Origin of the sequence: Paenibacillus andongensis, assembly GCF_025369935.1 — a bacterium.
GTDB lineage: Bacteria > Bacillota > Bacilli > Paenibacillales > NBRC-103111 > Paenibacillus_E > Paenibacillus_E andongensis.
This window is the reverse complement of sequence record NZ_CP104467.1, coordinates 5,415,385-5,473,055: the sequence shown is the minus strand read 5'-3', so window position 1 is coordinate 5,473,055 and position 57,671 is coordinate 5,415,385. Positions and strand designations below refer to the sequence as shown.

37 protein-coding genes (2 of these 37 only partly in view) are annotated in these 57,671 nt (G+C 46.4%); 34 read left to right on the top strand and 3 right to left on the bottom strand.

Annotation, left to right across the window (positions count from 1 at the left end; all coding sequences use genetic code 11):
• The 5 genes from NYR53_RS24535 to NYR53_RS24515 form a co-directional block, all read left to right on the top strand.
• Positions 1-4,241, top strand: the 3' portion of a protein-coding gene (locus tag NYR53_RS24535) for an S-layer homology domain-containing protein (protein WP_261301758.1). 3,547 nt of this gene lie to the left of the window's left edge; only the last 4,241 of its 7,788 coding nucleotides appear in the window; its start codon lies beyond the left edge, outside the window; its stop codon occupies positions 4,239-4,241.
• A gap of 852 nt (positions 4,242-5,093) precedes the next feature.
• On the top strand, positions 5,094-13,667 hold the full coding sequence (locus tag NYR53_RS24530) for a family 43 glycosylhydrolase (protein WP_261301757.1): 8,574 nt from the start codon (positions 5,094-5,096) through the stop codon (positions 13,665-13,667).
• Positions 13,668-13,794: 127 nt separating this feature from the next.
• Complete coding sequence (locus tag NYR53_RS24525) at positions 13,795-14,040, top strand: hypothetical protein (RefSeq protein WP_261301756.1); 246 nt, start codon at positions 13,795-13,797, stop codon at positions 14,038-14,040.
• A 191-nt stretch (positions 14,041-14,231) separates the two neighbouring features.
• On the top strand, positions 14,232-14,699 hold the full coding sequence (locus NYR53_RS24520) for a MarR family winged helix-turn-helix transcriptional regulator (protein WP_261301755.1): 468 nt from the start codon (positions 14,232-14,234) through the stop codon (positions 14,697-14,699).
• Positions 14,700-14,740: 41 nt separating this feature from the next.
• Entirely contained in the window at positions 14,741-14,899 is a 159-nt protein-coding gene (locus tag NYR53_RS24515) for a hypothetical protein (RefSeq protein WP_261301754.1), read from the top strand.
• Positions 14,900-15,298: 399 nt separating this feature from the next.
• Here NYR53_RS24515 and NYR53_RS24510 read toward each other — a convergent pair whose 3' ends face one another.
• The 3 genes from NYR53_RS24510 to NYR53_RS24500 all read right to left on the bottom strand — a co-directional run bounded on the left by NYR53_RS24510 (position 15,299) and on the right by NYR53_RS24500 (position 17,425).
• Entirely contained in the window at positions 15,299-15,583 is a 285-nt protein-coding gene (locus NYR53_RS24510; RefSeq protein ID WP_261301753.1) for a DUF4183 domain-containing protein, read from the bottom strand.
• Positions 15,584-15,642: 59 nt separating this feature from the next.
• Entirely contained in the window at positions 15,643-16,188 is a 546-nt protein-coding gene (locus NYR53_RS24505; protein WP_261301752.1) for a DUF4183 domain-containing protein, read from the bottom strand.
• 376 nt (positions 16,189-16,564) lie between these two features.
• Positions 16,565-17,425, bottom strand: coding sequence for an AraC family transcriptional regulator (locus tag NYR53_RS24500; protein WP_261301751.1), 861 nt, complete (start codon positions 17,423-17,425; stop codon positions 16,565-16,567).
• Between the two features lie 132 nt (positions 17,426-17,557).
• Here NYR53_RS24500 and NYR53_RS24495 point away from each other — a divergent pair, with 132 nt between their 5' ends.
• The 29 genes from NYR53_RS24495 to NYR53_RS24355 all read left to right on the top strand — a co-directional run.
• On the top strand, positions 17,558-17,860 hold the full coding sequence (locus NYR53_RS24495) for a hypothetical protein (RefSeq protein WP_437180070.1): 303 nt from the start codon (positions 17,558-17,560) through the stop codon (positions 17,858-17,860).
• Entirely contained in the window at positions 17,857-19,353 is a 1,497-nt protein-coding gene (locus NYR53_RS24490; RefSeq protein WP_261301750.1) for a tagaturonate reductase, read from the top strand. Before NYR53_RS24495 ends, NYR53_RS24490 begins: the two co-directional genes overlap by 4 nt.
• Entirely contained in the window at positions 19,350-20,849 is a 1,500-nt protein-coding gene (locus NYR53_RS24485) for a UxaA family hydrolase (protein ID WP_261301749.1), read from the top strand. Before NYR53_RS24490 ends, NYR53_RS24485 begins: the two co-directional genes overlap by 4 nt.
• Positions 20,846-21,790, top strand: a complete 945-nt coding sequence (locus NYR53_RS24480) for an aldo/keto reductase (protein ID WP_261301748.1) — start codon at positions 20,846-20,848, stop codon at positions 21,788-21,790. The genes NYR53_RS24485 and NYR53_RS24480 overlap by 4 nt, the downstream gene beginning before the upstream one ends.
• A gap of 17 nt (positions 21,791-21,807) precedes the next feature.
• Positions 21,808-22,827, top strand: coding sequence for a zinc-binding alcohol dehydrogenase family protein (locus tag NYR53_RS24475; RefSeq protein WP_261301747.1), 1,020 nt, complete (start codon positions 21,808-21,810; stop codon positions 22,825-22,827).
• Between the two features lie 40 nt (positions 22,828-22,867).
• On the top strand, positions 22,868-23,299 hold the full coding sequence (fucU, locus tag NYR53_RS24470; protein WP_261301746.1) for an L-fucose mutarotase: 432 nt from the start codon (positions 22,868-22,870) through the stop codon (positions 23,297-23,299).
• Positions 23,300-23,485: 186 nt separating this feature from the next.
• Positions 23,486-24,463 carry a glycoside hydrolase family 43 protein gene (locus NYR53_RS24465; RefSeq protein WP_261301745.1) on the top strand — a complete coding sequence of 326 codons (978 nt, stop codon included), beginning with the start codon at positions 23,486-23,488 and terminating at the stop codon, positions 24,461-24,463.
• A 414-nt stretch (positions 24,464-24,877) separates the two neighbouring features.
• Complete coding sequence (locus tag NYR53_RS24460) at positions 24,878-25,801, top strand: ABC transporter permease subunit (protein ID WP_261301744.1); 924 nt, start codon at positions 24,878-24,880, stop codon at positions 25,799-25,801.
• Complete coding sequence (locus NYR53_RS24455) at positions 25,798-26,766, top strand: carbohydrate ABC transporter permease (protein WP_261301743.1); 969 nt, start codon at positions 25,798-25,800, stop codon at positions 26,764-26,766. The genes NYR53_RS24460 and NYR53_RS24455 overlap by 4 nt, the downstream gene beginning before the upstream one ends.
• Before the next feature lie 43 nt (positions 26,767-26,809).
• Positions 26,810-28,609, top strand: coding sequence for a type 2 periplasmic-binding domain-containing protein (locus tag NYR53_RS24450; RefSeq protein ID WP_261301742.1), 1,800 nt, complete (start codon positions 26,810-26,812; stop codon positions 28,607-28,609).
• A gap of 160 nt (positions 28,610-28,769) precedes the next feature.
• Entirely contained in the window at positions 28,770-30,299 is a 1,530-nt protein-coding gene (locus NYR53_RS24445; protein ID WP_261301741.1) for a carboxylesterase/lipase family protein, read from the top strand.
• A gap of 127 nt (positions 30,300-30,426) precedes the next feature.
• On the top strand, positions 30,427-31,224 hold the full coding sequence (locus NYR53_RS24440; RefSeq protein ID WP_261301740.1) for a helix-turn-helix transcriptional regulator: 798 nt from the start codon (positions 30,427-30,429) through the stop codon (positions 31,222-31,224).
• A gap of 73 nt (positions 31,225-31,297) precedes the next feature.
• Entirely contained in the window at positions 31,298-33,622 is a 2,325-nt protein-coding gene (locus NYR53_RS24435; protein WP_261301739.1) for a glycoside hydrolase family 95 protein, read from the top strand.
• A gap of 166 nt (positions 33,623-33,788) precedes the next feature.
• A complete protein-coding gene (locus tag NYR53_RS24430; protein WP_261301738.1) occupies positions 33,789-35,204 on the top strand; it encodes a family 43 glycosylhydrolase in 1,416 nt (471 codons plus the stop codon).
• Positions 35,096-35,413, top strand: a complete 318-nt coding sequence (locus NYR53_RS24425) for a helix-turn-helix domain-containing protein (protein ID WP_261301737.1) — start codon at positions 35,096-35,098, stop codon at positions 35,411-35,413. The genes NYR53_RS24430 and NYR53_RS24425 overlap by 109 nt, the downstream gene beginning before the upstream one ends.
• Before the next feature lie 74 nt (positions 35,414-35,487).
• Entirely contained in the window at positions 35,488-37,032 is a 1,545-nt protein-coding gene (locus tag NYR53_RS24420) for a glycoside hydrolase family 43 protein (RefSeq protein WP_261301736.1), read from the top strand.
• 71 nt (positions 37,033-37,103) lie between these two features.
• The gene (locus NYR53_RS24415) at positions 37,104-37,868 is read left to right on the top strand and encodes an IclR family transcriptional regulator (protein ID WP_261301735.1); all 765 of its coding nucleotides are present in this window, start codon (positions 37,104-37,106) and stop codon (positions 37,866-37,868) included.
• A gap of 86 nt (positions 37,869-37,954) precedes the next feature.
• Positions 37,955-38,836 carry a fumarylacetoacetate hydrolase family protein gene (locus NYR53_RS24410; protein WP_173188291.1) on the top strand — a complete coding sequence of 294 codons (882 nt, stop codon included), beginning with the start codon at positions 37,955-37,957 and terminating at the stop codon, positions 38,834-38,836.
• 49 nt (positions 38,837-38,885) lie between these two features.
• Positions 38,886-40,355 (top strand): alpha-ketoglutaric semialdehyde dehydrogenase GucD, encoded by a 1,470-nt coding sequence (gene gucD / locus NYR53_RS24405; protein WP_261301734.1) that lies wholly within the window; start codon positions 38,886-38,888, stop codon positions 40,353-40,355.
• A gap of 47 nt (positions 40,356-40,402) precedes the next feature.
• Complete coding sequence (locus tag NYR53_RS24400) at positions 40,403-42,451, top strand: YjhG/YagF family D-xylonate dehydratase (protein WP_261301733.1); 2,049 nt, start codon at positions 40,403-40,405, stop codon at positions 42,449-42,451.
• A gap of 496 nt (positions 42,452-42,947) precedes the next feature.
• Entirely contained in the window at positions 42,948-44,624 is a 1,677-nt protein-coding gene (locus NYR53_RS24395; RefSeq protein ID WP_261301732.1) for a type 2 periplasmic-binding domain-containing protein, read from the top strand.
• Positions 44,625-44,695: 71 nt separating this feature from the next.
• Positions 44,696-45,670, top strand: coding sequence for an ABC transporter permease (locus NYR53_RS24390; protein ID WP_261301731.1), 975 nt, complete (start codon positions 44,696-44,698; stop codon positions 45,668-45,670).
• Between the two features lie 13 nt (positions 45,671-45,683).
• On the top strand, positions 45,684-46,595 hold the full coding sequence (locus tag NYR53_RS24385) for a carbohydrate ABC transporter permease (protein ID WP_261301730.1): 912 nt from the start codon (positions 45,684-45,686) through the stop codon (positions 46,593-46,595).
• A gap of 124 nt (positions 46,596-46,719) precedes the next feature.
• Positions 46,720-48,237 (top strand): response regulator transcription factor, encoded by a 1,518-nt coding sequence (locus NYR53_RS24380; RefSeq protein ID WP_261301729.1) that lies wholly within the window; start codon positions 46,720-46,722, stop codon positions 48,235-48,237.
• A gap of 25 nt (positions 48,238-48,262) precedes the next feature.
• Entirely contained in the window at positions 48,263-50,086 is a 1,824-nt protein-coding gene (locus NYR53_RS24375; RefSeq protein ID WP_261301728.1) for a sensor histidine kinase, read from the top strand.
• Positions 50,079-51,584 carry a response regulator transcription factor gene (locus NYR53_RS24370; RefSeq protein WP_261301727.1) on the top strand — a complete coding sequence of 502 codons (1,506 nt, stop codon included), beginning with the start codon at positions 50,079-50,081 and terminating at the stop codon, positions 51,582-51,584. The genes NYR53_RS24375 and NYR53_RS24370 overlap by 8 nt, the downstream gene beginning before the upstream one ends.
• Before the next feature lie 218 nt (positions 51,585-51,802).
• Positions 51,803-52,795 (top strand): endo-1,4-beta-xylanase, encoded by a 993-nt coding sequence (locus NYR53_RS24365; protein ID WP_261301726.1) that lies wholly within the window; start codon positions 51,803-51,805, stop codon positions 52,793-52,795.
• Positions 52,796-52,918: 123 nt separating this feature from the next.
• Positions 52,919-57,079 carry an endo-1,4-beta-xylanase gene (locus tag NYR53_RS24360; protein WP_261301725.1) on the top strand — a complete coding sequence of 1,387 codons (4,161 nt, stop codon included), beginning with the start codon at positions 52,919-52,921 and terminating at the stop codon, positions 57,077-57,079.
• Positions 57,080-57,193: 114 nt separating this feature from the next.
• Positions 57,194-57,671 carry the beginning of an alpha/beta hydrolase gene (locus tag NYR53_RS24355; RefSeq protein WP_261301724.1) on the top strand. Its footprint extends 593 nt past the window's final position, so 478 of the gene's 1,071 nt are visible here — the first part of the coding sequence; the start codon lies at positions 57,194-57,196; its stop codon lies beyond the right edge, outside the window.

The window sequence follows — 57,671 nt, the reverse complement described above, 5'->3', positions numbered from 1 at the left end:
ATTTGGGTAACGGCTCGATATCGGAAAGGGTAGATCAGACAGTCGGAGCTGAGATCAAATTCCGCGGAGATGCCTCGAATCCTGACAGTCTCGTATTAACGGACACGATTGGCTCATATAGTCAGATTAACAACGTAATGGATGCGGACGGCTCGATCATCTTCTCAGCTTATGCGATTGTTAACAATAATGGAAGCAACGCTGTGAACAACAATGTATACCGCCTTGCGAAGGACGGCACTTTGACCAGATGGAATTCGTCGCCATTAGGGCAGGGGAGCTTAAATGGCTTTGCCCTGGATAAAGACGGATCGCTTTATACAAGCGAGTGGGGGAAATACCAAATTGTGAAAAGGACGAAGGCGAATCCGGATAATCCGATCGTCGTGGCCGGAAACGGCGCGCTGGGCGTTGAATTTGGGGATATCCAAGACGGAGCAGATGCGAAATCAGTTAGCTTGTATAATCCGCGAGATATCGAATTCGGGAAGGACGGCAGTATTTATTTTATTGATTCCGCGGGGCTTTTCAAAGTCAACACGGACGGTACGATTACCGTTTTGCACCAAAGAAGGCCTTTAACCCGCGATAATTTCGGCGCCGCCGGCGGCTTTGCAACCCAAAGTAATGTGGGTGGACTCATGCAAGCCTTGGAGATTGGTCCGGACGGCAGTTTGTATGTGCTGGACCATTATATGAATGCCTGTTTGAACTATTATTATTGCACGCATTCACGTATCCGCAAAATCGATCCGCAGGGACAAATTTCGTTGGTGGCCGGTTTACCGGCGGGGTATTTCCCAAGCACCGGAAAACAGTACAATCTGGATAAGACGGAAAAAGCTTCGGAAGCCGTATTTATGACCGATAATATCGAAATCGACCAAACCGGCAATATTTATTTTATTGAGAAACAAACCAACCAATTATTTAGAATTACACCAGACGGTAAGGTTGAGGAGGTTGCTCACGCCTTCGTTGAGCAAGCGGTGAACGTGGCTAAGAATGAGAGCGGTAGTACGGTAGTACGACTTGTCTCCGGTGGTCCCGACAGCGAGCTATCCATCGCTACTCTGAGCAGTAGTAAGCCGGGGCCCGATCGATTTTATCAATACCAAATCGGCAAAAGCCGTTTGGACAACGATCATGTGATATCGGACTCCAATGGAACCTTGTTGTTCGAATTTGATAAAGGCACCGGCTTGCATAAACGGACATTAGACACAATGACTGGAAAAACAGTACAAAGCTTTGGATATGACGCACAAGGACGGCTTGCTTCCGTGACGGACGGCGACGGCAATACGGTCGTCATCGAGCGTAACGCGCAAGGCATTCCGACCGCGGTCATCGCTCCCGGCAGCCAGCGCACAGAACTGACGGTTGAGAACAGACAGTTGATGGCCGTTACGAACCCGTCCGGTGAATCCTATCGGATGCAGTACGACAGTAAGGGATTGTTGACCCAGTTTGAAGATCCTCGGAATCAGAAGAGGGATTATGGCTACGATGCGCAAGGGCTTCTCACCGACGCGAAGGACCCGGGAGGCGAGGCGACGCTCACTCGGACATATTTTGATGGCGGCAATACCATTACGTATACCAAATACGGCCAAACCACAACGTACAAGACAAGTCAAACGGACGGAGTCGTTCGTCATGATATTACGGATCCTTCCGGCGCTTTGACGACATCGTACATCCGAAATGAGGGGATGGAGCAAGAGGTTCACTATCCTAGCGGTGTTGTCGTGACCAGCCTGATGAAGGCCGATCCGCTCTTCGGGCAGGAGGCGCTGCTTCTGGACAGCATGACCGTAACGACGCCTGCCGGACGTAGCTGGACATTTAGCGAGAAACGGTCGGTGGAGACAGGAAATGCCACTCATCCATTAGATTTAAAGAAGATGACCGTAACTTACAAGACGACGGACAATAAAAGCGGCAAAACGACAACCTCCACGGTGCAGTACGATGCTGTAGCAAAAAAACTGATTGAAACCAGCAGTCAGGGCTATCAAACAATTACAACCTATGACGATAATAGCCGAGCTATCAAAGCGGAATATCCGGGCCAGAACATCGATCCGATTGCGTACCAGTATGATGCCAAAGGACGGCTCGCGCAATCGCAGCAAGGCAGCCAGTTCGTTCAATACACGTATGACGATCAGAACAACCTGGTCAAGACGCAGGACGCTCACGGAAGCACGAAAGAGTATGGCTACGATAGCTCTGGGAGAATGACAGGCGTTAAACTGAACGGTAAAGACTCGATTCAAAAAGGCTACGATGCGAACGGCAATATGACATCGATCACGATGCCTAATCAATCGGTATACCGGCAATCGTTCAACAGTCTGGATGAATTCGAAGGCTTCCTGCCTGAAGGCGAAGGGATTGGCTCGAAGTCGTTCCATAAAAACGGGCTGCTGGATTACACGCTGCTACCAAGCGGCAAAACGGTCGATTACACGTATGACGCCGGCGGTCGGATGACCGGAATGAATGATGCTGACATCCAACGGACGTTTACGTACAAAGATAATACGGATCGCGTCAGTAAAGTCGAATCGGTGAATTCAGCGGTATATGGCGTGAAGCAAACCATTGACTACACCTATGACGGAAACGATGTCATGAAGATGACTTGGAGCGGGAAAGCCGCAGGGCAATTCGATTATACGTACGACAGCTTCTCCAAGCCGACGAACATAAAGGCAGTGGTGGGTGGAGTAACCACCAATATTCCGATCGGTTGGGATGATGACGACAATCTGAAGACGTTTGGACCGTTCTCCTATATGCGCGTCAATAACTCGGGATTTGTCAGCTCGGTTCAGGAGGGCGCTGCGGGAGCCGCTTTTAAAGTCGATAAAGGCTACGATACGATGGGTCGCGTTAACTCGGAGATCTACAGCGTCAAAGGCGCAGAAATTTATCGGGTCGGGCAGGAATTCGATGACAGAGGCTGGCTCACCCGGAAAACGGTGAAGACGAGTGTCACTGAGGACGTATACGATTACTCGTATGATAGCGACGGGCAGCTTGAAACTGTGAAGGTAAACGGAACGATGCAGGAACAGTACAGCTATGACGTGAATCGCAACCGACTGACTCGCGCGATAGGCGGAGCTGCACCGGAAATCAGCGTCTATAATCCGTATGATCAGCTGCAAAATGCGAATAACGTGCAGTACCAATATGACAAGGACGGATTCTTAACGCAAAGAGACAACGATGTGTTCCGTTACGGATCTAATGGTGAACTGCTGCAAGCCGTAACGAACGGGAAGACGATCCGCTATACGTACGATGCGCTCGGAAGAAGAACAGCGCGTGAAGACGGGACCGGTACGATGCTTTATTTATATGGCAATCCGCTAGACGCGCAGCAGGTGACCTCCTCTGTCTACGGCGGAACCGTTACGACCTACTACTATGATGAAGGTGGCTTGCTGCTGTCCTTAGATCGCGGCGGAGCAAGATACTACGTGGTAACGGACAACGTCGGAACTCCGCAAGAGATGTACGACAAGAACGGAAGTAAAGTGAAAAGCTATCAATTCGACAGTTTTGGAGTTTTGCTCAGTGATTCCAATCCGGCCTTCTTCTTGCCGATTGGATACGCCGGCGGCATCGCAGATCCTGACACGAAGCTCGTTCATTTCGGCTTCCGCGATTACGACCCGGCGGCGGGAAGATGGACAGCTCGCGACCCGATTTTATATAATTCCGGTCAAGCGAATCTATATGCTTACGTCAACAACAACCCTGTTCTGCTCCGTGACCCTTGCGGTTTGTTCTGCGTCGGTTTCTCGGCTTACGCTGGCTTGGGAGCCGGTGTCAAAATTTGTGCCGATGAAGACGGGGTATCCGCTTGCGGAGAAGCCGGGGTTGGGATCGGCGGCGGATTTGAAGTGGACCCATTCGAGAATATTGCGAATGACGGCGTATCGGTAGAAGCGACAGCGAAGCTTAAAACGCCTGCCGGAGGCATTAGCGGAGGGGTTAAGTATAAGCAGAATTTTGACGGTAATTGCCCTGAATTCGGCCCTATTCTAAAAGCTGATGTCGGCCCTTTCAGCGTTGATCTGTTGAGTCCAAGCAAATCAGGCAGAAAATTTAAACTCGATGGCTTGAAAGGTGGCCCAAGCTGGGATTTGAAGAACATTAAACCGGGCTTGAAAGCGGAGGCTGCCATTAAGGGCAAAGTCTGCGGCTCAATTAGACACCCTTAAATCATTAGTTTTAGTCTGAATAGAGTAGGCCAATCATATGGCTTGCTCTTTCTTTATGCTGTAAAATAATGACATAATGCGTTTGTGATATTTAAAGGAGGCGTCCAACTATCAGGCAATGGATGAAAGCTATAGTGACACAACTAACTTTGAAGTGAATAAAGAACCTGGACGGTTAAATTAGAACGACAACCTACATCAATAATTCAAAGAGCTAAATTGAGTTTCTTCTCAATGTAGTTTTTATCATTCAGAGACCGTAATTGATCTTCCTTAATTTCCACCTCCTCATGTATTGCATATTTATACATGTACTGTATATAGACTAAATAATTTTTTCTAACGAATTTTGCAACAAACAGCCATTTTCGCTGCGACGACCAAAAAATTCTAATGAACTCTGAAACAACAAAAACGTAGCTACGCGGGTTAGCGGGCTCCGTTTTCTAATTAATTATGGAATATCACATTTTGTTTGTTATTTTTTTTATTTTTTTTTGTGATTTTTTTTTGTTATTTTTTTTATTTTTTTTTTTTGATTTTTCATATTAAGTGAGAAAACATTCATTTAGTTTGAGAAAATTGTTTCAAACCATCTATGGGGGCGCAGAATGGTTATGCGCTCTTTTTTATTTATTCTAGGGAGAAATACCAATGAAAAATTATCTTTATTGATTAGACCCGAGCGTGATTATGCAGGTAGCATTGCTAGCGGCGAAGAGTAAAAAAATCAAACTTTTACCGCAAATAATTCTATTTTTATTTCCCTGTTTATCCTATAAACTATTTTGTAAGCGGATTCATTCAATATATCACACCTAAATATCATAAAAAGTAGGAAGGGAAAAAATTATGGCGAAAATGAGGGTTTTGGCAGTCTTGTTAATTGTTACAATGCTTACAGGGTTAATCCCATTTACACCACCAGTCAAGGCAGTTGCGGCAGATAATAGTTTAATGCTGTGGTACAAGTTTAATGAGGGGAGTGGAACAACAGTTACGGATTACTCCGGTAACAACCGCAATGGTACCTTGAATGGTGGTTACACTTGGGGGACCGCGGCGAATGGATCGAGAGCGCTAGAACTGGACGGAAGCAGCGGATTCGTTCAAATGCCGAATGGTATTCTTACAGGGGTAACGGATATTACCGTAACGACCAGCGTCTATCTTGATACAGCGAATGCTGACCCGGCCTGGGTATATACTTTTGGCTCCACTGAATACGCTGGTGCACCAGGTACAACGTATTTCGCACTATTGGAAGACGGGGGCGGGAATCTTAGGAGCACGATCTCATTAAACCGGTGGGAAAATGAACAAAACACAGCAAAGAGAGCGTCTTTAACCAAAGGGGTATGGAAAAACGTTGCTTTTACTTTGTCAGGAACAACAGGAACGCTGTATGAAGATGGGGTAGTGATTGCCCAAACGACAAATGTTACGAATGCTCCTAAGAAGATTGGCGATCTGTACAACTATATCGGCAAACCTGAGTACTCGGCAGACAAGTATCTCAAAGGTAAAGTCTCAGATTTCCGCATATACAACCGTGCTTTATCCTCCAGTGAAGTGAAAAATGTCTGGATTGAGTCCTTAAATGATACGGATGCTGTCACAACCGTAAAAGGACTTCTTGATTTAGGGGATCTTTCTGCGGTAAAAGGCAATGTCAGTTTGCCTGCCGCATATGCCGGCGCCTCCATCGCATGGACTTCCGATAACCAGAGCGTTATCCGGAATGACGGTACTGTAACTAGACCGTCAGGTGTAAATACAACGGTAAACCTGACTGCTACGATAACCAGGGGCAGTGCAATCGATACAAAGATTTTCACTGCGACGGTATTGAAAAGCGGGACCGTATATTCCTTGGACTCCACTTCATATACGCTGAAAAAAAATACGACCCACGCAACGCTGTTAACTGTCACCTATGATGATTTATCTACAGCAAATGTCACCAGCAGTGCAATGTTTAGATCCTCGGACACAACGGTAGTATCAGTAGATGCCTTAGGTGTGGTTACGGGGATCAGTAGCGGAAATGCGACGATTACTGTAACATACAACGGACAAACATGGCAAGTATCTGTTACAGTAACTGAAGATTTGGTTTCATGGTACAAGTTTGATGAGACAAGCGGAGCGGCGGCAGCGGACTCCTCCGGAAACCATCGTCAAGCCACTCTTGTGGGTGGAGCTTCTTGGGTTCGCGGAGAAATTGCCAACGCCGTAGAACTTAACGGATCCAATCAATATGTCGATCTTCCTGATGGGATTGTATCTACTCTCCAAACTTGCACCATTTCAACTTTAGTTAATTTGGATACGGTGAAATGGTGGAACCGAATTTTTGATTTTGGCTCATCCCAAACGAATTATATGTTTGTCACGCCGGAAGCCGGAAACCTCCGTTTTGCCATACGAACACCCGCTATTAATGAACAAATCATCAATGGAACATCGCCCGTTCCGGCTAGTTCATGGCATCATGTTGCGGTCACATTAGACGGAGCGACGGGAATTCTCTACCTTGACGGTGTTGAAGTAGGACGCAACAGCTCCATGACGCTCAAACCCTCAGATTTGGGCAATACCACTTCAAACTATATCGGAAAGTCTCAATTTAATGATCCGCTTCTTCAAGGACGGGTGGATGACTTTCGTATTTACAACAGAGCACTTACTTCTGTTGAGATAAGTACACTTGCTGCATCATCACTGGCTAATGTAGCAGTGACAGGTGTGACGCTGGATAAAATCGGAGCAAGTTCTGTAGTTGGAGGTACGATACAATTAACAGCTGCAGTATCACCTTCAAATGCAACAAATCAGGTAGTAACCTGGACCAGCAGTAACCCTGCTGTAGCTACGGTAAGCGCTACAGGATTGGTTACAGCAGTTGGAGTAGGCAATACAGACATTACAGCTTCAACTGCCGACGGAGGCAAAACTGCAACTTGCGTTGTGTTCGTAGCAGCTAGTGCAGATGAGCTTCAAGATCCAGAGATAGAGTTGGCAAAAAAACAATTGGTGATTCCCAATGCAGGCGATATACGCGGCAACATCACATTGCCAAGCACAATGACGGTTGGAACGGAAACCGTGAATATCACCTGGACAACTGACAAATCTGATGTTGTGAATGTTAACGAACAGGTAAATGGAAATTATGATCATACACCTCCCGGTGTCGTTACAAGACAGGCAGCAGATACACAGGTATCATTAACCGCACACCTGACGCATGGAACAGCAACCGGAACAAAGGATATCACCATTACCGTTAAGGCAAAACCGGCACCGATCCATGAATCCGATTATGCAGGTTATTTATTTTCATACTTTACGGGTGCCAATCGGCCTGATGCGGAACAGACTTACTTCGGATTAAGTCAGGATGGCTTGCATTGGGACGCAATGAATGGTAACGATCCGGTACTGACTTCACATGTCGGAACCAAAGGCGTACGGGATCAGTTTATCATGCGTTCACCTGAAGGCGACAAGTTCTATCTGGTTGCTACGGATCTTCGGATCGCTGATACGGATTGGGGTTCGGCACAAACATCCGGAAGCAAGTCTGTGGTCATCTGGGAATCCACTGATTTGGTGAATTGGTCTAATGAACGATTGGTCAAGGTTGCCACGGATGATGCGGGAAATACATGGGCTCCTGAAGTTGTATATGATGACAAAACAGGAGAATATGTGATGTTCTGGGCATCACGAGTTGGATCGGATAACTATGCGAAACAAAGGATTTACATTTCCAAGACCAGGGATTTCTATACCTTTTCGAAACCTGAGATATGGATTGAAAGACCGGTTGATGTAATAGACGTAGATATAACAAAGTACAATGGAACCTATTACAGATTCTCAAAAGATGAAACACATTCCAATATTCTTATTGATACGTCCGATCAATTGCTGGGCAAGCCCTACAACGTACTTTCGTCCGATAGCGTTGGAGCGCAGCAGGGTGTGGAAGGTCCGGCAATCTTCAAATTCAACGGTGAGAATAAATGGTGCCTGCTGTTGGACAACTATGGCGGTGGAGGTTACTTTCCTATGGTATCCACTGACATCGCATCAGGGGTATTCAGGAAGCTTGACCCTTCCGAGTATAGGTTGCCGCCAGGACCGCGTCACGGCACAGTAATGCCGATTACAAAGGCGGAATACGATGCTGTTATGGCCAAATGGGGGGCATCGAAACCTGTGGAAGCTCCACAGCAAAACCCCGTACTGGAATATAAATTCGATGAAACAAAAACAGGCAACGCAATCCAGGATACCTCAGGCAATAACCGCACAGGCACCTTGAACGGGAATGCAACATACGTAACGGATTCGGATACGAACTCACAAGTCCTGTATCTGGATGGTTCGGACAGCACATACGCAGCTTTCCCCCAAGGCTTCTTTGATGGAAGGGATACGGTAACGGTTTCCATGGATATCAAGCCGGTAACGGTAGATGGAAACTTCTTTACCTTTGCGATCGGTAAAGATAACAACAAGTATATGTTCTTCCGAACACGGAATACTGAACTGCGGAATGCCATTACAACAGGCTCATGGGGCTCCGAGCAGGAGGTCAAAGCCACTACGGATTCCATAGCAGGCAAATGGATGAATATTAAGCTTGTCGTTACACCTACTAGCATGGCCATTTATAAGGATGGAAGATTGCTCAATAAAAACAAAAATGTAAACATATCCATGTCCGATTTAGGCAGGGACTTACTGGCCTATTTGGGAAAATCATTCTATAATGACCCGTACTTCAAAGGCTATTTTGATAATATCAAGGTATACAACCGCGCGCTTACGGATCAGGAAATCGAAAGTGAATTTGGTATTACGGATGATTCGGTAAAAATAATAAGCGCAGATGATGTAACAATGACTACAACAGTTGGCCAAGCACCTCAATTGCCTTCAAATGTAAAAGTGAGATACAGTAATAACACGACAGGTACCGTTCCTGTAACATGGGATGCCATCGATCCGCATCAGTATGCAAACCCAGGAGCCGTGACCGTACAAGGATCTTTATATGACAATGAGTACGAGAATCCGCTTATAATGAACCGAGCAGATCCATATATTTATAAGCATACAGATGGTTATTACTACTTTACTGCTTCATATACGGACGGCTCAGAAGGTCACAACAATGTAGGCATGTACCAGTATGACCGAATCATACTGAGAAGAGCAACAACGATACAGGGACTTGCTACTGCTGAGGAAAAGGTAATCTATACAAAGGCCCCCATTAACGGGAATCAAAGCCCCCATGTTTGGGCACCTGAAATCCATTATATGGATGGAAATTGGTATATCTATTATGCGGCCACAATATCCAATACCGATATTTGGCAGATTCGTCCCCAAGTACTAATGTGTCCAGGAAATCTGGACCCCTTGGTAAAAGAAAATTGGCAGTATATGGGACAGATGCAAAAGACCAATCTGTCAGACATGGCTTTTAATGGGTTTTCTTTAGACGCAACAACCTTTGAACATAATGGTACGAGATATCTTGTATGGGCACAGATTGATTCTGTTTCAAATTTGTATATAGCAAGAATGAAGGATCCATTGACGATCGATACGAATGCAGTAAAAATATCATCCCCCCTATATGATTGGGAAAAACATGGATATGAAGTGAATGAAGGACCAAGTGTCCTAAAGAAAAACGGAAAAATATTCATTTCCTATTCCGCAAGTGCTACGGATGCCCTTTACTGCCTTGGACTTCTAACGGCTTCCGATACAAGTGATTTGCTGAACCCTAGTTCATGGGAGAAGTCACCTGATCCGGTATTTAAATCTGATGCTGCAACCGGGCAATATGGACCGGGACACAATAGCTTTACAGTGTCCGAGGATGGTAAGGATGATATTCTTGTCTACCATGCACGTGAGGAAGAGAAGTACATCGGCAATGGTTATGAACCGTTATATGATGCAGGCAGGCATACCAGAGTTCAGAAATTGTATTGGAACAGTGATGGTACACCGAACTTTGGAGCACCTGTTGCTGATGGAAAAGTGCTGTCGTCTGTGCAAGCAAAAGTCAAGATTATAGTTGCAGAACCATCCCAAACAAATCCGGTGCTGGAATACAAATTCGATGAAACAAAAACAGGAAACGTCATCCAGGATACCTCAGGCAACAACCGCACAGGCACCTTGAACGGGAATGCAACCTACGTAACGGATTCGGATACGAACTCGCAAGTCCTGTATCTGGATGGTTCGGACGGCACCTACGCAGCTTTCCCCCATGGCTTCTTTGATCGAAGGGATTCGGTAACGGTTTCCATGGATATCAAGCCGGTAACGGTAGATGGAAACTTCTTTACCTTTGCGATCGGTAAAGATAACAACAAGTATATGTTCTTCCGAACACGGAATACGGAACTGCGGAATGCCATTACAACAGGCTCATGGGGCTCCGAGCAGGAGGTCAAAGCCGCTACGGATCCCATAGCAGGCAAATGGATGAATATCAAGCTAGTCGTTACACCTACTAGCATGGCCATTTATAAGGATGGAAGATTGCTCAGTAAAAACAATCATGTCAATATTGCCATTTCCAATTTAGGCGAGGACTTACTGGCCTATTTAGGAAAATCATTCTATAATGACCCGTACTTTAAAGGCTATTTTGATAATATCAAGGTATACAACCGCGCGCTTACGGAAACAGAAATCGCCCAAGAATTCAACATCACGGATATTCCACTGATCAAGGGTGCGTCAGCAGACGGCTACAGTATTGTTACAACGAAAGCCGATGCGGCGAACCATAAGGCTACGGTATATTTCAGCCGCAGCAATAGCACGAAAAAAGATTTGAAACAAGTGCCGCTAACCTACGTGCTGTCCGAAGGGTGCACGATGGATGGAACAAACGGTCAGACTGTGGATCTATCGAATCCTGTTTCCGTTACCATCCATTTACCGGATCAAAGTACGCAGGTATGGACCGTGCAAGGCGTATTTGCCAACAATCCGGCTTTGGGCGGTCAATTTGCAGATCCTGATATTGACGTTTTTAACGGGAAATTCTACATCTACCCGACAACCGACGGATTTGAAGGCTGGAACGGAACACAATTCCACGTATTCTCGTCCGAAAATATGATGGTTTGGAAAGATGAAGGAGTTATTTTGGATGCGGAAGCAGGTAAAGACGTCCCTTGGTCGATAGGAAGCGCATGGGCGCCAACCATTGAAGAAAAGAACGGAAAATATTATTTCTACTTTTGTGCGAAGCGTCAAGATGGAGCTTCCTTAATCGGCGTAGCTGCAGCTGACCGCCCGACGGGTCCATTTATAGCGCAAAGCACACCGCTGATAACTCCTGAGATTGTGAAGAATGCTGGTATTACAACCATGTGGCAGACCATCGACCCCTCCATCTTCACGGATGACGATGGAACTTCCTATATGACTTTTGGTAACGGATCTCCTGCCATCGTCCAGCTCAATGATGATATGGTAAGCTTAAAACCGGGAACGATGAGAAGCCTGACTGGAGCAACCGATTTTAGGGAATCCATGGTAGTCATAAAGAGAAACGGATTATACCACTTTACCTGGACGTGCGATGATGCAGGCAGTGAAAACTATCATGTCAATTACGGTACGTCAAGCAACCTGAATGGCCAAATTGATTTCAAGTATACGTTGTTGGCGAAGGACACAAGCAAAGATATCCTAGGTACAGGACACCAGTCAATCGTCAAGGTGCCCGGCAAGGACGAGTATTATATCGCCTACCATAGGTTTGTAACGCCATTGGGACAGTACACCAGCGGATTCGGCTTCCATCGGGAGACTAGCATCGATAAGCTGGAGTTTAATGCAAATGGGTTGATGAAAGTTGTAACGCCAACCCTGGAGGGTATTACCCAACCTGTAATAGCCGTACCCGTAACAGGTATAACCGTAACGGGCGGAACGACTGTAGAAGCAGGCAAGACGCTTCAAATGAATGCTTCCGTAACACCGGAGAATGCAGCGGACAAGACGGTTACATGGAGTGTTGTAAATGGAACCGGTCAGGCAACAATCGATACAACCGGATTGTTAACAGCGAATGGCGCCGGAACCGTTATAGTTAAGGCTATAGCGAACGATGGTTCAGGCGTTGTAGGAGAATGTGATATTACCATAACTGCTAAACCATCACCAACACCTACGTCAACACCTACTTCAACGCCAGCACAACCAGAACCAACACGAACTCCTGGCAAAGTTGAGGTGGCCCCGCCAGTTGTTGATCAAGCAACAGGCACGGCAACGGCAACTGTCGATTCAGCTGCCCTGGATAAGGCACTTCAAGAGTCCAACGTTGCGCTGGTTGAAATACCAAAGGCTGAAGGCGCAAATTCATTCGTTATCAGATTGCCGGCTCCGGCTCTGGCATCAACGGGTGCTGCAAAGATAGTAAAATTGAAAACAAAAGCAGCTGATTTAGCGGTTCCTACCAATATGCTGGAGGCATCCGAATTAGTTGGGGCAGATAAGGTTGACATTGCGATAGGAAAAGCGGATACCTCAAAGCTCGACAGTGAGACAAAAGCCGCCATCGGCGAAAGGCCTGTCATTGAGCTTAACCTTAAGGTTGATGGTACAACAAGGTCATGGAGCAATCCGAATGCACCTGTTACCGTAACAATTCCCTATACTCCAACCGCTGCTGAATTGGCAGATCCTGAACATATTACGGTATGGTATATTGACGGAAACGGGAAAGCTGTTGCAATGCCGACAGCCAAATACGATCCGGAGTCCGGCAAAATCACCTTCATAACCACACATTTCAGCAGGTATGCCGTAACGTATGTGAATGACTCCTTTAGCGATATTAACAACTACCTATGGGCGAAGAGGGCCATCGAGGTCATGGCTTCCAAAGGGGTAATCAACGGAGTGGCTGCAGACCGATTTGCGCCGGACAGTAATATTACGAGAGCAGATTTCGTGTTCATCTTGGTAAAAGCCCTCGGACTTTCTGCAAAGACAGACAGCAATTTTGCTGGTGTACGGCAGGACGCTTATTATACAGATGCTCTTGCAGTGGCCAAAAAGCTTGGAATCGCAACTGGCGTCGGAGACAACAGGTTTAATCCCGATGAGAAGATATCCAGGCAGGACCTGATGATACTGATCGACCGTGCAATGAAAATCAACAAGAAGGAACTGGCAGCAGGTTCGGATGCGGATCTTGCCCAATTCGAGGATCATGCAAGTGTTGCACCCTATGCAGTACAAAGCGTATCAATCCTAATCAAGAACGGAATTGTTACCGGTGATGGAGCAAAAATAAATCCTCTAGGTAACGCTACAAGAGCGGAAGCAGTTGTTCTGATCTACAGAATATACAACAAGTAGAATCTGTAGAAATCTGTAAAATTGATCATCAAACATTCCCTACCATCAAACAAGCCCGGGTATGAACATGAACCCGGGCTTGATATTGCCCCCCCCCCCAATACAATCAAACGGATCTGAGAAGGGTATGGCTACTTTATCAGGTAAGACACGAGAAGGCCTAGCTCAGCTTTTCACCGCTAATTTAGAATGGCTAGAACGAGTGATGGATCAGGGGCGGCGTGAAGGGCAACTAAACTTTGAAGGTGCCGCGAATGTGCAAGCCCAACAATTCCTTGCTTCGCTTCAAGGTGCGCAATTACTTGCTAGAAGTTTTCGGGATACAAGTAGGTTTGACTTGATTGCCGAAGGATTAATATCCGCTTTAACTTAAAAAAGAACTATTATGAGGTCACCAGATCTTTCTGGTCGACCTCTTTTTTGTAAGGTCGTAAGATAGCGGTAGCCGGGTAATGAACGATTCTGCTATTTTTCCTATACATGTTGACATGAATTGATTTAAGGAATATATTTATCTTAAATAAAAGATATTTAAATCAAAGATAAATGCAAGAGGTGATTTTAATGCCCATTCAACTAGATGATGCTCACGAGATTTCCCTTAAGTTATTTGTTGTTCTTTCCAAGGCTTACAAAGCGATCACGGAACAAGCTGTAAAAGATGCAAAGCAATATGGTTTATCACCTTCCGAATTCATGATTCTAGAAGTGTTATATGCGAAGGGGAAAATTCCTTTGCAGCAAATTGGAGAGAAAATATTAATTACAAGCGGCAGTATCACTTACAATATCGACAAATTGGAGAAGAAGGATCTTTTGAGACGCGTGCCTTCAAGTGAAGATCGTAGGGTGATCTATGCTGAAATTACGGACGCTGGAAATGAATTATTTAATCGGATCTTTCCCGAACATGCTGCTAAAATCCATTCTTTAATGAAGGCTGTCACACAAGAAGAACAGCAAGTTGCGATTGAACTGCTCAAGAAATTGGGGAAAGGAGTGCTGGGGGGGGAGGATGGCTGTATGAGCTAAGTGCCAATGCGGAACTTTTTCAAATTTGGTTTGAGCCTGGATTGACGGAAGCGATGTGGAGAAAGCCAACTTATCGCCAGTATGAGCATGAAGAATTTCCACAAGTAAGCCATGAAGCAGGATATAAAGTGAAAACGGTAATTGGTGCAGATGCTCCCATCCTGTTGGTTGATGAAATTGAAATGTACGAACACGGATGAAGAGGTAATGCGGCTGATCCTCATCAAGGTTCCAACAACGGTGGCTTATCCACTTTATCGTAAAAGATAATTGTGGCTCTCGCTTCACGCCATATATCTTTAATTAAAGATTATTAAATTAAAACTAATAGGAGATGATTTAACATGTTAGCATTTTAAGCCGGGCGTATTCATGGCTGTATTGGTTGGATTATTCGAACTGATCGGGTGTGTGTAAGAGAGATTACCACTTTTGATTCAGGAACTGCCGCAAATTGTACTGACCCCTGGGATGATTATATAAACTAGTAAGATTGCTTAATCGGAAACTTTCTTCCACTTTTTAGTGGCTCCTTGTCCAAAAAATGCAATCACCCTGTATCAGCCAGGGCAATTGCATTTGCGATGCAAAAACAAGGTTTAAGATACGACGAATTGAACGATAATTGGAGTTCCTCCGTCCAGAGCATCTCCTCCGGGGATTGTGATTGCAGTTGTAGTTACGGAAGACGTGTCAGCTGTTTGCATAATACCGTTAATATAGAGGTTATAATAGTTGAACGCGCTTGGAAATGCTGTAGCAGTTACGCCGGCATCGTTTGTAAATGTAGTTGCAGCAATTGCAAATGTCGCGCCAGTCCCTGTTCCGCTAGCAATGTCGGAAGTAAATCTTCTGGTGTTTTGATACGGTGTCACGATAGGCATGTTTCTTCACCTCCTTCCCTATTAAACTATTCCGTTATTTGGAAGATGTGCTAGTTATTTTAATTAACACCAGGAATGACTAAGGCTAAGAATTGAATAATCTCTATTGTAATTGGTGTGCCGTTATATATAGTGCTGCCTTCGGGGTACAAGATCAATGTGTTCGGGCTAACATTGGAAATGTTACTTGTTTGCAATATCCCATTTATAAAAAGATTATAGTAACTATTAGGTCCGAGGCCTAAAAAAGAGGTAGACAAATCTCCGTTATCATCTATAAAGAGATTAGCCGGAATAATTACTGGGGCCGATGAAGATATATCAGTGTCCGCAATATAGTAGTATCTATTAACCATAGGAACGATAGAAACTTCGGGGAGTGGACCTGGAGGACCTTGTAATCCCGCAACTCCTTGTTCTCCCTGTGGTCCAGGGGGGCCTTGCAATCCCCTATTTCCTTGTTCTCCACGAGGCCCAGGCAATTCTTTTGATTTTGGAACACGAACACATACAACCTTTTTTAGGCACTTCTTACGGACTATCCGGATTTTTTTTCGTTTCTTTTTCGGAAAACAATGTTTTTTTTGTTTTTTGACAGCGTTCAATTTGATTTTTTTCGGCAGAAGAGTTTTGCGTTTATATTTTCTGGAGTTGCAACATCTCAAAAAAAACACCTTCCCCCGTTCTGCATTTTGTTAAATTCATAAAATTTTCCATTTTTATTATGCTATGCCTATTTTATGCCTTCAACCATTTTGATGCATGGACTTATGACTAATAATGACTAGACTAGAATCTATTTTAAGATATAAACTTCTTCCATAGTTTTCTTACGTTTTCACGGACAGCAAAAAAACCTCTCCTTTGTTTTGATGGTGGCCCTACACTTCCATTTTGCCAAGGTTTGGTTTCTTTTTGTTTGTACAAATTTATGAATAAGGGCTAATCCCCCAATGTCATTGACCTTGAGGGACACATTTTCTATTTCATTTGAAGACGGTAAGCTCTTGGCGTTAATCCTGTCAGACTTTTAAAAGTTTGATAAAAATGACGCATGCCTTGGAAGCCGCAGGCTAGCGCTACAGTTTCGATGTTATCCTCCGTCGATAGCAGCAAATCTTTGGCTCGGACAAGTCGTTTAGCATTCACATAGTCGGTCACATTCATTCCTGTCAGTTGCTTAAAGACACGTGCGAAGTGGCTGGCGCTGACACACGCTTTTTCGGACAATTCTGAAAGTCCGCCGCAACGAACAGGGTCACAGTCAATGTCCCGTAAAGCATTTCGGAGCCACTGAGGGCCGATCCCATTCAGCGGAGATGACGCTTCTTTCGTGTATGGATGCCGGCTTAACACAAGCAACAATTGATGCAAGTGTAGACGGAGTGCATGACGGTAGCCGAAATCTTTTGCAATATGTTCACGTTTCATCGCATTAATGGCCGTTTCAATCGCCAGGCGGACCGGCTTGGAAAGCTTGATTTTATACTGTTTCTTTTTTCGGGCAACTTCAAAGCACCTAAGTGTTTCGTATCCATCACCAAGTGAGTCTGCTTGTAATAACGTTGGTGCGAAAAATACGGCCGTAGAAACAATAGGATCGTTGGCGGACGGAAATGCGCGGTGAACAGTGTTGCCGGGGATGAGGAATAAATCTCCCTGTTCTTTTTCGTAGAGGGCGTCATCGATAAAAAACATTCCTTTCCCTTTGTGAACGTATACCACTTCGTACAAGTCGTGCAAATGGTCCGGAAGTTCACTTTCCGAATATCGAAGACCTTTATAAACCATTTCGAACGGAAAGATCGGATCCAGAAAAAATGGCTTGCGAATTGGTTGCACGCAGATGACCTCCAATAAGATGTGTTGTTTCTAAAATATATCAAAATCGGATATAAATATGCAATGAACTGACATTTTAATTTCTTATTATTATCGTAAAATAAAATCATGATGAGAGGAGAGGACTTCCCCATGCGTATTGATGCTCAACAACATTATTGGTCGATGTCTCGCACAGATTATGGATGGATTACACCTGAACTACCGGTGTTGTACCGAGACTATCTGCCTGAAGATCTCGACATTCATTTGAAGAAACATAGCATAGACGGCACCATCACCGTTCAGGCAGCCCCTACATATCAGGAAACTGAGTATTTGTTTACACTTGCCGATCGTTCGGACTCTCTCCAAAGCGCCATACCGAAGTCGTGGGGAAGACAAGAAAGAGCGAAATTATTTGGAGAAAATGCAAGGGAGTTTTACAAGCTATGATGATGGAGCGATTAAACTCGAACTTATTGACGGGGGAACAGAAACGCCGGTTTGAAGCCGTCTCGGCTAGTCCGGTCACCGTTCTGCAAATTGGAGAAGGAAATTTCTTGAGAGGGTTCGCAGACTGGATGCTTCATGTAAGCAGAGAGCAAGGGTTGTTTCATGGAAGCGTCGCTGTTACCCAGCCCAGATCTACCGGCAAAGCTAAAATAGAAGAGTTGGCTGCGCAAGACGGGATCTATACACTTGTCATCCGGGGGTTGGAAGACGGTCTGCCGGTAGAACGCCAAAGTATGGTGTCCATATTTTCCCAGATTATCAATCCTTACGAGGAATGGAATCGGTTTATCGCCTTGGCGGAAAGCGATGACTTAAGATTCGTCATTTCCAATACGACGGAAGCAGGAATCGCATACAAACAGGAACAACTGTCTGAGAGCCCCATTGCTTCGTTCCCGGGAAAAATGGCTTATTTGCTTTATCGCCGGTATCTTGCGTTTGGCGGTGCAGAGGATAAAGGCTTAATCTTCCTCCCTTGCGAGCTGTTAGAAAGGAATGGAGATACACTTCGCGACATCGTCATTCGATACAGCTTGGATTGGGGGTTCCCGGACGATTTTCGGGCATGGCTGGCGTCGAGCAACCGTTTCTTGAACACGCTGGTCGATCGGATTGTCACCGGTTACCCGGGGGAAGAGCAGGCGCAAGCATGGTTTTCAGAATGGTCGTATACGGATCGGTTGCTGACGACAGCAGAACCGTATCATCTGTGGGCCATCCAAGGTGAAGAGACGTTGGATGAGCAGCTGCCGCTACAAAAGGCCGGATTGAACGTGCACTGGACAAACGATTTGCGCCCGTATCAGCAACGTAAAGTGCGCATCCTCAATGCTGCTCATACATGGATGGCGCCACTAGGCATTCTTCATGGTGTCGAACATGTTCGGGAGCTTATGGAGCATCAAGTTTTAGGGCAGGCAGTCAAGGCGATGGTTCGTTTTGAAATCATACCTACCCTTCCATACTCAGTAGGCGAGATGAATACTTATGCGGATACCGTGTTCGAAAGATTTAATAATCCGTTCATCCGTCACAGGCTTTCGGATATCAGCATGAACAGTTTATCAAAGTTTAAAGTTAGGTTGCTTCCATCACTTAGCCATTATGCTGATCTTGGACTTCAGATTCCGGAAGGACTCGTCGTCGGGATGGCCGGCTTGCTGCGATATTATTGTATAGCTCAAGTGGACGGTCAGTTTGAAGGTCGAGATTTTCAGGGAGGAACGTATGTCGTTCGAGACGACGCAGAGTCATTGATGCGGATAGCAGAAATCTGGGCGAAAACTAAAAAAAATGGTGAGGATTTGCAAAGTACCATAAAAGAGCTATTGGCTCTAACAACGGTTTGGGGCAAAGACCTTTCAGATTGGATCGGCTTGGCAGATTCGATATGTTATTGGTGGGTAAAAGCAGAAGGAGGGGATAGAGGATGAAACCTTGGGTACGATTATCACCAAACGATCAAGTCATTATAGCACTAGCTTCGTTTTCGGAGGGACAGAAACTGACGTTGGAGGACGGATCCCCGTTGATTTTGATGGAGGATGTCTCGCGAGGTCACAAAATCGCAACAGACTTTGTCCCTGTAGGTCATGACGTGCACAAATTTGGCTATTCTATCGGCAAAGCATCTGTCGATATTGAGCCAGGTACTTGGGTACACACGCATAATTTGAGAACCGGTTTGGAAGGTATCGTGAACTACAGCTACGAGCCGACACGCGAATTAAATTCATCTGTAAATCCGGCGGATGCGCATCGTACATTTATGGGGTATGAGCGACCAAACGGAGAAGTCGGTATCCGCAATGATATTTGGATTATTAATACGGTTGGCTGCATTAATAAGACATGCGAGCTGCTGGCCAAAAAAGGTAACGAATTGTTCGGGGACCAGGTAGACGGCATCGCCCACTTCGCCCATCCGTTCGGATGCTCGCAACTAGGTGATGACCTCAAATTCACGCAAAAGCTGCTAGCCTCCCTTGTCAACCATCCGAATGCCGCTGGCGTGCTAGTCGTCGGGCTGGGGTGCGAGAACAACCAGATCGATTTGTTCAAAGCAGCAATCGGAGACTATGATCCGAATCGGGTCAAATTTCTAAAGTCGCAGGATTCGGAGGACGAACTGGAGGAAGGCATAACGTTGATCGGAGAACTGATCGACTTTGCCCGAACGTTCACCAGAAAGCCGCTCCCGTTAGCGAAAATCAAGATTGGCTTGAAATGCGGGGGGTCTGATGGTTTTTCCGGGATCACGGCGAATCCGCTTGTCGGAGGGGTTTCAGACAGGCTCATCGCCGCAGGAGGAACCGCCATACTTACGGAAGTGCCCGAAATGTTTGGAGCGGAGACGATACTGATGAAGCGGGCGTCGGATGAAGATGTATTCGGCAGGATCGTCGATCTAATCAACGATTTTAAGCAATATTACATTCGGCACAACCAAGTCATCTATGAGAATCCATCGCCCGGTAATAAATCCGGCGGCATTAGCACGCTTGAGGAAAAGTCATTAGGCTGCACCCAAAAGGGAGGCCATTCGCTTGTCACGGATGTGATTCCTTATGGTGAAAGGGTCGTCAAGACAGGGTTGAACTTGCTCGAAGCACCGGGGAACGATTTGGTTTCTGTTACAGCTCTTACAGCTGCAGGTGCGCACATCGTACTTTTCACGACGGGGAGAGGAACGCCGTTTGGAGGCCCTGTACCCACCGTTAAAATCTCGACAAACTCGGAGCTCGCTGGGCGCAAAAAGAATTGGATCGACTTTAATGCCGGCCGACTCCTGGAAGGCCAAAGCATGGAGGAACTCATAGATGAATTGTGGGAATCGATGATCGCAATCGCTTCTGGCGAGATGCTTACGCATAACGAGAAAAACGGGTTTAAGGAAATTGCTATTTTCAAGGACGGAGTGATTTTATGAAGTATCGCCCCTTAGGAAAGACAGGATTGGAAGTCTCCACGCTTAGCTTCGGCGCTTCCTCCCTTGGTTCCGTATTTCGCCAAACGGATGACACGGAAGCCATTCGCACCGTACATGCGGCTATTGATGCTGGTATTAATTATATGGATGTTTCACCTTATTATGGAGCCACGAAAGCTGAAACGGTATTAGGCAAAGCGATCAGTCAAGTGTCTCGTGAGAACTTCTATTTATCTACAAAAGCCGGCAGATATGGTGTGGATACATTCGACTTTTCAAGCTCGAGAATTGAATCCAGTTTGGAAGAAAGTCTGCGCAGGCTGAAGACGGATTATGTCGATATATTGTTCTTGCATGATATTGAATTCGTTCAACCGGAAATCATTTTGCAAGAAGCGATACCTGCATTGGAGCGGTTAAAACAGCAGGGAAAAATCCGATTCACAGGCATTTGCGGTTTGCCTCTGGCTTTGTTTGAACAACTATTGCCGAAAGTTCAAGTCGATGCCATTATTTCTTACTGTCATTACTCTCTGAATGATACTTCCCTATTGCGAATACTACCGCTCTTAGAAACATTCGGTGTCGGACTTGTCAATGCTTCCCCCTTATCGATGGGATTGCTAAGCACTCGTGGAACTCCTGAATGGCATCCGGCTAGCCCGGAATTAAAAGCAACTTGCCTTCAGGCTGCACAGTTAGTCGCAGAGCGCGGAGAAGACATTGCGAAGCTAGCGGTTCAATTCTCGACGAACAATGAACGCATTCCAACGACGCTTGTAAGCACAGCAAATCCTGTAAATATCCAAAAAAACGCAAAGTGGACGGATGAGCCCATGGATCTGGATTTGTTGAATGAAGTTTTACATATTCTAAAACCGATTCATAACAAAACTTGGGTCAGCGGACTGCCGCAATATAACGAAAATATTCTAGTATAAGAGAAAAGAGGTTTGCAATGAAAGGAATCGTATGCGAGCAGATTGAATCATTTCGAATGTCGGTGGATTTACCTGAACCGGAGCTGACTGAGGGTCATGCGATCATAGGCATTCGGCGAATTGGCATATGCGGAACGGATTATCATGCGTTTAAGGGCAACCAGCCGTTCTTCCATTATCCGCGAATCTTGGGGCACGAATTGTCAGGTGTAATCGAGCAAATCGGCAAAAACGATGAAGGTCTTGTCATCGGAGATAGAGTAGCCATTATTCCCTATATGCACTGCGGCAAATGTTTAGCCTGCCGCAGAGGCAAAACAAACTGCTGCAAGGATATGCAAGTGCTTGGGGTGCACCAAGATGGCGGAATGCGGGAGCGAATTTCCGTTCCCATTTCGCATATTTTAAAAGCTAACGGTTTGACATTAGATGAGGCGGCAATTGTAGAACCTTTAGCCATCGGCGCGCACGCGGTACGACGATCGGAAGTTTCGGAATCGGATACGGTGCTTGTTATCGGTTCAGGACCGATTGGCCTAGGTGTCATGGCTTTTGCCAAATACGCAGGAGCAAGAGTCATTGCGATGGATATTAACGAGGAAAGGCTTGCTTTTTGCAGATCTTGGGCAAAGGCGGATCAGACCATTAACGCACTTGATTCCGATGTGAAGCAGCGTCTTTCCGAAATGACAAACGGCGATTTTCCTGTTGCCGTGTTTGACGCCACTGGTAACGCTACTTCGATGGCCAAATCGTTCGAATTGGTTGCTCATGGCGGGAAGCTCATTTTTGTAGGTCTGGTAAAAGGCGACATCGCGTTTTCGGATCCTGAATTCCATAAACGTGAGCTAACGCTCATGGGCAGCCGAAACGCAACAGTTTCGGACTTCGATCACGTCATGGACGTTCTTGGGAAATCCGTCCTGGATATCAGCCAATTTATCACGCATCGTGCTGCTTTTGACGAGATGATTGATTCGTTCGGAACGTGGCTGATGCCGGAGTCGAAGGTAATAAAAGCGATCGTAGAAGTCTAGAACATAATCAGATTTTGGCAGCTAAAGGAGTGTATTGAAAATGTTAAAGGGCATACCTCACATCCTATCGCCTGAAATGTTAAAGATTTTGATGGAGATGGGCCATGGCGATGAAATCTTATTAGCCGACGCTAACTTTCCAGCAGCAAGTCATGCTCAAAGACTGATCAGATGCGATGGTCACGGAATACCTGAATTGCTGGAAGCAACGATGCAATTATTCCCGTTGGATCCTTATGTGAAAAAGCCTGTGGCCCTAATGCAGGTCGTGCCTGGAGATCCAGTAGAGACGCCAATCTGGAATACCTACAGGACAATTCTGAAGAACCATACGCAAAACAGCGAACCGTTTGAAGAAGTTGAACGCTTTGCCTTTTACGAGCGTGCGAAGCAAGCCTACGCGATCATAGCAACAGGCGAAAGAGCTTTATACGCAAATTTAATTTTGAAAAAAGGTGTTATCAGCGGTTAATTGCATTTGATAAGGAAAGGGCAGGTCGAATGCAATCATTCGTCTGCCCTCTTTGCGGTTGATTTCATCAACCGCATCTTTATTAAAGGGGGGATAGATCTTTAATCTATTTATTTTGTAATCGCATACAAGGTCTCATAATAAAGGAGAAAGACAAAATCAAATCCATAAAGGAGGAGCACAAGTATGCACAATTTACCGAAACCTCATCACCCGCTTGTCACCCATATCTTTACTGCCGATCCTTCAGCGCACGTATTTGAGGGGAAAATTTACATCTACCCGTCACACGATCTCGATCATGACGGCACCGATAATGACAATGGGGATCAATATGCAATGGAAGATTATCATGTTCTATCCATGGATGGCTTCGAGTCCCCCGTTATCGATCATGGGCAAGTCCTTCATCTGAAAGATATTCCCTGGGCTTCCAAACAACTCTGGGCTCCTGATGCTGCTTTTAAGGCTGGCACCTATTTCTTGTATTTTCCTGCCCGGGATCATGATGGGATTTTTCGAATCGGTGTGGCGACCAGCACGTCGCCGGCCGGTCCTTTTCTTCCTCAACCGTCTTATATCGAGGAAAGCTTCAGTATCGACCCAGCGGTGCTTGTTGATGACGACAATCGGGCTTACCTATATTTCGGCGGTCTTTGGGGCGGTCAATTGGAAAAATGGCAGACCAGTACTTTCGAGCCGGAAGCGGTGGGGCCGGCGGCGGAGGCGCCTGCTATAGGTCCTCGGGTCGCTCTGCTGAGCGAGGATATGCTGTCATTTCAAACCGCTCCGCTAGAAGTTTCGATTGTTGACGAAAACGGCAGCCCGATTCTCGCAGGAGACGAGGATAGACGCTATTTTGAAGGACCGTGGGTACACAAATATAACGGCTGGTACTACTTGTCCTACTCCACGGGCACCACCCATAAATTAGTTTACGCCGTCAGCCGGAATCCGTTGGGACCGTATACCTTCAAGGGCACGATCTTAACTCCGGTTATCGGCTGGACAACTCATCACTCCATTGTCCAGTTCGAAGACAAATGGTACTTATTTTACCACGACAGTTCTTTATCCGAAGGCGTTAACCACAAGCGTTGCGTCAAATATACGGAGTTACACTATAACGAAGATGGAACGATTCGGACGATCGATCCTTATTAATGAAAAAAAAATTTGGCCTTGGCCATTAAAAACTGCGGGCGGGACATCCTGTTCTCCGCCTGCAATTGGAAAGCCGACAACCTGGCGGAATCGCAGCTGGTCGGCTTTTTGGTCTAAACAAATTTGTCCGTGCTGATTTTAAATTAGCCATGTCTCCAAATGATCGTGATTCACCGAGCTATATGAGAATAGATCAATAATCGATGAGAATAGGTCATTGTTTTGGAAAAATTGATATTTTATAATAGCTTTAACGAAACCGATTGAAAACGCTATCAACACAAGGTGTGTCCTCAAATTCATTGATGACCTTTTGCGCTGGAGTAGAGTGAAACTGCCATTTCGGCACTCCATATTTTTTTGGATATCGTTATTTGTCAATAAATACGTTGAATATAAAATAGGGGGCCTGACATGGTACGAATAGAAAAATACAGCAAGAAAAGCATCTCAATGATAAAATTCCTCTTTATTATGCCTTTTATGGTTTTACTTGGTGTCTTTGCGTATTACCCGCTATATGGTTGGGTTTATGCATTCTTTGACTATACGCCGCCGATTCCGCTGTCCCAATCGCCGTTTGTTGGTCTGAAGTGGTTTCATACCTTGGTCGAAAACCAAGTAAAGATCGATCAAACGCTTCAAATACTCAAGAACACGTTTGGGATGAGTGGCTTGAATCTGCTATTCTCCTGGCTTCCAATGATTTTTGCCATATTCCTGACTGAGATCAAATCCGTACGTTTCCGGAGGTTTATACAGACGGTAACAACCTTGCCGAACTTCATCAGTTGGGTATTGGTCTATTCACTGGCATTTTCAATGTTCTCTAGTGAAGGTATAGTCAACGGCCTTTTGAAACAACTTGGATTTATTGATTCCCCGGTATTACTTCTTCAAAACTCCGACCATGTTTGGATTATGATGTGGATATGGACGACTTGGAAAACATTGGGTTGGTCAGCCATATTGTATATAGCGGCGATTATGAGTATAGATGATTCTCTATATGAAGCGGCCTATGTAGACGGCGCGACAAGAATGCGGGTGATCTGGCATGTAGTATTGCCGAGTATGGTGCCGACCTATTTTGTTTTGTTGATGCTGCAAATTGCGAGTTTTCTGAATAATGGCTTGGAGCAATATTTCGTATTTCAAAATGCATTTAACAAGGATTCCATACAAGCTTTAGACTTATATGTTTACAACCTAGCAATGGGGGGCGGCAGCTATTCCGTGTCCGTCGCGATCAGTATGCTAAAGAGCTTGATTAGTGTAGTACTTCTCTTTTCTGTGAACGGACTATCAAAAAAACTAAGAGGAGAGAGTATTGTATGAGTGATACAGCAGTAGGGCTGGCGCCGAATGATAAAGTGTCTGGCAGTCATCTCACTAGAAAAAATAAAGTCCAGGTCAGCCCAACAGACAAAATGATTACTGTTTTAATATATTTCCTGTTTTCCCTCTATGCGCTTATTTGTGTATATCCATTTTACTCTATCATTATTAATACGATAAGTGCAAACGATATCAGTGCCAAAGGTGATGTTATCTTTTACCCGATGCATATCCAATTCCATAACTACGTGGATGTGTTTAAAATACCGGGGTTGTGGAATGCAGCCGTTGTATCTGTAGGAAGGACCGTGATCGGAACCACTTTGACGGTAGGGGCTTCCGCCTTTTTAGGATTCATGTTTACCCAAGAGGATATGTGGAAGAGAAAATTTTGGTATCGCTTTACGGTTTTAACAATGTTTTTTAATGCCGGGGTTATTCCGTGGTATTTGACAATGAGGTCTTTGCATCTGACAAACAATTTTTTGGCCTATATTCTGCCGACAATCGTAGCTCCGTTTTTCATCATTCTTGTAAAGACTTTCGTGGAATCAACGCCGAAGGAATTGCAACATGCGGCAAGTATCGACGGGGCCGGGACCATGACCCTTTTTTTCAAAATCATGTTGCCCATCTGTAAGCCCATATTGGCTACGGTTGCCATATTTGCGGCAGTGGATCAGTGGAATTCCTTCCAAGACACGTTGTTGTTGGTTACGGAGAGCAAACTATATAGCTTGCAGTTTATTCTATATAACTATATTAGTCAGGCAAGTTCCATATCCAGCATGGTAAATCTGGAGAATGCCGGTTCGACAGCCATAACAAGTCTGGCAACAAAGCAAACCACTACTTCAATTCGAATGACGGTGACCATTATTGTTGTAGCGCCTATTTTGTTGATTTATCCGATTTTCCAAAGATTTTTTGTGAAGGGGATTATGATCGGTGCAGTGAAGGGATAACTTACACCGTTATAATAAATTGAAAGAATACGGGGGGTTGAACATGAATAAGCGGAGTAAAGCAGTAAAAAAATCGATGTTGATGTCGTTTGCTTGCCTCTTCATGGTTTCGGTAGCATTGACCGGCTGTGGAGGCGAATCTAACAATAAGGCGGCATCAACGGTACCAAGTAAGTCACCAGACTCCGGTGCTGGAGCTACATCCAAGGCAAGTACAGGGCTAGATCACAGTAAACCGCTGACCATTACCGTTTTTGACGCTGCAGCAAATTATCAAGGCGAGCAGAAAGGGTGGTATGGAAAGCTTATTAAGGACAAGTTCAATATCACATTGAACATTCTTGCTCCGCAGATTGCCGGCGATCAGCTTTACAAGACAAGATCGGCAGCAGGAAATTTGGGCGATCTCGTGATCGTACCTAACAGTCAGTTGGAAGAATTAATTCCAGCGGGTCTGATTATGGACCTCACGGATAAGATCAAGAATACGCCGAACCTGTCCAAATATGTGGACAATCATTTCAAACCTTTCAATGCAGCATTCCAAAAAGTAAATCCGGGTGGCAAGATTTATGCTTTGCCGACTTTTGAGGCAGATACTTCACCAACGACATACTCGGAACAAATCCCTTACTCAAGCCCAATAATGCCTTGGGATTATTACAAGGGAGTTGGGGCTCCCAAGCTGAACAATCTGGATGATCTTTTGAATGTGCTGAAACTTATGCATGAGAAATATCCGAAGACGCCGGACGGTAAACCGATAGCTCCAATCACCTTGTGGAAGGATTGGGACAGCAGAGGCACTATGGAAAATGCACGCTGGCTCAGCAATTGGTACGGTTACGAGCAACCAGAAGGAACCACGACCATCCAGTTGAATGCAAAAGGCGATATCGTTCCGCTCATCGATGACAACAGTATGTACAAGAAAATTCTGCAATTCTATTTTAAAGCAAATCAGATGGGTTTGGTTGACCCTGACTCGCCAACCCAGGATTGGAACAAAGTATCCGAAAAGCTGACCAACAAGCAGGTACTCCTTTTGTGGTACTCATGGGAAACAGGGTTCTACAATTCAATTGAAAGAGGTAAAAAGGGTGACGGGAATGTTGCTGTTCCGATCGCTGACACGCACATCATTCAGGCAAGCGATGCCTATTACGGCAATGGAAGAGTATTTGCTATCGGTTCCAAAGCCAATGATCCCGATCGGATCATGGAATTCATGGATTGGCTTGTTTCTCCTGAAGGCCTGCGCTACTATGTGAATGGATTTGAAGGCTTCAACTATGAAAAGACGGCAGACGGTAAATTTAAGCTGACCGAGGTGGGTCAAACCGCATTCCAGAAAAATACACCTGTTCCAGATGAGTATGGAGGCGGCGGATATCAGGACGGACAAAGCAAACTGAACACGATGATCATAAGCGATTTTGCCAAAGATCCAAAGACAGGGGAGTTCTATAACAGCAATTACTGGGCCGCAACAATTGAAGCGAACAAGACAGCGCTAACGACGGATTGGCAGAACACCTATAATGCAGAAAACGCAACAGATTACTACCTGAAACATAAGATGATCGATATCGTCCCCAATATCAATACAAGTTTAGGAAGCGATTCATCAGATATTAAAAACAAACGCAGTCAGATTTCTGACTATGTAAAGAACACATCCTGGAAAATGGTATTCGCAAAGAATCAAGCTGAGTTCGACAAGCTTTGGGAAATGATGAAGAAAGATGTGATAGGCCTCGGCTGGAATGATGCAGTTGCCTCGGATACGGAAAAAGCGCAAAAAATTATTAAAATGCGTGCCGATGCATTAGCTAAAAAGTAAAAATTATAATTTTTTATGAATGAGGGATATGTATGATCTTATATATCCTTCATTCATTTTCTGATTCTAGACTAATATACCGTCCGTCGATGATCTTTTGCAGATTCTTGCAAAGACGCTTTCGTGGAACGAGTTCGCTTAATGTAAGGAGAAATCGAGCATGCTTAGAGTCGTAAACGTTGAAAATGGATTGGTACAAGGGTTACCGGCAGCCGACCCCCGGATCACGAGTTTCAAAGGGATCCCGTTTGCCGCTCCGCCCGTAGGAGAGAACCGCTGGCGTGCCCCGCAGCCCGCCAAAGACTGGGAGGGCGTGCTCAAAGCATATGAATTCGCGCCGGTCTCGATGCAGGTCAGACAAGAAATCGACGACAACAATATTTATACCCGGGAATGGGCTGTGGAACCGGACATCGCCATGGACGAGGACTGCCTCTACCTTAACGTGTGGACCCCGGCTAACCGTGCCGATGAAAAGCTGCCGGTGTACGTATGGTATTTCGGAGGAGGCCTGCAGGTCGGTCATACGGCCGAGATGGAGTTCGACGGGGAACGCATCGCCCGAAGAGGCATCGTCGTGGTTACGATCAACTATCGTCTGAATGTGTTCGGATTTCTATGCCACCCTGAAATCACGGCGGAATCGCCGGAAGCTCCCGCGAACTTCGGCCACCTCGATCAACAATCTGCTACAAGATGGGTCAAACGCAATATTGCTGCTTTCGGCGGCGATCCGGACAACATCACCGTCGGCGGACAATCTGCCGGCGGCGGAAGCGTCATGAGCCAGCTTACTTCACCGCAGAACAACGGCCTCTTTCAGAGAGCGATCGTGCAGAGCGGGATACTCACGGAGCTCTACCCGGGAGTCCGCACACCCAGGTTTCTACGCGATATTACGGAAGCCGAAAAGGAAGGCGTTCAATTCTTCGAATTTCTCGGCATTTCCTCGCTTGCGGAAGCCCGGAAGCTGGATGCGGTTTCTCTCCGAGACAAGATGCTGGAGTACAAGGCGTTCTGGGGCACCGTCGTCGACAATAAATTCAGTGTTGGCAACGCATTCGAATTGTTCCTTCAAAACAAGCGCTTGCAGGTACCGGTGATGTTCGGCCATACGTCATCCGAGTTTTTCAGCGCTCCGGAGGCCGATTCGCTGGACGGAATCAAGAATTTGGCCGTCGATCTATTCGGCGACGATGCCAATGAATTTCTTGAAGTTTGTGGATTTTCGTCAGGCAACTTCGATGAGGTTTTGAAAAAAGCTTCGGTAAGCGGCATCGAATACGCGATACGGATTGCCGGACAGGCCAATGCGGATACCGGCGCCAATCTCCCGCTTTACTATTACAATTTCGATGCGGGAATCCCAGGTTGGGATAACCCTGGAACGTTCCACTCGGTGGATCTCTGGTTCTTCTTCGAGACCCTCGCCAAATGCTGGAGGCCGTTCGTCGGCAAACATTACGATCTTGCCCGCCAAATGTGCAATTACTGGGCGAGCTTCATTCGTTGTGGAGATCCGAACGGTAAAGATTCTACGGGAGAGGACTTGCCTCGGTGGGAGCCCTATACGCCAAAGGCGCCGTACGGCATGCGATTCGTGGATCAAGCCGAGTTTTCCAGAGAACAGCCCAGCGATATGATGCAGCTCCTCGTGAGGCAATATTTCAAGAGAAAATCCGATCGATGACATCGAACAACCAGAGCGTGGGCTGCAGGGAGGAGCCGTCGTTCCTTTGCTTCGTTGACTGTCTTCAAACAGTAATATATGTTAATAAATAATTGATGTATTGTCATTTTTTTGATACTGGAGGATCATGATGACCAACATTTTCTATGTTGAGTATGATGCCGCTCACGCAAGCAATTTTGTGTTCGATATCCCTGAGGGCCATAACTGTTGGCTGCTCGTTGTGACCCATACACCTGCCCTGTTCTGGGTCAATGAAGAATTGAAGGAGTACCCAGCACACAGTGGAGTTTTATACCATCCCCATCAAAAAATTTATTACCGAGCCTGCGAGGAACAATATAAGAACGACTGGATTCGATTCGAATCCAACGAATCGTATGTAACGGAAACATCGCTTCCATTCGGAGTGCCATTTTCATTGAATGACCCTGAATACTGCCACAAAATATTCCAACTCCTCGTCAGTGAACACTCTTTTCAAAAAGATTATAAAGAATCATCCATTGACTGCTTACTGAGAACCCTGTTTAACAAGCTGCTGGAATCTTACTTTCAAGAAGTAATTACGCCCAAATACTACAACTTGTTATCGCTTCGGACCGCCATTTACAGTAATCCTAGCCAGGACTGGGCGGTTCCAAGAATGGCCGACTCTATCCGCATCAGTCCTGGGTATTTGCAGACAATTTACAAGAAGACTTTCGGGATTTCTTGTATGGATGACGTGATTACAAGCCGCATCCGCCAAGCCAAGGAATATTTGTTGCACGGCTCTCTATCCATCGCGGAGGTCGCTTTACGCTGCGGGTATAACAACGTGGAGCACTTCTGCCGTCAATTCAAGCAGATTACGGGCTTTACACCTAGAAAGTTTCACAAGCAGAAGGAAGGCGCGTCTCTTGAGAGGGCCGCCAAACCGTAACTTAGACAACAAAAAAAGGAGACTCTGCTGATTAGAAATAGAATCCGATTGTAAAGTGAAGGAGTCAATCATCATGAGTGAAGCACGTTTAGAGTACAAAGAAAGACTATTTTTCCGCTCCCCAGCCAAGCATTGGGACGAAGCATTTCCGATTGGCAACGGACGGCTGGGAGCTATGATTTTCGGAGGGCCATGCTCCGAACGACTGCAGCTTAATGAAGATTCCCTATGGTATGGAGGGCCGAGGGATCGGCATAACCCGGATGCTTTGGAACATCTTCCGGAAATTCGCCGCCTCATTTTTGAAGGGAAGCTCAAAGAAGCCGAGTCCCTCGCTTCGCTTGCCTTAACTGCGATCCCTGAAACCCAGCGTCATTATGTGCCGCTCGGCGATCTGTTTCTTCATTTCCCAACATTAGACGATAACCAAGTCATCGATTATGAACGGGAGCTCGATTTATCAGAAGCAGTGGTCAGTATTTCCTTTAAGGCGGGTAAGGTTCATTATCGTCGCAAGATCTTTGCGAGCTATCCGGACGGCGCGATTGTGATTCGATTGACGGCTGATACGCCGGGCCAAATTTCTTTTACGGCAAGAATGGGAAGGGAAAGGTTCAGATACGTAGACCATATCCGCACAGAAGAAGGTAATTCGATCGTGATGAGCGGCAATAGTGGTGGAGGTGTTAACTATTGCGGTGTGTTGATGTGCAAACCAGAGGGAGGCAAAATGCGTACGATAGGGGAGCACTTGGTCGTGACCAATGCCGATGCCGTCACATTGGTCATTTCCGCCGCCACGGATTTTCGAGAGTCCGATCCTGAATCCGCAGCTTTTGCGAATGCCAAGCGTGCTGCTTCACGGACGTATACCGATTTATTAACGGCCCACATTGAGGATTATTGTAAACTGTTTGAGAGGACGTCGTTAAGGCTTGATGCTGCATGCAATGCTGAGGAACAAGACACCTCGAAACGATTGGAACAGATGAAAGCTGGAGCTGAAGACCCCGAACTTCTAGCTTTATATTTTCAGTATGGCCGTTATCTGCTTATTGCTTCAAGCAGACCAGGATCTTTACCTGCGAATTTGCAAGGGATTTGGAATAAGGATATGTTGCCGGCCTGGGACAGCAAATTTACCATTAACATTAATGCGCAAATGAACTATTGGCCGGCTGAGATCTGCAATTTATCCGAATGCCATGAGCCTCTCTTTGAATTGATCGAACGGATGATTCCAAACGGTCGCCGAACCGCTCAAGTCATGTATGGGTGCGGTGGCAGTGCTGCCCATCATAATACTGATATTTGGGCGGATACCGCACCGCAGGATCTTTATCTACCCTCGACATATTGGCCCCTAGGTCTTGCATGGTTATGTCTGCATCTTTGGGAACATTATCAATTCGAGCGGAATGAGGCATTTCTGAAACGTGCTTACCCGATGATGAAAGAAGCGGCTGCTTTTCTTGTTGGTTATATGGTCGAACTTCCTAGTGGAATGCTTGTCACTTGCCCCTCTGTCTCACCTGAAAACACTTATAGATTGCCGAATGGGGAAACGGGCGTGCTCTGCTATGGGCCATCCATGGATAGCCAGATTGCTCGCGAATTGTTTCTCGCATGTCTAGCGGCAGGTGAACAGCTAGAGACGGATATGGACTTCGTGACAACGCTTAAACTTACAATAGATAAGCTGCCTCAGACCCAGATTGGGCGTCATGGACAAATACAGGAGTGGATTGAAGATTATGAGGAAGTGGAGCCAGGACATCGTCATATCTCACACTTGTTCGCTTTGCACCCGGGAACACAGATCACTCCAGAGAAGACACCAAGCCTAAGTGCTGCTGCTCGCCGGACACTGGAGAGACGACTTGCAAACGGAGGCGGACATACAGGCTGGAGTCGCGCCTGGATTGTGAATTTTTGGGCTCGGCTGGGAGATGCGGAAGAAGCATACGAAAATGTAACTGCCCTTTTGACGCACTCCACATTGCCCAACCTTCTCGATAACCATCCGCCGTTTCAGATAGACGGTAATTTTGGCGGGACTGCGGGTATCGCGGAAATGCTGTTGCAAAGCCATGCTGACGCCATTCATTTGTTACCAGCTCTCCCTAAGGCATGGTCCAATGGTGAAGTAACGGGGCTTCGCGCCCGCGGTGCGGTAACGGTAGATATGGCATGGAAGGACGGTCAATTACAGCATGCTGATCTGAAGCCAGATTATAAAGGGGTGTATCGTATTCGTTGCAATCTGCCCATCCAATTATGGATTGAAGGGGAGATTTATGAGCCAACGCAACTCGACGCATCAACCTATTCGTTTGAGGCGGAGGCAGGGACTGCGGTTCATGTACTTGCTAAGGCCGAATCCAAGCCCGTGAATTGAGATTCATTGATAAACTCGTTAACCGTGAAAAGGAACGGTTGGAATTTGCTGTGGATGACGATCAGGGCAATCATGTGATATTCATACCGTTGTTCAGAGTTGAGGAAGAAGAATATTCAGTGTATATGAAAGAAACATCCAATTTAGCAGGAGTGAACAGATTAATATGAAAAAACAAGCACGAAATCCATATCTTCCATCATGGGAATATATTCCCGATGGAGAACCGTATGTTTTTAACGGCAGAGTTTATGTATATGGCTCTCATGACCGTTTTAATGGGCATGCGTATTGCTTGAACGATTATGTCTGTTGGTCGGCACCTGAGGATGACCCGGCAGACTGGCGGTATGAAGGCGTGATTTACAAAAAAAAAGATGATCCGCTTAATCCTGATGAAAGAATGTGTCTGTATGCACCAGATGTCACGGTTGGTCCGGATGGACGTTATTATTTGTACTATGGCCTTGACAAGGTTTCTATCGTTTCGGTCGCTGTTTGTGATACCCCGGCCGGCAAATATGAATTTTATGGCTATGTTCGATATGCCGATGGAACACGTTTGGGAGACAGAGAAGGCGACGAGCCACAATTTGATCCAGGAGTGATGACAGAAGGAGAAAGAACGTACCTGTATACCGGTTTCTGTGCAGCTGGGGACAAGTCAAGAAGCGGTGCCATGGCTACGGTCCTGGGTCCCGATATGCTCACGATTTTGGAGGAACCGGTATTTGTCGCGCCAAGTGAACCTTACAGCAAAGGCAGCGGATTCGAAGGGCATGAGTTTTTTGAGGCCCCTTCTATAAGGAAGAAAGGCGATACGTATTATTTTATTTATTCATCCATCGTCATGCATGAACTGTGCTACGCGACCAGTAAATGCCCAACAAAGGATTTCGTATATCAGGGAGTCATTGTCAGCAATAATGATCTTCATATCGACTCATACAAACCGGCGAATAAACCCATGTATTATGGCGGCAATAACCATGGTAGCATTGTTGAGATGAATGAAAAGTGGTACATTTTTTATCATAGACATACCAACGGAACGAATTTCAGCCGGCAAGGTTGTATCGAACAGATCGAATTCCGCGAGGATGGTACGATTCCGCAGGTGGAAATGACATCCTGCGGTTCGAATGGAGGGCCGCTTGACGGTCGAGGGGAATATCCTTCGTACCTGGCTTGCAATCTGTTTTGCAATGTTGAGGCGTTGTATACAGGAGCTCCCGGGGAATGGATGGACTGTCGGTTTCCGAAGATTACCCAAGATGGGAAAGATGGAGATGAGGAGATCGGTTATATCGCCAATATGAGGGATTCCGCAACAGCCGGATTTAAATATTTTCAGTGTGATGGGATCAAGAAAGTCAAAATCAGGGTGCGTGGATATTGCCGTGGTGCCTTTGAAGTGAAAACATCATGGGACGGTCCTGCTCTCGGGAAGATATCGGTTGACTTTACAAATATATGGAAGGAATATTCTACGGATCTCGTTATACCGGATGGCATACAAGCCTTGTATTTCACGTATACGGGTACGGGAGGCGCGAGTCTAGCTTCGTTCACATTGGAATAACCAACATAGGATCATGCTCATTCCAGGCAACGTTCTTTAAAGCAAGGATTGGAAAAGCAAGAGAGCTGCTCAAGCAGGATGAGCTGAAAATTTCGGAGGTCGGTGTTCGTGTGGGGTACGAGGCGGCTCACTCGTTTACCCGATTTTTCAAGAAAATGACCGGTTTGACACCCTTGGAGCATCGGGATGCCCTACGAGCTAAGAAGTGAGTTGAGAAAGACGTCACGACTATTGAACATGGCTGTTTATTGTAGGAGCTAAATTAAGGGAGGGGGAAATGCAGATGTACCCGAATCCCATTATATGGGCTGACTATCCGGACCCCGATGTGATCCGGGTGGAGGATACTTATTATATGGTCAGTACGACCATGCATTTTATGCCGGGGTGTGTAATATTGAGGTCGTATGACCTGATCCATTGGGAAGTGGCAACATATGTATATGATGCTTTGGATGATACACCGGATCAGAGGCTGGAGGGTGACCGACAGATCTATGGAAAGGGAATGTGGGCGGCATCTTTGCGTTACCATCAAGGTAAATATTATGTATGTTTCGTAGCAAACGATACTCATCAAACGTATTTGTTTTCTGCGTTTGAAATCACAGGACCATGGATGAGGCACCCGAATATCGAAGGATTCTATCATGATTGCTCACTTTTGTTTGATGATGATGGCAGAGTTTATATTATATATGGAAATGCCGAGATTCATCTTACAGAATTAAAGGAAGATTTGACCGGACCCAAGCCTGGTGGATTAAACCGGATCATTGTGAGGGAGACAGGACCTTATCATCTTGGTTATGAAGGTGCCCATATCTATAAGATTAATGGAAAATATTACGCATTTTTTATACACATTACACAGTCCAGACATAGTCGCAGAACACAAGCCTGTTTTGTAGCAGATTCCCTGGAGGGGGACTTTGTTGGCGGAGAGGTGTTTGATGATGACATGGAGTATTTTAATGCAGGTATAGCACAAGGCGGAATCGTTGATACGCCAGATGGTAAATGGTATGCCCTCTTGTTTCAGGATCATGGTGCCGTTGGCCGTATCCCTGTCTTGGTGCCTTTGCATTGGGAAAATGATGTTCCGGTATTCGATAGGAAGCCACCCCCATATATCGACATTCCGAGTACTAGACCTGGATATGAATACAAACCGTTGGTCGGAAGCGATGATTTCTTCTACAAGCCGGATGAGAACGGCAAGGTTCATCTGAAAGACTACTGGCAGTGGAATCATATCCCGACAGATATTTTGTGGTCCGTAACGGATAAGCCGGGTACATATCGTATTCAATCTGGAAAAATCAATCCCAATTTAACATTTTCGGTAAATACATTGACACAGCGTACAATGGGGCCCGCATGCGAAGCTATCGTTACCTTGGATGGAAGCGAGCTAAAGGATGGCGATTATGCAGGCTTGTGCTTCTTGATCAGCACCTATGGCTTCATTGCACTTACCAAGGAAGCTGGACAATACTACTTGGTCATGTTGGCAAGAACCACAGACGATAAAACGATCTTCGGAAACCTAGTAGACAAAGAGACTGGGGTGGAATATGCAAGGATTCCAGTGGACAGTGACAAAGTTACTTTGAAGGCTTATGGCAATTTCGTGAACAATACAGACGAGTGCGAGTTTTATTACATGGACGGAGAAGACTGGAAAAAGCTTGGTATTACCCATAATATGGTCTGGAAAATGGATCAATTTGTAGGGGCGCGTTACGGGTTGTTCCTATATTCTACCAAGGAGATTGGAGGAACGGCTCAGTTTTCTAGGTTCGTGTACAATGTGAAGAAATCCTGAGGATGAGTGAGCATACATGAGATAAATCCTTAGAACTGAGGGACGGGAAACTTGTAGATAGGAGTGATACCATGCCTATTATTCAAGCGCTGGACAGAGCATTGAAAATATTGGATTTATTCGACGAGCATACGACAGAGCTGAAAATTACAGAAATCAGCGCGAGAATGGAGCTTCACAAGAGTACAATACACTCCTTATTGAAAACGCTTCAGTTACACGGTTATATCAATCAGGATATGGAAACAGGAAAGTACAAGTTAGGGTTAAAGTTCCTGGAAAAGGGACAGCTTATGCTGCAAGGCCTGGACATCCGTACAGTTGCCCGAAAGCACTTGACTGCTTTGTCGGAGCAGACAGGTCAGACAACCCATCTCGTTATTCTTGATGGGAAGGAAGGCGTGTATTTGGATAAAGTTGAGGGGGAAAAAGCTGCGATTCGCTATTCCCGAATCGGTCGTAGAATATCACTTCATAGCAGCGCGGTAGGAAAGGTGCTGACAGCCTTTAGAACGAAGGATGAGATCGATATGCTCCTTCGGAATTACCATTTCTCCAAGATTACAGAAGCGACGATTACGGAGATAGAGGCATTCCTTAACGAGCTGAATCAGATAAGGGAGCAAGGGTATTCCATTGACAATCAGGAGAACGAACCGGGCGTACGATGCGCTGCAGCACCTATTTTCGAGCATAATGGCTCGGTTGTAGCAGCGATCAGCATATCATCATTGATTTCAACGGTAGATGATTTATTGTTTAAACAGTATATTGCCTTACTTAAGAAAGAAGCAGAAACGATTTCACAGACCCTGGGGTTTCGGCAAGTTTTGTAAAGCATGTCGAGTCCAGGCAATTTTTACACTATTATTTGAGAACGCTGTTTTATAATATAAAACAAAATTAGAGGAGTGAGCAATTTATGAAAATTATCCGTTTTATAAATGAAGGGCTTTCACAGCTAGCTGCAGTTAATGACGAAGGGCAAATTTTCGTATTGCTGCAAAGCGATTTTTTAGCTTTGATTCAAGAAGCTGACGAAAAAGAGATTTCACCGCTCGAGTTGGTTTTGAAAATGATCGAAGGCCGTGAAGCGTTAACATGTCAAGTAGATCAGCTGGAGCTACTCGTTCCAATTGAAGCGCCAGAAGTATGGGCTGCTGGGGTTACCTATGAGCGAAGCAGAGACGCACGGAATTATGAGGCGACCGAAGGCAGACTGGATGCCTTGACCTTTTATGATAAAGTTTATGACGCTGTGCGCCCGGAGATTTTTTTCAAATCGACGGCTGCCCGAACGGTAGGTCCAGGCGGTGAAGTACAACTCCGAAGCGATTCCGTGTGGCAGGTGCCAGAACCGGAGTTAGGCCTTGTTCTAAACGCTATGGGGAAAATCGTAGGATACACCATTGGCAATGATATGAGCTGCCGGGATATTGAAGGCGAGAATCCGCTCTACCTGCCTCAGGCCAAAGTATGGAAGCGTTCCTGCTCCCTGGGACCAGCGATCCGTTTAGCCGAAACGGTAGACGACCCTTACAACTTGCAGATTACAAGCCGAATATATCGCAATGGGGAAAAAGCTGTCGAGGGAACGGCTAATACCAATCAGCTAAAACGAAAGCTTGACGAATTGACCGAATTTTTAATTCGGGATAATGAATTGTTTGACGGGACCGTGCTGCTGACGGGAACGTGTATTGTGCCGCCTAACGAGTTTACACTCGCTCACGGAGACCGGATCGAAATTGAGATTAGCGGTATTGGGAAACTTGTTAATCATGTTGTAGGTGCAGGAAGTTAATCTATAATTATCCAATTGGTAGATAACATACATTTAAGGAGGAATATATATGACATCCGTATTTGTTGGAGGGCAAACTTATTTAAACTATATAAACGGTGAATGGTGTCCTGCTAGCGCTGGGCAAACTGTTCCCAGCATAAACCCAGCTAAAAGAACTGAAGTCGTGGGCTATGTCCAATTGTCGTCATTGGAGGAATTGAACCAAGCCGTTGCCTCCGCCAAAGCGGCGCAGCAAGGTTGGAGAAAGTTATCGGGATCGGCGAGAGGGGATTATTTGTTTAAAGCGGCCAATGCACTTGAGAGACGCATCGATGAAATTGCCGAGACGATGACACGGGAAATGGGCAAAACATTGCCGGAAGCAAAGGGCGAAACTGCACGAGGGATCGCAATCTTGCGCTACTATGCTGGGGAAGGGATGCGGAAAATCGGGGACGTGATTCCCTCCACGGATAGCGAAGCGCTGATGTTTACGACCCGTGTACCGCTTGGGGTTGTCGGAGTTATTTCACCTTGGAATTTTCCAGTGGCGATTCCGATATGGAAAATGGCGCCAGCCTTAATCTATGGCAATACGGTTGTGCTGAAGCCTGCTCAGGAGACGGCCGTAACGGCTGCCAAAGTCGTAGAATGCATCGCAGAAGCGGGACTTCCTGCCGGTGTATTAAATATGGTGACCGGCAGCGGATCTGTGATCGGGCAAGGTCTTGCAGAGCATCCGGATGTAAACGGAATTACGTTTACCGGCTCCAATCAAGTTGGCAAACGGGTCGGTCAGGCGGCACTGGCCAGAGGGGCGAAATATCAGCTTGAGATGGGCGGGAAAAATCCGATCATTATCGCTGCAGATGCCGATTTGGATTTGGCGGTTGACGCGACGATCAGTGGCGGAATCCGGTCGACAGGACAGAAATGTACGGCAACAAGCCGTGTCATTGTGATGCGTGATGTGTATGAAACTTTCAAAGAAAAGCTCCTGAGCAAATTAAAAGGTTTAACAGTTGGTCATGGATTAGATGCCGGTACATGGCTCGGCCCTTGCGCAAACGAAAATCAGCTAAGAACGGTGCAGTCCTACATTCAAAAAGGAATAGAGGAAGGAGCTGAGCTGTTATTCGGCGGAGCATCACCGGATCACCCGGATCTCGCCGAAGGCTTCTATATTCAGCCCACCGTGTTCGATAAAGTAACTCCGGGAATGGCGATTGCCCGGGAAGAAATATTCGGCCCAGTCCTCGCGCTAATTCAGGTCGAATCCATGGAAGAAGCCATTCAACTGGCTAACGATTCGGATTATGGTCTGAGCGCTTCTATTTACACGCAAAGCATAAGCAACATTCTTTCGTTTATTCAAGATATGGACGCCGGTTTAGTAAGAATTAATTCCGAGACAGCCGGAGTGGAGTTGCAGGCTCCGTTCGGCGGTATGAAGCAGTCTAGCTCTCATTCGCGCGAGCAAGGCCAGGCGGCCATTGAATTTTTCACTTCGATAAAAACGGTATTTCTCAAAGCTTAAGCGTATCACTTTTGCATTGAAACCTAATTCGGAAGGGTGGAGGGTTAATGACAGAGCAATTAAAATCGATTATGGCAAATGAAAATAACGATTTGTTTACAATCCGTACGCATGCGCAAGGCCCAAAAGGCTCATTGCCACTAACAAAAGAAATGTTATTGCATGCTCCCAGCGGAGAGTTGTTCGGACTTACCCAAAATGTTGGAATGGGGTGGAAACCGTCTCGCCTGAAGGGTAAACAGTATCTGTTGTTAAGCACGCAAGGGGGCATACGTAAGGAAGACGGCAGTCCTGTCGCGCTCGGTTATCATACCGGTCACTGGGAAGTTGGCCTGCTGACACAGGCTGCTGCAGAGGTGATCACAGAAAGCGGAGGGGTTCCTTTCGCCGGATATGTGAGCGACCCTTGCGACGGTAGGTCCCAGGGAACGGAAGGCATGTTTGACTCTCTGCCTTACCGCAACGATGCAGCGATCGTTTTCCGGCGACTCATCCGCTCCTTGCCGACGCGCAAAGGAGTGCTCGGTGTGGCGACCTGCGACAAAGGACTGCCTGCCATGATGATTGCTCTCGCCGGGATGCACGAACTCCCTTGCGTAATTGTGCCCGGAGGAGTGACATTACCTCCTACGGAGGGCGAAGATGCCGGGAAAATCCAAACCATAGGTGCAAGGTATGCTAATGGCGAAATCAGCCTGGAAGATGCTGCCGACCTTGGCTGCCGGGCTTGTGCCACACCGGGCGGAGGTTGTCAGTTTCTTGGAACGGCAGCTACTTCGCAGGTTATTGCAGAGGCTATGGGCATGACGGTGCCTCACGCTGCGCTTGCACCGTCGGGACAGCCCGTGTGGGAAGAGATGGCCAGGCAGTCGGCCCGGGCAATGATGACGCTCGAGGAAAAAGGAATCCGGATGAAGGATATTTTGACCGAAGCGTCCATCCACAATGCGATGGTTGTTCATGCGGCCTTCGGCGGATCGACCAATTTACTGCTACATATCCCTGCTTTCGCTCATTCGGCAGGGCTGCCCGTTCCGACTGTTCGAGACTGGATTCGTATCAATAAAGACGTACCAAGGTTAGTCAGCGTATTGCCGAATGGTCCGGAATATCATCCGACTGTGCGCGTATTTTTGGCCGGAGGGGTACCGGAAGTGATGCTGCATCTCCGACGCTTGGGGGTACTGAAAGAAAGTGCGTTGACCGTAAGCGGTGAAACGCTGGGTACTGTATTGGATTGGTGGGAAACGAGCGAGCGCCGAGGGCGGATGAGAAGTCTGCTTATGGAAATGGACGGCATCGATCCGGACAACGTTATTATGAGTCCAGAACGTGCCAAAGAAAGAGGGTTGACCTCGACAGTTACGTTTCCTACTGGGAATCTGGCTCCGGAAGGCTCGGTGATTAAATCGACGGCAATTGACCCGACAACCATTGGAGAGGATGGGGTTTACCGCCATCGGGGCAATGCCAAGGTGTTTACCTCGGAGAAAACGGCAATCTCGGCAATCAAGAAAGGCGGCATTCAAGCTGGAGATATTATGGTGTTGATCGGGCGCGGACCATTGGGTACCGGGATGGAGGAGACCTATCAATTAACCTCAGCATTAAAGCATTTGCCGTTCGGCAAATACGTATCCCTTATTACCGATGCCCGGTTTTCGGGCGTATCCACAGGTGCCTGCATTGGTCATGTTGGACCTGAAGCGCTAGCTGGCGGTCCGATTGGTAAACTACGGGATGGTGATACAATCGACATCGTAGTTGACCGAAATCGTTTGGAAGGCAGCATCCATTTTCTAGGCGATGGTGGCGAATTGCTGCACCCTGAAGAAGGAGCCCGTGTGCTTGCTGCCCGCGACCCTCACCCGGAGCTTGCCGCAGACGAAAATCTACCTGCAGATACTCGTTTATGGGCTGCCTTACAGTCTGTCAGCGGTGGAACCTGGGCAGGGAGTGTTTATGATGTGGATCGTATTCTCGCTGTTTTGGAAGCAGGTACAAAAGCAGCGACGACGGCCAGTATCGCGTCAACTTCGCAAATGAGCGAACCGTCGACCATCGTTCAAGCGGATCGACCTTCGACAGGGTCCTGACAGCGACCCCCTGGGGTGACCTTGTTGCAAGCAAAGGATGCAACTGGTGGTTATTTGGCATGCAGTTTACGGGCAAATATATTATTATGACGAAGAGCGGGAACGAGAACTTGAGAAAAGATGGTTGGATGAATCGTCGGCTAGAAGTGTTTATTCACCCGTAGGGTGATTTTGTTCTTGTCAATAACTTCGTCGATGCTGTAGGGAAATGCTCAATCATTGCCTTTGTTGACGAATGATTTAAATAGGCTCAAAATGGTGGGAGGCCGATCCTTGTAGGTGCAGACGGACAACCTTGCTTGAAGTAAACAGCCAGTAGATGGGTTGACTTATTTAGTCGAACATTAGATTTACATGACTGTAATTCGTAGGGGTAAGACCTATATTTTGTGAATTGTAAGCGTATTCTTGGAGAGTATAATAAATAGTGTAAGTAAATAAGGGTTGGCCTATAGGATCATGCATCTTCATGGAGACAAAAGGGAGGATTAAAAAAATGGTTAAGAAAATAAAACGACCTGCTTTAGCTGCAATGGTACCCGTTCTGGCGCTAGGATTAACGCTGTCAGGGTGCAGCGACTCGAAGGATACGGCAAGTAGCACCTCTTCACCTAGCGGTAGTCAAACCAGTCCAGCAGCAACGAATAACGACGCGATTAAACCGGTTACATTGTCAGTGTTCATTGGTGGCCCTGGTCAACAGCCGACTCCTGACAACAAGATCTACAAGATGATTAAAGATAAAACTGGCGTTAGCCTAAAAATGGAGTTTCTGGTCGGTGACCTGCAGCAGAAGATGGGCGTTATGATTGCCGGCGGCGATTATGCGGATATTATGACCGGGGATGATAAACTAATTGCGGCCGGTGCTTTTATTCCCCTCGAGGACCTGATTGACAAATACGCGCCGAATCTGAAGAAGCACTATGCATCCGTGCTGAATCAGGCCAAGGATCCTGCAAGCGGTCACCTTTATGTTCTGCCAGCTTACGGCGTGTTCACTGGTCAAGTTAACGATACTACGTATGAAGGACCAGGCTTTTTCCTGCAAAAGGATGTCCTGAAGGAAATGGGGTATCCAACTCCTAAAACGTTGGACGAATATTTCGATATCATTGCGAAATACAAAGCGAAACATCCAGATATGATCGGGTTCGAGACGTTGAGCTTCGACTGGAGAAAATTCCCGCTGCTTAATCCGCCAGAGCATTTAGCTGGTTACCCAAATGACGGTGGTGTTATCGTCGATAACGGGAAAGCGTCAATTTTTGCGGACAAGGATATTGCCAAGACCTATTACAAGAAGCTGAATGAGATCAATGCGCAAGGCTTGATGGATAAGGAAGCACTGGTACAGAACTACGATCAATACTTAGCTAAAATTGCCAGTGGTCGTGTCATTGGGATGTTCGACCAGCACTGGAACTTTGGCGATGGAGAAAATTCTTTGAAATCACAAGGTAAATTCGGCAGCACATACGTAGGGTTCCCGCTCTTATATCCAGGCGCCACAGAGCACTACCGTGACCGTCCAGTTTTGAACATCAACCGCGGATACGGAATTTCGACGAAAGCCAAGGATCCGGTTCAAATCATCAAATTCCTTGACGCACTAATGACCGAAGATTGGCAGAAGACACTCCAATGGGGTATTCAAGGCGAGGATTATGAGGTAAAGGATGGTAAGTTCTACCGTACGCCTGAACAGCGCGCGAAAGCAGACGATAATACATGGAAGCTAGCGAATAAAGCGGATGGGTTCTTTGGTGGCCTACCTAAGATGCAAGGGACGTATAGTGACGGAAATGCAACTGATGCTGGATCACAGCCACAGGAATTCTTCGACAGCTTGAAGCCGCAGGATCAGGAAGTTCTGAAGGCATACAACCATAAGACATGGGCAGAGTTCTTCAAATCACCTGTGGAAAATAACATATACTACCCAGCGTGGAGTATTGATCTGGTGGATGGTTCACCAGCCAAAGTGGCCAATCAGAAGATGGAAGACCTTGCCGTCAAATATTTGCCGAAAGCAATTATGGTCAAACCGGATGAATTTGATGGTGTATGGAAGGAATATGTGGATCAGATTTCCAAAAGTAATTTCAAAGCCATCGAAGATCGTATCAATGAACAAATTAACTGGCGTATTAAGAATTGGAGCAGCAAATAAGAGAATAGAAATGTAGTAGAGTGGGGGAGACTCAGGGTCTTCTCTGCTTTACTTCCTAGGAGGGAATGTCGATGGCCGAGACCATACTGTCCAAAAGACCAACGAAAAAGCAAAAAATTGATCCGGAAATCGGCGTCGGTTTAAGTTGGAAGACGATCAAAAACCAGAAGCAGTTAATGCTGATGTCGTTTCCCATCGTGATTTATATTCTAATTTTCAATTATGTACCGATTTGGGGCTGGTTGATGGCGTTCCAGAATTATCGTCCGGCTTTGAAATTTTCCAAACAGCAGTGGGTGGGGCTGAAGCATTTTAAATTTCTATTTCAAGATGATACGTTCTTGACAGTGCTTCGCAACACGCTTGCCATGAGTATGATCAATTTGGTTCTTAGCTTTGCAACAGCCATTATTTTAGCTCTCTTACTGAATGAAATTAAAGCTCGTTTCTGGAAACGGTCCATCCAAACGATTTCTTATCTGCCTCACTTTCTGTCGTGGATCATTGCTGCGGGTATTGTAGCGACTTCCCTATCCGTTGATGATGGTATCGTTAATCAGCTGTTGGTGAAGTTGCACTTCATTAAGGAACCTGTGATGTGGCTTAGTCAAGGCAAGTATTTCTGGGGGATTGTGGGCTTGTCTAATGTTTGGAAAGAGGTGGGATGGAATACCATCATTTACCTTGCAGCTATCACCTCGATTGATCCGTCGCTGTATGAGTCTGCAGGAATCGACGGTGCAAACCGTTACCAGAAGATCCTTTACGTCACACTGCCTGGGATCAAGTCGACATTTATCATTCTATTAATCATGAACATCGGACATATTCTGGATGCAGGCTTTGAAATTCAGTACCTGCTCGGCAATGGATTGGTCGTCGACTGGTCGCAAACGATTGATATTTTCGTTCTAAAGTACGGGATAGCTCAAGGCAACTATTCGCTGGCCACTGCGGCAGGTATTTTCAAAACAGTTGTAAGCATAATACTTATTCTGATTGCAAATTCTACCGCCAAGCGCCTTGGTGAAGAGCGGTTGATATAAAGGAGAGATGACGATGGGAACAACGACTGCGCGCAGAATTCGAATGGAGCCGATTCTGTTCCATACGATTAACGGCATCTTCATGCTCCTTCTTGCTATAGTAACATTATATCCGTTCCTTCATACTCTAACGATTTCATTCAATGAGGGCAATGATGCGACTCGGGGAGGCATCTATCTATGGCCTCGTTCATGGTCATTGCAAAATTATAAGGCAATTTTCCTTTCTGGTACGATTTACCATGCAGCGTGGATTTCAGTCGCTCGTACGATTACAGCGACGGTGATAGGTGTATTCCTTACCACCATGTTAGCGTATACACTAGCACAACCCCACTATCTTTTTCGTAAAATCATCGGTTTAATTTTTGTGTTGACGATGTATTTTAATGCAGGACTTATTCCTAACTACTTTCTGATCAAAAGCCTGGGGCTTCTGAATAACTTCTGGGTGTATGTGCTCCCAGGAATGGTGAATGCGTTTAATCTTATTGTCATCCGGACGTATATTCGAACGCTTCCATCAGGCTTGGTTGAGTCTGCGAAAATGGACGGAGCCGGTGATTTCACCATATTTATACGCATCATTTTCCCGCTGTGTACGCCTGTACTAGCGACCATCGCCTTGTTTATAGCAGTTGGCTCTTGGAATACCTGGTTCGATACGTTCCTGTATGCTTCGTCTGATTTGAAGCTGAGTACACTTCAGTACGAAATGATGAAGCTGCTTGGATCAACGATGAGCAGCAACAACGATCCCGGTCTGATGGCAGGGGCAAACACAAATCAAACGAAGGCCATGGTTACGCCTTCTTCCATACGTGCGGCGATCACGATTGTGGCGGCGGTTCCAATTCTGTTCGTGTATCCTTTCCTGCAAAGGTATTTTATCGTCGGCATGAACCTTGGAAGCGTCAAAGAGTAAGAAGTAATAAACCATGATAATAATCATTTCCCGTTTCAGCTCGGTGCTGGGACGGTTTTTGCTTTATTCAAGCTCTACCTATCCTTTATAATAGTCATATCTACTCCGAAGTGAGGTGATTCCAATGTTAAGGGTCATGTTTGCCGATGACGAGCCTTATATGCTAGAGGGACTACGGTCGATGATTGATTGGAATAAGCTAGGCTTTGAAATATGCGGGGAAGCGTCGGATGGCGAAGACGCTTTAGCCATGATGGCGTCGACCCTGCCTCATTTGGTGCTGACGGACGTTCGAATGCCTGTCATAGATGGATTGGAATTGATTGAACAAGCTTCCTGCCTACACCCTGGAGTGAAATTTATTATTTTGAGTGGATACGCGGATTTCGAATATGCCAAAAGAGCTATGCGGCATGGTGTGGCCAATTATTTGATGAAGCCTTTGATTGAAACGGAGCTTGTAGCTGCAGTGGAAGCAGTTGCGAATACGATCAGGGAGCGTGAATCTCACATTCAGTATGAAAACGCTGCCTTGGATTGCTTACGAATGGAAACGATTTCAAGGCTATTGCAGGGAGAAATCAGGCAGAAATGGATTGAGCAGGCGAAGGCCTTGTTGGATTTTCATGAACGTTCCAGCTTCCGCTGCATCTTGCTTGAGCCTGACATTCAGCCTCATGTCCAATCGGACCTGATGCAGGTTACTGCAGATAAGATCAAGTTTACTCAAGCGACGCTGCTTCCATTTGGCGTAGGCAAAGAGCGACATGGATTCTTGCTGGTCTCGGGACCCGAGGAGCGCGAACTTTCTCCTGCGATGATGACAGAGTTAATTGCCAGTATCCGAAATAGCTGGGGCAGAGCACTCTCGTTTTCGGTTAGCGGCAAACACAAGGGACCGTATGCGTTAAAAGAAGCATTCCGTGAGGGACTTATGGCCGAAATGTGCAAGTTCCCTTCTGGAACGGAAGGGATTTACATTTATCAAGGAGAGCGGTCAGCGGAGACGCTTCCTGCATTTGTTGGAATGACGGAATCAATCCTTGATGCCGTACGGAGTGGGTGTCCAGAAACAGTGCGAGCCCACGTACACCACTTATTCGTCGCTCTTTCGAGGCAGTCTGTCTCTGAATCGTGGGTGAGTGCTTATTTAGGCAACATTAAGCTTGAAATTCTTAAGACAATTACCCAATCCGGCGGTGAGCCTGTGTGGGCTCCAAATTGGTTTGCTCCTACCGCTCCAATGGATATTGGCCTCTTGGAACGCAAGGTATCACAAGAATTCCTGCAAGCTGCAGAGTGGATGGGTCAGAAGAAAGGCGTAGGGCAAGATGCAGTCGTATCTGCAGCGGGAGATTATGTCAAATCGCACTATAGGGAAAAGCTGCAGCTGCAGGTTGTTGCAGAGCATTTTGGGCTGAATCCGGCCTACTTTGGCCAGAGGTTCAAGAAGCAAGTTGGCCTCACCTTCAATGAATATTTACATGTCGTACGAATTGACGAGGCCAAAAAATTACTTCGTCGTGAAGAACTGAAAATATCCGATGTCGCCGATCGTGTCGGCTACTCGGATTCCGAACAATTCGTAAACAAGTTCAAGGCACTTACCGGCCTGTTACCCTCTGCCTACAAAAAGGGTTAACCTACGACTGACAAGGAGAGCAAATATGAGCCGGAGATGGAAACTGTTGCGTATCGTTAATGATATTCCCTTGAAATTCAAGTTTCTGATCATATACTTGATGTGTGTGCTGCTACCGATTTTGTGTATAAACAGCTTATTTTACTTGCAGGATAGCAAAAATACAGAACGTAGAGAGATGGACAACTTGCGGATTTCTCTGGATAGGGTTGGAAACGAGATCATGCAAATGGTGAACGAAGGTGTGGCGATCGGCAACGCCGTATCCGCTGATCGTTTATTTAATGAGATGCTTGAATATACGTACTCGGATAATGTTGCCTATTACGAAGAATACGACAGCTACCTCCGAGACAAATTGGGACAATATCCGAATATTTATCCCTACATCTCTTGGATTGGTGTGTACACCTCGAACCCAACGCTATCCAATGGTGGAAGCTACTTTATGCTTAAGCCTGATGATCTGAAGAGTGAATGGTATCAAAAGATGAACGAAAAGAAAGATAAGGTGACAGTGACCTCTTATTTGGATACGAATCCCATGAATCCCGAGGAGAAATTGGTATATGTCAGCATCATTCGGAAGCTGGACAATTTCCCTGACCTCATGAAATTTCCCAAATATTTGCGTATCGATTTTCGGATGGATAAGCTGCTGGAGCTGTTTGATAAAGAGCGCAATTACTTGCTGATCAAGCTCGTGGATGAGGAAAATCGGCTTGTTCTGGAATCGGCAGGTGCGTTTAAGGGTGTTGAACCTTTGCTGCCGACTCTGCCTGTCTCGAAGGATCATCAGTTGGCAGGCTTACCTGGGAAGAGCTTCATCAGTCCTCTCAGTACAGCAAGTTACATGCTTAACTGGCGGCTAATTGGGGTACCGGAGGGGAGTCGAATCGCGGAGGAGAGGAAAGGGGTTATCCACTTTTTTATCTGGCTGACGCTTATTAGTACGATCATTCCGACAATATTGATTTACATCATTATGCATTCCTTCAATTTCCGGGTCAGAAAGCTCTCCAAACATATGCAGTTGGTGAAAAACGAGAGGTTTGAACCCATCACGATGTATGAAGGAAAAGATGAGATCGGCAATCTTCTGCGCAGCTTTAATCTGATGACAGAGAAAATTCGTAATTTAATTAACGACGTGTACAAGCTTGAAATTCAAAAAAAGGATTTGGAGCTCGAACGTGTGCAGGCAGAGTTGAATTATTTGCAAAGCCAGGTAGATCCTCATTTCTTGTTCAATACGTTAAACGCGATTCTCGTAGTGTGTAAGAAATATCGCTATGAGCATGTGATAGAAATTATTCAAAACTTGTCTCAGATTTTGAGAAGGCTGCTAAGCTGGAAAGAGGATTTGGTGACGGTTGAAGAAGAGTTAAGCTTCACTGAAATGTACCTCCAGATCGAGAAGTTCCGATTCCAGGATCGGTTTCACTATGAATTGTCTGTCGATGAATCCGTTCTATCCTATCGCATCCCGAAGATGAGTATTCAATCGCTCGTTGAGAATTCTTGCAAGCATGGGCTTCAATCGGTCAAAGGGAATCGCAAGATTCGGATTTCTGTAGAGAGAGCAGAGATGAACATGCTCATGAAGGTCGAAGATAACGGAATCGGAATGAACAGTGCGAAACTGGATGAGATTGTTCAGAGTCTGTTTAAGGGAGAAGACAACGGCAAGAACATCGGACTTCGCAATGTGTACCGCCGCTTAAATCTGTTTTACGCGGAACGTTCTTTGTTCCATATTGAAAGTATCCCCTTCGAGAAAACAAGCGTTACCATACAAATTCCTCTGAGTCTTATTAGGAAACAGGAGGAGACTAACGGACATGTATAAGGTTATTTTGGTGGACGACGAGCCTTTCGCCTTGGAAGGAATAAAGCTCATGGTCGAATGGGAAGAGCTTGGCTTTGAAATCGTGGAAATGTGCGAGAACGGCGAAGAAGCATTAGCCTGCATTGAAGCCTGTAAGCCTGATCTCGTGGTGACGGATATTCGGATGCCGGAAATTGACGGATTAGAATTGATCGATCGGGTGCAAAAGGCTGGCAGCGATCCGGTATTCATCATTTTAAGCGGCTACAATGATTTCGAATATGCTCGGTCCGCCCTAAGGTATGGGGTTAAGCACTATTTGCTTAAGCCGGCTTTGGATAGGGAATGGGAGGCTGTCATTCAATTAGTTATTGGTGAGCTGCAGCACCGAGAACAGCAAAGGGTACGCCATGACCTCGTTTCCGACCGCCTAGTACCGACTCTGCTTGCTCAGATGCTTCGGGGGGAAATCTCGGCAACAGACGGGAACGTTGGGGAGATACTATATCCCTTGGCACAAGGAGATCAGGGCTGGAGGTATATTCATATCGAATGGCTCAGCGGCTCAGAGCAGGAGCTGGATGCCCGTTACTTCCTTTCGCGAAAAGCTTATGCAATCGACTTGTTTGGGAGCCAGGAAGGCCTTGTCATGGAGTCTTTCCCCGGGATCGAGGAATGGGCTCAACAGGTATATGAAGACCTGCGCGAGCAAGGTATCGAATGCTGCTTGTCGATAGGTCCGCGGGTGGACTCCCTTCGTCATATTGCAGACTCGTATGCAGGTGCTTTAGAGACTTCGGTGCATCATTTCTTTCATGTATCCGGTGGTCCGCTCGATTACGAAACGATTCATCACAAGCAAATCAGCTATGATCTCAATGCGGTTTCTATCGTAGATGATATTCTAAGTGCGATCGAGGCGCTTCAGGAGAAGCGGGTTGAGGACCTGATTAAGCAAATGTTTGTGATGCTGTCTGCTAACAAAACGGCCCGGGAAGTCGTTCATTTGCTGGTCATTCGCATTGTTTTGAAGAGCGCTGCCGTTATGCGGGAGATGGGCATTGATTCAGAGGCGCTGCCACGTGTTCGCGATTTTTTGAGAAGGGAGCATCGTTCTTTAAAAGAAGTGGAGGAATCCCTGCAGGTGTATGTGCAGCAGTATTTGAGCCAGTTAAAGCAGCATAAAGACAAATTCTCTGGCCATCCCCTTCGGGTTATTGAGCGTTATATCCAAGAGCATTATCGGGAAGCGCTAACAATTAAAGATATCGGAGAACGGTTCTTTATGAACCCGGTTTACTTAGGCCAAGCGTTCATGAAGAGGTGCGGCGTAGGTATGATTGAGTATATTCATGACCTGCGCATTCATGAGGCGAAACGAATGCTGTGTGAATCGGATGAAACGATTCGCGTAATCGCGGAGCAGATCGGATATGCTAATTATCATCATTTCCTCAAAGAGTTTGAAAAACGTGTGTCCGACAAGCCCGCCGTGTATAGACAATTAAGCAAAGCCTAAAAGAATCTAATTCAAACGAAGGACGTGTATTTCTTTTCTAAGAGATACACGTCTATTTGCTTTGAGTGAGACTGGAAACATCGCATCCAATTTTTAATGCTTTTTAAGAATAGGGGGGAGAGACCTTTAATCTGTGAATGGTAAGTTTATTCAGATTCTATATCATATAACATAGAAGGCCTGTTTAAACAGGATATGATGAGGAGGCTTGCCAATCCATGAATAACAAGGTACCGACCTTGCACGAGGCTTTTAACGGAATATTCAGAATCGGCGCTGCCGTAAGCACGAAGACCATCCGATCGGAGGGGGACTTCATCGCCCGGCATTATAACAGCATTACCGCGGAGAACCAGATGAAGTTCGAGGAGATCCATCCAGAGGAAGAACGGTATACGTTCGAGGCGGCGGATGAAATAATGGATTTTGCTTTGCAGAACGGGATTGCCGTCCGGGGGCATACGATGGTCTGGCATAATCAGACCTCCGACTGGGTGTTTGAAGGCCCTTCCGGCGGTCCTGCAGGCAAAGAACTGGTTCTCTTGCGAATGCAGGAGCATATCCGTACGGTAGCCGGTCGTTATAAGGGCAAGGTATATGCGTGGGACGTAGTCAATGAGGCGATCGAAGACAAGGCGGACCTGGTGATGCGAAGCACCAAATGGCTGGAGATTCTCGGGGAGGATTATATCCGCCATGCCTTCGAGGCAGCACATGAAGCCGATCCGAATGCGCTTCTGTTCTATAATGACTACAACGAGACAGAGCCGGTCAAGCGGGATAAGATTTATAATCTCGTCCGTTCCTTGAAGGAGAAGGGGGTTCCGATCCACGGAATCGGCATGCAGGGACATTGGAACATCCATGGTCCTTCCCTGGATGAAATCCGGCAAGCGATCGAACTTTACGCATCTCTCGATCTGGAGCTTCACATCACCGAGTTGGATCTTTCCATGTTCCACTTTGACGACAGACGGACCGATCTGACGGTGCCCACCGAGCAAATGTTGGAGCTGCAGCAGCAGCGGTACGAGGAAATCTTCGGGCTTTTTAAGGAATATCGGGATATCATTACGTCGGTAACTTTCTGGGGAGCGGCTGACAACTATACCTGGTTGGACAACTTCCCAGTTCGCGGCCGAAAGAATTGGCCGTTACTGTTCGATGGGGAATTTCAGCCTAAGAAGGCATTTTGGCGTGTAATCGGGTAAGCAATTTACGCCATAATTGTGGGGGGATTATTCTTTAATTTGAGTATGTGAAGCCTATTACCTAAGTTGTAGAATGAAATTGGAATAAAATTGTAAGCGATTTCAAGGAAGAGGAGGATGTTTGTGAGAAAGAAAATTAATTTATTGATGGCAATCGTGCTGCTGTTTGGGATGATCGCCCCCCAGCTGCTAGTGCCTTTGGAGGCAGCAGCCAGCGGATCGGTGGTTTTGTCCCAAAGCTTTGAAGATGGCCAAACCGGCGGCTGGGTAAAGGTGCCTTGGATGGGGGACGGAAACATTGCCGTAACGTCGGCAACATATTCCGAAGGATCCAAGTCCTTGGCGATGACGAACCGTGCTGCAAGTAACAGCAGCCCGTTCTTTGATTTGACTTCGTTGGCGAAACCCGGCCATACGTACGATTTATCACTGAAGCTTAAACTCGGAGCAGGAACCGATAGTTTTCATATCGCTTCCAATGTCGATGCCGCCTCGCTGACCAACAAATATCCTTGGCTGGTGGGGAATAAATCGGTTAGCTCCACCGATTGGACCACCTTTGAACTGAAGGGATACGAGCTGCCGGGCGATACGAAGGGGTTCAAAATATGGGTGGAGTCGGATTCAGCTTCCACCACTACGGAGGACCTCTATATCGATGAAGTGTCGCTAACGGACGTCACGTCGATTGACCAAACTGGCATCCAATCCACCTTTGAAGACGGGCAAGGGGATTGGGTACGTAGAAACGGCTCCGGCAATATCAGCATATCGATGGATGCCAATCACACTACAGGCGGCTCCAAGAGCTTACTGACCACGGTATCAGAACAATATGATGGACCCTTGCTGAACGTCCTTGGGAAGATGTCCACGGGCTACAAGTACAATTTGTCTGCATGGGTCAAGATGGCTCCGGGACAATCCCCTACTACATTGCGAATTTCTGTACAAAGCGGCAACAGCAGTTATACCAATGTTTCGTCTAACGTATCGGTAACCCCTGATCAATGGGTACAATTGACGGGCACGTTTACCATGGCTACCACTCCGACCGTATTGAATGCATACGTGGAAGTAGCCGACAAGTTAACCGAAGCAAGATCCTTCTATATGGATGATTTCGATTTGTCCAATGTAGGCCAAGTAGCCGGACCAAAGCCGATTCAAACGGATATTGATCATTTGAAGGACGTTTATGCAGACAACTTCAAGATCGGCGCTGCGGTAGCTGGTGGTGAGCTTACTGAAGATGTCCACAACCTTCTGGATTATCACTACAATTCCATCGTCGCCGAGAACGCCACAAAGCCGGGCTCTTTGGAACCGTCAGAAGGGCAATGGAACTGGTCGGAAGCAGACACGATCGCACAGTATGCCAAGGACCACAATATGAATTTCCGGTTGCATACTCTTGCTTGGCATTCGCAGGCTGCGGAATGGATGTTTAAGGATAGCCAGGGCCAGCCGCTTGCAGCAACAACGGAGAATAAACAGCTTGTGCTTGACCGTCTTACGACTTATATTCAAACCGTGGCGCGTCACTTCAACGCCATGCAAGTACCGATCAATGCCATCGACGTTGTCAACGAAGTCATCGACCCAGGACAGTCGGACGGCATGCGGAAGAGCGAGTGGTATAGACTGACCGGTCTAGACTTCATCCGAACAGCCTTCACTGTTGCTCGGGAAGAGTTCCCGAACTCAAAGCTGTATATCAACGATTACGGTACGCAGGATCCGGTCAAACGCGATTTCTTGTATATTTTGGCGACGAAGCTGAGAGACGATGGAATTCCGATTGACGGCGTAGGCCACCAAACGCACATCAGCATCGGCGGTCCCTCTATCGAACAAATTTCCGATTCCATCCGGAAATTCGGAGAAGCCGGATTCGACAATCAGATCACAGAGCTTGACGTTTCCGTTTATACGGATAGCTCCACAACCAGCTTTGATGAGAACATGCTTATCAAACAAGGGTACCGCTACAAACAATTGTTCCAAGAGCTGGTTCGATTGGACAACGAGGGCAAACATGCCGACCCGAACACTCCGGCATATAATAAGGACGGATGGATCAGCAATGTTACGCTATGGGGGATGGCAGACAATCACACCTGGCTGGACAACTTCAATAATATCATCCGTAAAGATGCTCCTCTTCCGTTCGACGTACAGTTCCAAGCGAAATACGCGTATTGGGGAATGATTGAGGCAGTTGAGACCCTGCCGACTACCCATCTTCCCATAACTCCACAAACAGCATTTACGGCTCAAGGCACACCTGCAAATGCTTCGGATTTGGTTTGGAATAGGGTTCCGACAATCAAGACCCAACAGTCAGGTACGCTGCAGGCTCAAGTGAAAACGTTGTGGGATGAACATAACCTATTTGCCCGTGTAGCGGTCAAAGACAGTACCAAAACCGCAACGGATAAAATCGATCTCTTTGTAGATAACAATGGAATCCAGAAGTATACATTCGCACGAAATGATGCTCATATTACGGAAACTACCGACGGTTATGTACTTCAGGCATCGATCCCATTGGCAGGCACCTTAGGCAAGCAAGTGAAGTTTGACGTAAGAGTGACCGACATGGGAACTAATGACGGTACGGAGCATGGCAGTAACGGTGTCATCGTTTCCTGGAGTGATCCACGGAACGTCCAAGACAGCGATACAGCTGGTTACGGGGTCTTGACTTATATCGATGCTACCAAGGCGGGAAAAGCTGTTTACGGAACCCCTACTATCGACGGTGAACTGGACAGCACGTGGGCGAACGCACCGGTTTATACCACTGACGTCAAGGTAGAGCAACATAACAACGCAGTTGCCAAAGCTCAATTGCGTACAATGTGGGATGAGCATAACCTCTATGCTTATGCCATCGTGCAAGATAGCAAATTGAGCGATGCCAACGCGAACCCATGGGAACAGGATTCGATTGAAATCTTCGTTGACCAGAACAACGGAAAAACGGATAGCTACCAAATCGACGACGGTCAATACCGAATCAACTTCAAGAACGTAAAGACCGTTGGCGGCCATGCAACCCAAGACAACTATACTTCGGCCACTAAATTAATTGACGGAGGTTACGTCTTAGAAGCGGCTATCGCGCTGGATACGATCATTCCTAAAGCCGGAACCATGATCGGATTTGACTTCCAAATCAACAATGCTCAGGACAGTGGAAGCCGGGACAGCGTCTTTTCTTGGAACGACCCGACAGGCCAATCCTATCAGAACACCTCGAGATTCGGCGTTCTGACGTTTGAACCGAAGCCTACACCTCCCCTGACTGGTTCTACCCCGAGCTCCACACCGGACGGATCCGATAAAGTGGACGGCCAAAAGGGCGGCAAGGTGGAACAAAATGGGGCGACCATAGATTTGCCGGCCGGAGCCATTGGCAAGGACGTTATCGTGGTCGTCAAAAAGCTGAGCGATCCCTCAAAGCTGAATACCGACCCGAGATTGAAGCTGGCCGGAGATGTGTACGAGATTACTAAGGACGTAACAGGACCGTTCCAGAAACCAGTCACTATCACCCTTCCGTTCAACACTAGCGTGTTGGATGATGAGCATGAGCTGGCACTGTACTGGTACAATGAAGAAACTGGCAAGTGGGTCAAACTGGACGACATTAAGGTCGACCGGGAGAAAGGCACCGTTTCCGGCAGCGTGACGCACTTCACCAAGTTTGCAGTATTGGCGGCAGAAAAGTCTGCATCTGTCGAGGTACCAGCCTTGACCGATATTAAAGGACACTGGGCCGAAGCAGGGATCCAAGCCCTTGTGAAGGCAGGTGTGATCGACGGCTACCAAGACGGTTTATTCCGGCCTGAAGCATCCGTTACAAGAGCAGAGTTCGTATCCATGATCGTCAGAGCTTTCCACCTGACGGCAACAGGCGGAGCTGGGTTCTCCGATACCGGCAGTCACTGGGCGAAGGATGCAATCGCAATAGCATCCGCACTGGGGATTGTAGTCGGCTATGAGGACGGAACCTTCGGCCCGGATGACAACATCACCCGGGAACAAATGGCCGTAATCCTTGCACGTGCCGCACATTTGGCATCTGCGAACAGCGGTTTGGACTATAAGGACAGCGGCGACGTCTCCGCCTGGGCCCAAGGACTTCTTGCGGCTTTGACAGCCAAGGGTGTTCTGAACGGCTACGAAGACGGTACGCTGAAGCCGAAGGCATTCAGCACCCGCGCAGAAGCGGTGGTTATCATCATTAGGATTTTGGATGCTCAACAGGTGCAATAACGCCAGCAAGGAATAGAAGGAAGGCTGTCCGCACGTGGATTTCATGTGCGGCAGCTTTGTATTCCTTAATCTTAATGTGGAAAAAATATATATCCGAAGGGACAATAAAGATCCATGAAAAGCATGAATGTGACGGCAGTGCCTTCCAAATATCTTATGTCAGTTAATGAAGAGCTTCAAGGTACGATTCAGGAGGTTTCCTATAAGGTAGGCAACTATATTCATTTATCTCGACAGCTTGTAACGGATCGGAACATCGACATCAGTGAAGCAGGAAGAGAAACCGTTGCGGGAGATGCCATATTGAAGAAATGCAACGTCTACTTGCCTGCGGGTTATGACCCAAACGACACTACTGTTAGATATAATGTATTGTATTTGCTTCATGGCGTAGGTGGGAATCAATATGAATGGTTAAGTAGTAACGGTAAGGTTGACGGACGATTTATCATTTGCAATATATTTGATAATCTAATTGTTAACGGCGATATCGATCCGCTGATCGTCGTATTTCCCAACGGAAGAAGCGCGTACGACTGGACGGATAGCTCCTTCAATTCCGAAGGAACCAATATGCTGGGATTTTATTACT

Bases quoted from the DNA above. Each gene is read 5' to 3' on its own strand.
- NYR53_RS24530 (WP_261301757.1), top strand. From the start codon at position 5,094: ATGGCGAAAATGAGGGTTTTGGCAGTCTTGTTAATTGTTACAATGCTT.
- NYR53_RS24525 (WP_261301756.1), top strand. From the start codon at position 13,795: ATGGCTACTTTATCAGGTAAGACACGAGAAGGCCTAGCTCAGCTTTTC.
- NYR53_RS24520 (WP_261301755.1), top strand. From the start codon at position 14,232: ATGCCCATTCAACTAGATGATGCTCACGAGATTTCCCTTAAGTTATTT.
- NYR53_RS24510 (WP_261301753.1), bottom strand. From the start codon at position 15,583: ATGCCTATCGTGACACCGTATCAAAACACCAGAAGATTTACTTCCGAC.
- NYR53_RS24495 (WP_437180070.1), top strand. From the start codon at position 17,558: ATGCGTATTGATGCTCAACAACATTATTGGTCGATGTCTCGCACAGAT.
- NYR53_RS24490 (WP_261301750.1), top strand. From the start codon at position 17,857: ATGATGATGGAGCGATTAAACTCGAACTTATTGACGGGGGAACAGAAA.
- NYR53_RS24485 (WP_261301749.1), top strand. From the start codon at position 19,350: ATGAAACCTTGGGTACGATTATCACCAAACGATCAAGTCATTATAGCA.
- NYR53_RS24480 (WP_261301748.1), top strand. From the start codon at position 20,846: ATGAAGTATCGCCCCTTAGGAAAGACAGGATTGGAAGTCTCCACGCTT.
- NYR53_RS24475 (WP_261301747.1), top strand. From the start codon at position 21,808: ATGAAAGGAATCGTATGCGAGCAGATTGAATCATTTCGAATGTCGGTG.
- fucU (WP_261301746.1), top strand. From the start codon at position 22,868: ATGTTAAAGGGCATACCTCACATCCTATCGCCTGAAATGTTAAAGATT.
- NYR53_RS24465 (WP_261301745.1), top strand. From the start codon at position 23,486: ATGCACAATTTACCGAAACCTCATCACCCGCTTGTCACCCATATCTTT.
- NYR53_RS24460 (WP_261301744.1), top strand. From the start codon at position 24,878: ATGGTACGAATAGAAAAATACAGCAAGAAAAGCATCTCAATGATAAAA.
- NYR53_RS24455 (WP_261301743.1), top strand. From the start codon at position 25,798: ATGAGTGATACAGCAGTAGGGCTGGCGCCGAATGATAAAGTGTCTGGC.
- NYR53_RS24450 (WP_261301742.1), top strand. From the start codon at position 26,810: ATGAATAAGCGGAGTAAAGCAGTAAAAAAATCGATGTTGATGTCGTTT.
- NYR53_RS24445 (WP_261301741.1), top strand. From the start codon at position 28,770: ATGCTTAGAGTCGTAAACGTTGAAAATGGATTGGTACAAGGGTTACCG.
- NYR53_RS24440 (WP_261301740.1), top strand. From the start codon at position 30,427: ATGATGACCAACATTTTCTATGTTGAGTATGATGCCGCTCACGCAAGC.
- NYR53_RS24435 (WP_261301739.1), top strand. From the start codon at position 31,298: ATGAGTGAAGCACGTTTAGAGTACAAAGAAAGACTATTTTTCCGCTCC.
- NYR53_RS24430 (WP_261301738.1), top strand. From the start codon at position 33,789: ATGAAAAAACAAGCACGAAATCCATATCTTCCATCATGGGAATATATT.
- NYR53_RS24425 (WP_261301737.1), top strand. From the start codon at position 35,096: ATGGAAGGAATATTCTACGGATCTCGTTATACCGGATGGCATACAAGC.
- NYR53_RS24420 (WP_261301736.1), top strand. From the start codon at position 35,488: ATGTACCCGAATCCCATTATATGGGCTGACTATCCGGACCCCGATGTG.
- NYR53_RS24415 (WP_261301735.1), top strand. From the start codon at position 37,104: ATGCCTATTATTCAAGCGCTGGACAGAGCATTGAAAATATTGGATTTA.
- NYR53_RS24410 (WP_173188291.1), top strand. From the start codon at position 37,955: ATGAAAATTATCCGTTTTATAAATGAAGGGCTTTCACAGCTAGCTGCA.
- gucD (WP_261301734.1), top strand. From the start codon at position 38,886: ATGACATCCGTATTTGTTGGAGGGCAAACTTATTTAAACTATATAAAC.
- NYR53_RS24400 (WP_261301733.1), top strand. From the start codon at position 40,403: ATGACAGAGCAATTAAAATCGATTATGGCAAATGAAAATAACGATTTG.
- NYR53_RS24395 (WP_261301732.1), top strand. From the start codon at position 42,948: ATGGTTAAGAAAATAAAACGACCTGCTTTAGCTGCAATGGTACCCGTT.
- NYR53_RS24390 (WP_261301731.1), top strand. From the start codon at position 44,696: ATGGCCGAGACCATACTGTCCAAAAGACCAACGAAAAAGCAAAAAATT.
- NYR53_RS24385 (WP_261301730.1), top strand. From the start codon at position 45,684: ATGGGAACAACGACTGCGCGCAGAATTCGAATGGAGCCGATTCTGTTC.
- NYR53_RS24380 (WP_261301729.1), top strand. From the start codon at position 46,720: ATGTTAAGGGTCATGTTTGCCGATGACGAGCCTTATATGCTAGAGGGA.
- NYR53_RS24375 (WP_261301728.1), top strand. From the start codon at position 48,263: ATGAGCCGGAGATGGAAACTGTTGCGTATCGTTAATGATATTCCCTTG.
- NYR53_RS24370 (WP_261301727.1), top strand. From the start codon at position 50,079: ATGTATAAGGTTATTTTGGTGGACGACGAGCCTTTCGCCTTGGAAGGA.
- NYR53_RS24365 (WP_261301726.1), top strand. From the start codon at position 51,803: ATGAATAACAAGGTACCGACCTTGCACGAGGCTTTTAACGGAATATTC.